This window comes from Thermococcus sp. SY098 (assembly GCF_035621495.1).
Classification (GTDB): Archaea; Methanobacteriota_B; Thermococci; order Thermococcales; family Thermococcaceae; genus Thermococcus_B.
Map to the genome: position 1 here is coordinate 282,059 of NZ_CP141821.1, position 57,083 is coordinate 339,141.

At 41.6% G+C, this 57,083-nt stretch carries 54 protein-coding genes, 3 tRNA genes and 1 CRISPR repeat array (2 of these 58 running past the window's edge); of the genes, 27 read left to right on the forward strand and 30 right to left on the reverse strand.

The genetic code is table 11. The features are described from left to right. Positions 1 to 767: the 5' portion of a metal ABC transporter ATP-binding protein gene (locus tag VFC49_RS01490; RefSeq protein ID WP_324735881.1), read on the reverse strand. The gene continues 22 nt to the left of window position 1, outside the view; the window shows 767 of its 789 coding nt (coding positions 1-767); it begins with the start codon at positions 765 to 767; the stop codon falls past the left edge of the window. 136 nt (positions 768 to 903) lie between these two features. Further along, positions 904 to 1,809: direct repeats of the CRISPR family, unit length 30 nt; unit sequence CTTTCAATTCTCTTGGAGTCTTATTGGAAC. Between the two features lie 480 nt (positions 1,810 to 2,289). Continuing rightward, a complete protein-coding gene (locus VFC49_RS01495; protein WP_324736570.1) occupies positions 2,290 to 4,062 on the reverse strand; it encodes a ribosome biogenesis/translation initiation ATPase RLI in 1,773 nt (590 codons plus the stop codon). A gap of 104 nt (positions 4,063 to 4,166) precedes the next feature. On the opposite strand from VFC49_RS01495, the gene VFC49_RS01500 reads away from it, so the two are divergent. After that, positions 4,167 to 6,854 carry a DEAD/DEAH box helicase gene (locus VFC49_RS01500; protein WP_324735882.1) on the forward strand — a complete coding sequence of 896 codons (2,688 nt, stop codon included), beginning with the start codon at positions 4,167 to 4,169 and terminating at the stop codon, positions 6,852 to 6,854. A gap of 6 nt (positions 6,855 to 6,860) precedes the next feature. On the opposite strand, the gene VFC49_RS01505 is transcribed toward VFC49_RS01500, so the two are convergent. Both VFC49_RS01505 and VFC49_RS01510 read right to left on the reverse strand, forming a co-directional pair. Further along, complete coding sequence (locus VFC49_RS01505; protein WP_324735883.1) at positions 6,861 to 7,478, reverse strand: YigZ family protein; 618 nt, start codon at positions 7,476 to 7,478, stop codon at positions 6,861 to 6,863. A 3-nt stretch (positions 7,479 to 7,481) separates the two neighbouring features. Further along, a complete protein-coding gene (locus VFC49_RS01510) occupies positions 7,482 to 7,934 on the reverse strand; it encodes an HAD family hydrolase (protein WP_324735884.1) in 453 nt (150 codons plus the stop codon). Positions 7,935 to 8,024: 90 nt separating this feature from the next. On the opposite strand from VFC49_RS01510, the gene VFC49_RS01515 reads away from it, so the two are divergent. Genes VFC49_RS01515 through VFC49_RS01525 form a run of 3 tightly spaced genes read left to right on the forward strand, consistent with a single transcriptional unit; the run spans position 8,025 to position 9,335 of the window. Continuing rightward, positions 8,025 to 8,450 carry a nucleotidyltransferase domain-containing protein gene (locus tag VFC49_RS01515; protein ID WP_324735885.1) on the forward strand — a complete coding sequence of 142 codons (426 nt, stop codon included), beginning with the start codon at positions 8,025 to 8,027 and terminating at the stop codon, positions 8,448 to 8,450. Next, positions 8,423 to 8,806, forward strand: coding sequence for a HEPN domain-containing protein (locus tag VFC49_RS01520; protein ID WP_324735886.1), 384 nt, complete (start codon positions 8,423 to 8,425; stop codon positions 8,804 to 8,806). Before VFC49_RS01515 ends, VFC49_RS01520 begins: the two co-directional genes overlap by 28 nt. A 4-nt stretch (positions 8,807 to 8,810) precedes the next feature. Further along, positions 8,811 to 9,335, forward strand: coding sequence for a flavoprotein (locus VFC49_RS01525; RefSeq protein WP_324735887.1), 525 nt, complete (start codon positions 8,811 to 8,813; stop codon positions 9,333 to 9,335). Here VFC49_RS01525 and VFC49_RS01530 read toward each other — a convergent pair. After that, positions 9,299 to 11,365, reverse strand: coding sequence for a hypothetical protein (locus VFC49_RS01530; RefSeq protein WP_324735888.1), 2,067 nt, complete (start codon positions 11,363 to 11,365; stop codon positions 9,299 to 9,301). The two genes, VFC49_RS01525 and VFC49_RS01530, sit on opposite strands and share 37 nt — an antisense overlap. A gap of 114 nt (positions 11,366 to 11,479) precedes the next feature. Here VFC49_RS01530 and nikR point away from each other — a divergent pair, with 114 nt between their 5' ends. Then, positions 11,480 to 11,899, forward strand: a complete 420-nt coding sequence (gene nikR / locus VFC49_RS01535; RefSeq protein WP_324735889.1) for a nickel-responsive transcriptional regulator NikR — start codon at positions 11,480 to 11,482, stop codon at positions 11,897 to 11,899. A 42-nt stretch (positions 11,900 to 11,941) separates the two neighbouring features. Then, positions 11,942 to 12,018, forward strand: a tRNA-Thr gene (locus VFC49_RS01540). Positions 12,019 to 12,104: 86 nt separating this feature from the next. Here the strand turns inward: VFC49_RS01540 and VFC49_RS01545 are convergent. From VFC49_RS01545 to VFC49_RS01555, 3 genes are all read right to left on the reverse strand, one after another. Next, positions 12,105 to 12,269, reverse strand: a complete 165-nt coding sequence (locus VFC49_RS01545; RefSeq protein ID WP_324735890.1) for a hypothetical protein — start codon at positions 12,267 to 12,269, stop codon at positions 12,105 to 12,107. Between the two features lie 69 nt (positions 12,270 to 12,338). Next, positions 12,339 to 13,139 (reverse strand): polyprenyl diphosphate synthase, encoded by an 801-nt coding sequence (gene uppS / locus VFC49_RS01550; RefSeq protein WP_324735891.1) that lies wholly within the window; start codon positions 13,137 to 13,139, stop codon positions 12,339 to 12,341. Between the two features lie 6 nt (positions 13,140 to 13,145). Beyond that, complete coding sequence (locus VFC49_RS01555) at positions 13,146 to 13,670, reverse strand: gamma carbonic anhydrase family protein (RefSeq protein WP_324736571.1); 525 nt, start codon at positions 13,668 to 13,670, stop codon at positions 13,146 to 13,148. An 89-nt stretch (positions 13,671 to 13,759) separates the two neighbouring features. Here VFC49_RS01555 and hjc point away from each other — a divergent pair, with 89 nt between their 5' ends. The 6 genes from hjc (at position 13,760) to VFC49_RS01585 (ending at position 18,833) form a co-directional block, all read left to right on the forward strand. Beyond that, positions 13,760 to 14,164 carry a Holliday junction resolvase Hjc gene (gene hjc, locus VFC49_RS01560; protein WP_324735892.1) on the forward strand — a complete coding sequence of 135 codons (405 nt, stop codon included), beginning with the start codon at positions 13,760 to 13,762 and terminating at the stop codon, positions 14,162 to 14,164. Then, a complete protein-coding gene (locus VFC49_RS01565) occupies positions 14,157 to 15,704 on the forward strand; it encodes a CARDB domain-containing protein (protein WP_324735893.1) in 1,548 nt (515 codons plus the stop codon). The genes hjc and VFC49_RS01565 overlap by 8 nt, the downstream gene beginning before the upstream one ends. Before the next feature lie 87 nt (positions 15,705 to 15,791). Further along, a complete protein-coding gene (locus VFC49_RS01570) occupies positions 15,792 to 16,829 on the forward strand; it encodes a lysyl aminopeptidase (RefSeq protein ID WP_324736572.1) in 1,038 nt (345 codons plus the stop codon). A gap of 105 nt (positions 16,830 to 16,934) precedes the next feature. Continuing rightward, positions 16,935 to 17,492, forward strand: a complete 558-nt coding sequence (locus VFC49_RS01575; protein WP_324735894.1) for an archaemetzincin family Zn-dependent metalloprotease — start codon at positions 16,935 to 16,937, stop codon at positions 17,490 to 17,492. Further along, positions 17,489 to 18,043 (forward strand): class IV adenylate cyclase, encoded by a 555-nt coding sequence (gene cyaB, locus VFC49_RS01580; protein ID WP_324735895.1) that lies wholly within the window; start codon positions 17,489 to 17,491, stop codon positions 18,041 to 18,043. The genes VFC49_RS01575 and cyaB overlap by 4 nt, the downstream gene beginning before the upstream one ends. Beyond that, positions 18,027 to 18,833 carry a hypothetical protein gene (locus tag VFC49_RS01585; protein WP_324735896.1) on the forward strand — a complete coding sequence of 269 codons (807 nt, stop codon included), beginning with the start codon at positions 18,027 to 18,029 and terminating at the stop codon, positions 18,831 to 18,833. Before cyaB ends, VFC49_RS01585 begins: the two co-directional genes overlap by 17 nt. Here the strand turns inward: VFC49_RS01585 and VFC49_RS01590 are convergent. Both VFC49_RS01590 and VFC49_RS01595 read right to left on the reverse strand, forming a co-directional pair. Beyond that, positions 18,820 to 19,662, reverse strand: a complete 843-nt coding sequence (locus VFC49_RS01590) for an ATP-binding cassette domain-containing protein (RefSeq protein ID WP_324735897.1) — start codon at positions 19,660 to 19,662, stop codon at positions 18,820 to 18,822. The two genes, VFC49_RS01585 and VFC49_RS01590, sit on opposite strands and share 14 nt — an antisense overlap. Before the next feature lie 2 nt (positions 19,663 to 19,664). Next, the gene (locus VFC49_RS01595; RefSeq protein WP_324735898.1) at positions 19,665 to 21,149 is read right to left on the reverse strand and encodes a TrkH family potassium uptake protein; all 1,485 of its coding nucleotides are present in this window, start codon (positions 21,147 to 21,149) and stop codon (positions 19,665 to 19,667) included. Between the two features lie 58 nt (positions 21,150 to 21,207). Here VFC49_RS01595 and VFC49_RS01600 point away from each other — a divergent pair, with 58 nt between their 5' ends. Together VFC49_RS01600 and map are read left to right on the forward strand one after the other, a co-directional pair. Continuing rightward, positions 21,208 to 22,491: an amidohydrolase gene (locus VFC49_RS01600; RefSeq protein ID WP_324735899.1), complete on the forward strand. Its 1,284-nt coding sequence runs from the start codon at positions 21,208 to 21,210 to the stop codon at positions 22,489 to 22,491. Continuing rightward, positions 22,488 to 23,378, forward strand: a complete 891-nt coding sequence (gene map / locus VFC49_RS01605) for a type II methionyl aminopeptidase (RefSeq protein WP_324735901.1) — start codon at positions 22,488 to 22,490, stop codon at positions 23,376 to 23,378. Before VFC49_RS01600 ends, map begins: the two co-directional genes overlap by 4 nt. 49 nt (positions 23,379 to 23,427) lie before the next feature. On the opposite strand, the gene VFC49_RS01610 is transcribed toward map, so the two are convergent. Then, a tRNA-Ser gene (locus VFC49_RS01610) sits at positions 23,428 to 23,514 on the reverse strand. A 148-nt stretch (positions 23,515 to 23,662) separates the two neighbouring features. On the opposite strand from VFC49_RS01610, the gene VFC49_RS01615 reads away from it, so the two are divergent. Continuing rightward, positions 23,663 to 24,841: a CBS domain-containing protein gene (locus VFC49_RS01615; RefSeq protein ID WP_013466972.1), complete on the forward strand. Its 1,179-nt coding sequence runs from the start codon at positions 23,663 to 23,665 to the stop codon at positions 24,839 to 24,841. Position 24,842: 1 nt separating this feature from the next. Here VFC49_RS01615 and VFC49_RS01620 read toward each other — a convergent pair whose 3' ends face one another. The 3 genes from VFC49_RS01620 to VFC49_RS01630 are packed head-to-tail and all read right to left on the reverse strand — an operon-like array spanning position 24,843 to position 28,018. Next, positions 24,843 to 25,949, reverse strand: a complete 1,107-nt coding sequence (locus VFC49_RS01620) for a DUF835 domain-containing protein (protein WP_324735902.1) — start codon at positions 25,947 to 25,949, stop codon at positions 24,843 to 24,845. A 6-nt stretch (positions 25,950 to 25,955) separates the two neighbouring features. Next, the gene (gene glmU / locus VFC49_RS01625) at positions 25,956 to 27,209 is read right to left on the reverse strand and encodes a bifunctional sugar-1-phosphate nucleotidylyltransferase/acetyltransferase (RefSeq protein WP_324735903.1); all 1,254 of its coding nucleotides are present in this window, start codon (positions 27,207 to 27,209) and stop codon (positions 25,956 to 25,958) included. Then, a complete protein-coding gene (locus VFC49_RS01630) occupies positions 27,206 to 28,018 on the reverse strand; it encodes an undecaprenyl-diphosphate phosphatase (protein WP_324735904.1) in 813 nt (270 codons plus the stop codon). The genes glmU and VFC49_RS01630 overlap by 4 nt, the downstream gene beginning before the upstream one ends. Before the next feature lie 96 nt (positions 28,019 to 28,114). On the opposite strand from VFC49_RS01630, the gene VFC49_RS01635 reads away from it, so the two are divergent. From VFC49_RS01635 to VFC49_RS01645, 3 genes are all read left to right on the forward strand, one after another. Beyond that, entirely contained in the window at positions 28,115 to 28,936 is an 822-nt protein-coding gene (locus tag VFC49_RS01635; RefSeq protein WP_324736573.1) for an MBL fold metallo-hydrolase, read from the forward strand. A gap of 46 nt (positions 28,937 to 28,982) precedes the next feature. Beyond that, positions 28,983 to 30,047, forward strand: coding sequence for a DUF512 domain-containing protein (locus VFC49_RS01640; protein WP_324735905.1), 1,065 nt, complete (start codon positions 28,983 to 28,985; stop codon positions 30,045 to 30,047). Positions 30,048 to 30,114: 67 nt separating this feature from the next. Further along, a complete protein-coding gene (locus tag VFC49_RS01645; protein ID WP_324735906.1) occupies positions 30,115 to 31,167 on the forward strand; it encodes an NOG1 family protein in 1,053 nt (350 codons plus the stop codon). Between the two features lie 272 nt (positions 31,168 to 31,439). Here the strand turns inward: VFC49_RS01645 and VFC49_RS01650 are convergent, their stop codons facing one another. Next, positions 31,440 to 31,835 carry a 30S ribosomal protein S8e gene (locus tag VFC49_RS01650; protein WP_324735907.1) on the reverse strand — a complete coding sequence of 132 codons (396 nt, stop codon included), beginning with the start codon at positions 31,833 to 31,835 and terminating at the stop codon, positions 31,440 to 31,442. A gap of 105 nt (positions 31,836 to 31,940) precedes the next feature. Between VFC49_RS01650 and VFC49_RS01655 the strand changes: the two genes are divergently transcribed. Both VFC49_RS01655 and VFC49_RS01660 read left to right on the forward strand, forming a co-directional pair. After that, positions 31,941 to 32,885 carry a hypothetical protein gene (locus VFC49_RS01655; protein ID WP_324735908.1) on the forward strand — a complete coding sequence of 315 codons (945 nt, stop codon included), beginning with the start codon at positions 31,941 to 31,943 and terminating at the stop codon, positions 32,883 to 32,885. A 75-nt stretch (positions 32,886 to 32,960) separates the two neighbouring features. Continuing rightward, positions 32,961 to 33,776: a hypothetical protein gene (locus VFC49_RS01660; RefSeq protein WP_324735909.1), complete on the forward strand. Its 816-nt coding sequence runs from the start codon at positions 32,961 to 32,963 to the stop codon at positions 33,774 to 33,776. Positions 33,777 to 33,778: 2 nt separating this feature from the next. Here the strand turns inward: VFC49_RS01660 and pyrG are convergent, their stop codons facing one another. After that, the gene (gene pyrG / locus VFC49_RS01665; RefSeq protein WP_324735910.1) at positions 33,779 to 35,380 is read right to left on the reverse strand and encodes a glutamine hydrolyzing CTP synthase; all 1,602 of its coding nucleotides are present in this window, start codon (positions 35,378 to 35,380) and stop codon (positions 33,779 to 33,781) included. A 174-nt stretch (positions 35,381 to 35,554) separates the two neighbouring features. Between pyrG and VFC49_RS01670 the strand changes: the two genes are divergently transcribed. Further along, positions 35,555 to 36,847, forward strand: a complete 1,293-nt coding sequence (locus VFC49_RS01670) for a cytochrome c biogenesis protein (RefSeq protein ID WP_324735911.1) — start codon at positions 35,555 to 35,557, stop codon at positions 36,845 to 36,847. A 7-nt stretch (positions 36,848 to 36,854) separates the two neighbouring features. Here the strand turns inward: VFC49_RS01670 and VFC49_RS01675 are convergent, their stop codons facing one another. Together VFC49_RS01675 and VFC49_RS01680 are read right to left on the reverse strand one after the other, a co-directional pair. Further along, complete coding sequence (locus tag VFC49_RS01675; protein WP_324735912.1) at positions 36,855 to 37,244, reverse strand: DUF555 domain-containing protein; 390 nt, start codon at positions 37,242 to 37,244, stop codon at positions 36,855 to 36,857. A gap of 17 nt (positions 37,245 to 37,261) precedes the next feature. Continuing rightward, positions 37,262 to 37,549, reverse strand: coding sequence for a DUF357 domain-containing protein (locus tag VFC49_RS01680; protein WP_324735913.1), 288 nt, complete (start codon positions 37,547 to 37,549; stop codon positions 37,262 to 37,264). A gap of 78 nt (positions 37,550 to 37,627) precedes the next feature. On the opposite strand from VFC49_RS01680, the gene VFC49_RS01685 reads away from it, so the two are divergent. Both VFC49_RS01685 and VFC49_RS01690 read left to right on the forward strand, forming a co-directional pair. After that, a complete protein-coding gene (locus VFC49_RS01685) occupies positions 37,628 to 38,593 on the forward strand; it encodes a DNA cytosine methyltransferase (RefSeq protein WP_324736574.1) in 966 nt (321 codons plus the stop codon). Positions 38,594 to 38,642: 49 nt separating this feature from the next. Continuing rightward, positions 38,643 to 38,719: transfer RNA gene (locus VFC49_RS01690), tRNA-Val, on the forward strand. 49 nt (positions 38,720 to 38,768) lie between these two features. Here the strand turns inward: VFC49_RS01690 and VFC49_RS01695 are convergent. Together VFC49_RS01695 and VFC49_RS01700 are read right to left on the reverse strand one after the other, a co-directional pair. After that, the gene (locus VFC49_RS01695) at positions 38,769 to 40,499 is read right to left on the reverse strand and encodes a hypothetical protein (protein ID WP_324735914.1); all 1,731 of its coding nucleotides are present in this window, start codon (positions 40,497 to 40,499) and stop codon (positions 38,769 to 38,771) included. A 78-nt stretch (positions 40,500 to 40,577) separates the two neighbouring features. Then, positions 40,578 to 41,729 (reverse strand): DUF763 domain-containing protein, encoded by a 1,152-nt coding sequence (locus VFC49_RS01700; protein ID WP_324735915.1) that lies wholly within the window; start codon positions 41,727 to 41,729, stop codon positions 40,578 to 40,580. 81 nt (positions 41,730 to 41,810) lie between these two features. Here VFC49_RS01700 and trm10 point away from each other — a divergent pair, with 81 nt between their 5' ends. Beyond that, positions 41,811 to 42,926 carry a tRNA (guanine(9)-/adenine(9)-N1)-methyltransferase gene (gene trm10, locus VFC49_RS01705; protein ID WP_324736575.1) on the forward strand — a complete coding sequence of 372 codons (1,116 nt, stop codon included), beginning with the start codon at positions 41,811 to 41,813 and terminating at the stop codon, positions 42,924 to 42,926. 13 nt (positions 42,927 to 42,939) lie between these two features. Here the strand turns inward: trm10 and VFC49_RS01710 are convergent, their stop codons facing one another. The 6 genes from VFC49_RS01710 to VFC49_RS01735 form a co-directional block, all read right to left on the reverse strand. Then, entirely contained in the window at positions 42,940 to 45,603 is a 2,664-nt protein-coding gene (locus VFC49_RS01710; RefSeq protein ID WP_324735916.1) for a valine--tRNA ligase, read from the reverse strand. 222 nt (positions 45,604 to 45,825) lie between these two features. Further along, positions 45,826 to 46,581, reverse strand: coding sequence for a class I SAM-dependent methyltransferase (locus VFC49_RS01715; protein WP_324735917.1), 756 nt, complete (start codon positions 46,579 to 46,581; stop codon positions 45,826 to 45,828). Positions 46,582 to 46,950: 369 nt separating this feature from the next. Next, on the reverse strand, positions 46,951 to 47,802 hold the full coding sequence (locus tag VFC49_RS01720) for a hypothetical protein (protein ID WP_324735918.1): 852 nt from the start codon (positions 47,800 to 47,802) through the stop codon (positions 46,951 to 46,953). A gap of 19 nt (positions 47,803 to 47,821) precedes the next feature. Then, positions 47,822 to 48,067: a hypothetical protein gene (locus VFC49_RS01725; RefSeq protein ID WP_324735919.1), complete on the reverse strand. Its 246-nt coding sequence runs from the start codon at positions 48,065 to 48,067 to the stop codon at positions 47,822 to 47,824. A 66-nt stretch (positions 48,068 to 48,133) separates the two neighbouring features. Next, the gene (locus VFC49_RS01730; protein WP_324735920.1) at positions 48,134 to 49,501 is read right to left on the reverse strand and encodes an ATP-binding protein; all 1,368 of its coding nucleotides are present in this window, start codon (positions 49,499 to 49,501) and stop codon (positions 48,134 to 48,136) included. Next, positions 49,498 to 50,886: an ATP-binding protein gene (locus VFC49_RS01735; protein WP_324735921.1), complete on the reverse strand. Its 1,389-nt coding sequence runs from the start codon at positions 50,884 to 50,886 to the stop codon at positions 49,498 to 49,500. Before VFC49_RS01735 ends, VFC49_RS01730 begins: the two co-directional genes overlap by 4 nt. A 178-nt stretch (positions 50,887 to 51,064) precedes the next feature. Here VFC49_RS01735 and VFC49_RS01740 point away from each other — a divergent pair, with 178 nt between their 5' ends. Together VFC49_RS01740 and glp are read left to right on the forward strand one after the other, a co-directional pair. After that, the gene (locus VFC49_RS01740) at positions 51,065 to 51,574 is read left to right on the forward strand and encodes a MogA/MoaB family molybdenum cofactor biosynthesis protein (RefSeq protein WP_324735922.1); all 510 of its coding nucleotides are present in this window, start codon (positions 51,065 to 51,067) and stop codon (positions 51,572 to 51,574) included. A gap of 42 nt (positions 51,575 to 51,616) precedes the next feature. Then, a complete protein-coding gene (gene glp, locus VFC49_RS01745) occupies positions 51,617 to 52,807 on the forward strand; it encodes a gephyrin-like molybdotransferase Glp (protein ID WP_324735923.1) in 1,191 nt (396 codons plus the stop codon). On the opposite strand, the gene VFC49_RS01750 is transcribed toward glp, so the two are convergent. Together VFC49_RS01750 and VFC49_RS01755 are read right to left on the reverse strand one after the other, a co-directional pair. Continuing rightward, entirely contained in the window at positions 52,804 to 53,013 is a 210-nt protein-coding gene (locus VFC49_RS01750; protein ID WP_324735924.1) for a hypothetical protein, read from the reverse strand. The genes glp and VFC49_RS01750 overlap by 4 nt on opposite strands. A gap of 164 nt (positions 53,014 to 53,177) precedes the next feature. Then, positions 53,178 to 53,522: a hypothetical protein gene (locus tag VFC49_RS01755; RefSeq protein ID WP_324735925.1), complete on the reverse strand. Its 345-nt coding sequence runs from the start codon at positions 53,520 to 53,522 to the stop codon at positions 53,178 to 53,180. Between the two features lie 91 nt (positions 53,523 to 53,613). Between VFC49_RS01755 and VFC49_RS01760 the strand changes: the two genes are divergently transcribed. Further along, positions 53,614 to 54,258: a YfcE family phosphodiesterase gene (locus VFC49_RS01760; protein WP_324735926.1), complete on the forward strand. Its 645-nt coding sequence runs from the start codon at positions 53,614 to 53,616 to the stop codon at positions 54,256 to 54,258. Here the strand turns inward: VFC49_RS01760 and VFC49_RS01765 are convergent. Together VFC49_RS01765 and VFC49_RS01770 are read right to left on the reverse strand one after the other, a co-directional pair. After that, entirely contained in the window at positions 54,250 to 55,419 is a 1,170-nt protein-coding gene (locus VFC49_RS01765; protein ID WP_324735927.1) for a pyridoxal phosphate-dependent aminotransferase, read from the reverse strand. The two genes, VFC49_RS01760 and VFC49_RS01765, sit on opposite strands and share 9 nt — an antisense overlap. Positions 55,420 to 55,504: 85 nt before the next feature. Continuing rightward, positions 55,505 to 57,083, reverse strand: partial view of a carbamoyltransferase gene (locus VFC49_RS01770; protein WP_324735928.1) — the 3' portion only. The gene runs 20 nt beyond the window's last position; only the last 1,579 of its 1,599 coding nucleotides appear in the window; its start codon lies beyond the right edge, outside the window; its stop codon occupies positions 55,505 to 55,507.

Below are 57,083 nucleotides of genomic sequence, written 5' to 3' on the forward strand. Positions count from 1 at the left end.
ATGTGAACATCTCCAATGATGCAGTATAATCTGTCTCCAACTCTCACTGCTTTTGATAGTGAACCATAGACTCTGCTTATTATTTCGTCCCTGAGAACCTCAGGCGGTGTTCCAAATGCAATGAGTTCTCTGTTAAGAAGCATGACTTTGTCGCCGATCTCTGTAAGTGGATTGATATCATGAGTTGTGATTATCATTGTAATGCCTCTTTCTTTCTTTATCTTGTTTAAGATGCCTGCAACTTCAGCTCTTGCGCTTGGATCCAAGGCAGAGAGGGGCTCATCCAGGAGGAGGAGCTTTGGATTTGATATGAGAGCTCTTGCTAACAAAACCCTCTGCTTTTGTCCCCCGCTGAGCTCTTTGAAAAGCTTATCCTTTATAGTTTCCAGTCCAACAAAGCTCAATGCCTCCTCTGCGGATTTTAGAATTTCCTTTGGGATTTTAAAGTGTACAAAACTTTTTTTATAGATTTGCCCCATTGCAACGACTTCAAGCACTGTAAGGGGAACCCTTTCATTTAGGTAATGGCTTTGAGGTACATAAGAGATTAGGTCTTTAGATTCATGCGGCGGTTTACCAAAAATTAGCAGCTTTCCACTGTATTCTTTATGGAATCCAGCCAATGTTCTGAGTAGAGTTGTTTTCCCCGCACCATTGGGCCCCATTAGGAGCAAAGTCTCTCCTTCATTAAGCTTGAAAGTCAATCCTTTGACTGCCTTGTAGGTTCCATAATAAATGTCGACATTTTCCGCTGTCACTGCTTCCATGCACTCACCCCAGAATTTAGGTCTGCCTAAATATTTGTAAGGCAATTGTGTTTTAAAAAGACTTTGTTTATTATGCTATGTTGTGTTGTCTATTTGAAACAACGGCACTGATACGGCAAAGCCAGTAGCATAGTAGATTTCAATTCTCTTGGAGTCTTATTGGAACCTAACATAGCAGAACAGTTAAATAACGGGATAATCCTTTCAATTCTCTTGGAGTCTTATTGGAACCATCGATGGGTCAGAAGGTCCCAATAACACATGCAAGCTTTCAATTCTCTTGGAGTCTTATTGGAACACGCCCTTTTCGTTTGGGTCGAGCTGAAGGAGAAGGACCTTTCAATTCTCTTGGAGTCTTATTGGAACAACCTCGGCACAATGGAAAGCATGGTTGCTGGACTAGCTTTCAATTCTCTTGGAGTCTTATTGGAACTTGTGTACGCATGTAGGAAGCGTAAGCTTTTGCCTCTTTCAATTCTCTTGGAGTCTTATTGGAACTCCCTATTAGGTCCTAGAGCGAAAATCCTTAGCCCCTCTTTCAATTCTCTTGGAGTCTTATTGGAACATCATTGCGCCGAGCTTGTGGGCAAATTCATCGCTTCTTTCAATTCTCTTGGAGTCTTATTGGAACTTTATGCTAATGTAAGTAGTTCTACAACAGTCCCTGCCTTTCAATTCTCTTGGAGTCTTATTGGAACAGAACATCCATTGGAGGAATATAATTGATTCTGTCATCTTTCAATTCTCTTGGAGTCTTATTGGAACCCCTTTCCACCGTCGTTTAAAATATATAAGTGCTTAAACGGAACCTTTCAATTCTCTTGGAGTCTTATTGGAACCAGTCCATCCATAGATGACTTCAAGCTCGATCTTGCCTCTTTCAATTCTCTTGGAGTCTTATTGGAACCGTACAGACATATAAACGCTTACCTGGTGCTGTTGCGTCTTTCAATTCTCTTGGAGTCTTATTGGAACTTGATACTTAGCCAGATAGCCAGCACGGCGATAACGTCTTTCAATTCTCTTGGAGTCTTATTGGAACAGGGTGCAATTTTCCTTCATTTCCCCAATAAGACTATAAAAACGCTTGAATTATAAAAGCTTTTCTCCAAAGGGACAATAACAAAGCCAAAATAAGCCTCGGATTTAGAGACAGTAGTGTTTTCTTTATGAGGTATATAACCATTAAACGAGTCCAATTTTTTTACTGCACAAATATTCAAAAGGACTCCAACATTTGAAAAATCCTTTAATCCCAAAAATCTAACTTCATTAGCTTTTAATTTCAAAATGATCAGGTTTCCATGAGGAGAGCATATCAAAGAAGTCCTTAAAGACCCCAAATCCAAATGTATACATTCAAAACGTTATAATTTTAAGAAAAATCTGTAACACAAAGTAATTTATTAACAAATAATTATTAAAAACACCCAAACGATCCACAAACCCCTATTCCAAAATTAATTAGATTTAATAGTCAAAAACTACAAAAACAGAGAAGATAATGAGAAGCGAAAGTTTTTCAGTCGGCATAATAGTACTCCCCTCTTTCCTTTTGCTCTCTGTCCTTAACGCTACCTTCCTTATTTGCTCTCGGCCTTCCGGTGTCGGGGTCTCTTCTGAATGTGATTCCAACAGAAGCAAGGAAGCGATTCATGCCCTCTCTCATACCCATTGGCTTTGTTGCTTTACCGAATTTACCTGGTTCACCTTCAAAGACGATCAAGCGGTCGCTTATGTAGTCGATCATCAAAACATCGTGCTCAACAACTAATGCCGTCTTCTCGTTCTTCTCCATCAGATGCCTTATTGCCCTTGAAACTGCCAATCTCTGCTCAACGTCAAGATAAGCTGAGGGCTCGTCTAACAGGTAGAGGTCAGCATCTCTAAGCAGACATGCAGTTACTGCAACTCTCTGCAATTCACCGCCGCTAAGCTCATTCACCGGTCTGTCATACAGCTCTGGAATGCCAAGGGGATTCAGCAGTTCGGTCTTGTAAAAGCTACTCATGAGTTTTGATGCATCAATCTTGCTTAAAAGCTCAAACACCGTCCCTTCATAGTCTGCTTTTATGTACTGAGGCTTATAGCTTACTTTGAGCTCCCACTCAACTTTTCCTTCTGTTGGCTTTTCAACTCCAGCGAGCATCTTCACGAAGGTGGTCTTACCAATTCCGTTTGGCCCAACTATGCCGACTACCTCTCCCTTATACAGCTCTCCGCCTTCAACTTCCAGCCTAAAGCTTCTATAGTCTTTAACTAAAGATGGATACTCAACCAGAACTTCTCCCGTTTGGCTCTTCCTTTCACTCAGCTTTGTGAATCTGATCTCATACGGCCTAAAGCGAACGTTCTCATCTGGAAGGTAACCGTCGAGGAATATGTTTATCCCAACTCTCGTTCCCTTTGGCATTGAGAATATACCATAAGCTCCTGGCTTACCATAAACTACGTGAATAATATCGCTTAGGTAGTCAAGAACTGCCAAATCGTGCTCTACAGCTAAAACTGACTTGCCCTCTTCAGCAAGTTTTCTTATCAGCCTTGCTGCCTTTAGCCTCTGCCTTATGTCAAGATACGAGGATGGCTCGTCGAAGAAGTAGAAATGAGCATCTCTCAACACTGCCGCAGCTATTGCAACCCTCTGTAGCTCACCACCGCTCAACTGCTGGATCTCTCTATCTAAGATACTCTCCAGCTCAAGCTCTTTAACCACTTTATCAAAGAGCCCTCTTTCATCCGCTCTCTTAAGCAAATCCTTCACTTTTCCTTTGACTACCTTGGGAATTAAGTCCACATATTGGGGCTTTACAACGAGTTTTATCTCCTTATTTTTCAGCTTTTCAAAGTAGTTCTGGAGTTCATTCCCTCTAAATGCCTTAATCACGTTGTCCCAGCTGTCGTTGTCGCCGCAGAGGTTTGGGAGCAGCTGTCCGGCTAAGATTTTAACAGCTGTTGTCTTACCAATCCCATTTGGTCCCAAAATTCCAACTACCATGCCCTCTTTAATCACAGGCAAACGATAAAGGACGAAGCCATTTACCCCATATCTGTGAACGCAATCTTCTTCCAGCTGTTCTGGGAGATTCACGATGGTTATCGCATTGAAAGGACACTTATGCACACAGATTCCACAGCCCGTGCATGAGGCCTCTTGAATTATCGGCTTGTAATTTTCCTCGTCTATTATTATTGCCTCTCCGCCCATCCTGTTGACGGGACAAACCCTTTCACAGAGGAAGTGACCACACTTGTCAGGATTGCACTTATCATAATCGATAACCGCAACTCTCATTTTTCTCACCGGTCTATGGTTTTCAGAAAGGGTTTAAAATGTTGCGATATCTTACATCTGAATTTCCCAAAAATTTATTTCCCCTGCTGGACATAATTAGACACATGATAAAAGAACTTTTCAGCAATCTTGAAAGCGAAATAGTTTCAGTTAGGGAGTTCCCACCAAAAAAGGGGATATATGAAGAGTTTGCATTTAAAAATCCCGAAATCAATCAGCTTGTGGAGAGCTTGGGATTTAGGCTGTATAAGCATCAGGTTGAAGCGCTTAAAAAACTCTATTCTGGAAGAAACATTGTTGTAACAACTCCTACAGCCTCCGGTAAGAGTGAGATCTTCAGATTGGCTATTTTTGACAACTACCTTTCAAACCCTCAGCACACTTATCTCCTGATCTATCCAACTCGCGCTTTAATAAACAACCAGTATGAGAAATTTTCCCTTGAGAACTTCCACTTCTTTCAGATAACAAAGAAAATGGTGAATGCGAAGATTTTAACGGGAGATGTTGAGTGGAGCGAGAGAAGGGTAATTTTAAAGGAAAAACCCAGAGTCATCTTCACGACTCCAGATATGCTCCACTACAACATCCTAAGGAATCCGAAAGACTACGAATGGCTTTTAAGGAATTTGCGGTATTTGGTTGTTGATGAGCTTCACGTTTACAGAGGGGTCTTTGGGACAAATGCTGCTTACGTCTTCAGGCGGTTGCTGAAGGCATTAAAGCGTTTAGGTGCAAAACCTCAAATTATAGCCCTCTCTGCAACTCTCAGAAATCCCAAAGAGTTTGCTGAAGACTTTTTCGGTTTGGAGTTTGAAGCTGTTACAGAGGCAACAAATCCATTTCCAAAGCGCTATCTAATTCTCTTCGAACCTCGAAGGTTAAATGAAATGCAGCTTTTGAGAGCTGTAGTTGAGAAATTGGTGGAGGAGGGGGTTAAAACTCTTGTCTTCTTTGATTCAAGAAAAGGAACTGAGAAGCTCATGAGGTTTTTGCTTTCATCATCTGCTGTTTACAAAACTTCCACATACAAAGGAACCCTTCCTAAGAACATCCGCTGGGAAATTGAGAGAGACTTTAAAGAAGGAAGGCTTTTGGTTTTGCTAACAACAAATGCTTTAGAGCTTGGTATAGACATCGGAGACTTGGATGCCGTCATCAACTATGGAATTCCACCGGATGGGCTGTTTTCTTTAATCCAGCGCTTCGGAAGGGCTGGACGTTTAAAAGAGAGGGAGGCAATAAACGGCATTGTTCTTAGAAAGAACGGTCTGGACTATTACTATAAAGAGCACTTAGATGAGCTTGTTGAACGGTTGGAGAAAGGGATAATCGAATACATGCCCGTTAATCTGAAGAACCACCTGGTTGTCAAAAAGCACCTTCACTACCTCCTGACCGAGCTTAAAGTCCTTGACTGGGATGAGCTGAACGATTTTGAAAAAGCCGTGGCTGAAGAGCTGATAAAGGAGAAAAAGGCTAAACTCTATGAAAACCCACTAACTGGGAAGAAGGAGCTTAGAATTTTAAGACCAGCCCTTAGCTATTCATCAATAAGAACGGCAAGTGATGAGAGTTACTTCTTGGTTTTAGATGAGCCGTGGATAAGGTATAAGCTGCTGGAAAAAGAAAGCTTAAGCGATCTTCTGCGCTTCATAAACTGGCTCAAGCTTAAAGGTTACCTCATTGAAGAGGTTGACAAGCCAGAGTACTATCGCTCATTATTGCCGGGAATGGCATACTTCTCAAGAGGAGAGCTTTACATGGCTAAAGATAAGCTGAAAATTGGAAAATTCCACTTCATCTTTGCCAAGCAACTTAATAGATTTTGGGAAGTTGAAACTTTTGCCTCAAAGCGTGAAGAAGTTGAAATTCTTGAGATTTACAAGAAAAAGCAGTTCAAAGATGTTGAAATCTATATTGGCCGGCTCAAAGTCAAACACAGGTATTGGGGCTTCGCTGTTAAAGGAAAAGATACACATCTTTACCTCCAAGAACTGCTTAAGCTTAGAGGAGAGGGTATTCTGGAAGGTGAAATTTATGCACCTCTTGTTGGAGGGTTTGAGTTTACGGAACTGAGCGATGAAGAATGGAAGATCCTCGACTGGGAAAAGTTCGCCAAGGTTGAATTTGATGAACCATTAGAGAGGGAATTTGAAACTGATGGCATCTGGCTTGTGTTCCCCGATAAGATTAGAGAGATTGCCAGAGAGGAATTCCACAAGTTCTTTAGTGTTGCAATTGAGAAAGACCAAGGAGATTTGGCGTTTTCCATCTATGAGCGTTTGGATAGGAGGAAGCTCTTTCCGGAGCTTTTAGGAGCTACAACCTACTACATAAGGAAAACAATTGGAGATGTCCTTGAGAAAGCAAAGAGTAAAGATGATGAGCTTGCGTTAGCTATAAAGAAAATGATTGACAGCAAAGACGGCATAGGGAACGGATTGCATGCGATAGAGCACAACATGATAAAGATCGCCCCAATCTTTACCTACGTTGACAGCAGGGAGCTTGGTGGCTACAGTTATGAGAGCTTTCCAAATCCACCACACATAGGGAAGCCGATAGTCTTCATCTACGATGGAAATGAGGGAGGCTTTGGATTAGCAGAGATACTCTATGAAAATGCAGAAAAGCTGATGGAAAAAAGCTTTGAGCACTTGAAGAGCTGTAAATGTGCAGATGGATGCCCGCTTTGTGTCTATTCGCCTAAATGCGGAACATTTAACGAGTTCTTAGACAAGTGGCAGGCGATGAAAATTTGGGAGAGGGTTTTGAAGTATCAGTTGTGATATCCTTTAAACACTCCTCATGAAAAGAGGTTTTAATTTAAGCCTTCCCCGTGTTTTCTCGATTAAAAGATTCATGAGGGACTCAGCTTCACCTTTCTTTGTTTCCACTGTGAATTTTACAAGCTCTCTGTATTCCTCGTCAACAACTTTCCCACCGTTTTTCTCAATGGTCTCCTTGACTGTATGGTAAAACCTATAAGGAAACACTGTCTCAAAGCGCCTTGTTTCGAAAATCTCGGCCATCCCAGCGTTTTCAATCGCTAAACTTGCTGCATCACTGTAAGCCTTGACTAACCCACCGTATCCAAGTTTTATGCCTCCAAAGTACCTCGTAACTACAACAACGACATTGTTAAGCCCCTTGTTCTGAATGACCTTAAGGATGGGCTTTCCAGCAGAACCTTTGGGCTCACCGTCGTCGTCATAACGGAGGGCAAAGCTTTTGTCATCATTTATCAGATAAGCAGAAACATTGTGAGCTGCATCTCTGTGATGTGCCTTTATCTTGGCTATGAAAGCCTTTGCTTCTTCCTCCGAGTTTGCTGGAGATGCATAGCCTATAAAGACAGACTTCTTAATAACAAGTTCAGAAGTCCCTATGCCTCTGAGTGTCTTATAACTCATATATCATCCTCTCAGCGTCGCTATCAGCTTCTTCTCATTCAGCAGCATTGATATTGCATCCTTAACGTCTTTAACCACTATATCGCTTGCTAAAAGTGCATCAACTGTTGCTCCTTCTTCACCAACCACACAGAAAGCTAATTCAGCGTTTTCGAGCATTCTAACATCATTATTGCCGTTGCCTATTCCAATATACGGTTCATACTTAATCGCCTTCTCAAGCTTCTCATTACCGTCCTTAACACGCTCGATTTTGACGTTTAAGCCTTTGAACTCCTCTTCTAATGTCCCAAAGGTGTCTGCACTCAAAACAACTACGGTGTATTTCTCGCTGAGCCTTTCAAGAAGCTTTTTAACTTCTTCACTTACTCTCCCTTCAACTCCCAGAGTTCCGTTTAAGTCAAAAACAACTGCTCTGGCTTCAATTTTCCCGTAGTTTGGGACTTCGATTGTCATATCATCACCACTGAGAGAAGGGTTTTAAAGGGTCTTAAGCCTTTTGGGAAAAAGTTAAATCCCAAAAATATGCTATTTCACTTGAGAGAAATGAACGAGAAAATCATAAATGAACTAAAGAATTTTGCAAAGGATTTAAAGGAACTGTTAGGAGAAAAGTTAGTGGCAGTTATAGTTTTTGGATCTGTTTTAGCATCTGAAAGGTTTGAAGACATTGATATTCTCATAGTAGTTGATAACACTTCCAAAGATGAACTCAAAGAAATTAGAAGATTAAAGCTCAAATACAGGTACAAACTTGGTAAATACATTGATCTGAACATTTGTGAATTTAGTGACCTCAACAAAGGTGTTGTATATACTGCAGTGGCTCTTGGAAAAGAGCTTTACTCAACAGAGAAGTGGATAAATAAGAAGAAGGAAATAAAGAAGAGAGCAAAAGAACGAAAACTTCAGTTCATAGAAAAGTATGGAAAAAAGGTGGTTAGATGGGAGTTAGCAGAACTTATAAATTGAGGCTTATTCAAGCAGATATTGACTTAGCAAAGAGTGCATATGAAAAAGGATACTATGAGATGGCAATATTTCACTGTCAACAAGCAATAGAAAAAAGCCTAAAATTGCTTCTTGAAGAAAAAGCTGGCAAATATGTAAGAACTCACGATTTAATATTTCTGAGAGATCTGGTTGGAGAATTTGAAGAAATTAGAGAGCTTTTGTTAGACGATGAGTTTTTAGATAGGCTTGAAGAAGGTTATTTCTATGGAAGATACTGGGATAAACCAATAGAGCCATTTGAGGATTTTGAAGTCCAAAAGGCAATTTACTTAGCGGAAGAGATTTTTAAGAAGATTAAAGAACTGTTAAGGTGATCTCATGAGAATAGCTTGGGGGATTAGCGGAGCAGGGCATCTCCTCAAGGAAAGTATTGAAATTCTCGAGAAGTTAGGAGATAGGCATGAAATTAAAATCTTCTTATCAAGAGCGGGTGAAGAAGTTGCCAAAATGTACAAACTTTTTGATAGGCTTGAGAAGTTTCCTCTTGTTAAGGAATCTAAACAGGGTTTTTCCTTTCCCTCATGCGGTGCCTTTAACTTGGGGAGATTTGATGCATTCATTATCTCTCCCGCAACTTCAAACACCGTTGCCAAGATTAGACTCGGAATTGCTGATTCCCTCTTATCTTGCTGTGCTTCCCAAGCTTTGAAGAGCAGGGTTCCACTGATATTGGTTCCAACTGACTCAAAGCCCGTTGTCGAAACTAAAGCCCCAAATGGTCAGATTTTCAAGATATATGTTAGAAAAGTCGATTTGGACCACCTAAGAGCACTGAAGAGGGAAGGGGTCATAATTTTGGAGCATCCTTATGAGGTTGAAAAGGCTTTGGAGCGGTTTCTATGAACATAATAGAAGTTCCCATCGCTGTCAATGTAAACGTAATCTGGAGAGTAGCCTGGTCCTGAATATAAATTATGCCCATCAAGGCGATACCAAAGGGATCTGGCGGCTTCAAGCTTGTTGAGCTCGTTAAGAATTGATAGATCTCCGTGAGTAATCATTGTAAGTAGTTTTTTCATGTATGCATCGCTTATCTGAAAGCTTATGTAAGAGGCAAAAAATTCATAGCCAGTTATGAACTCTTTGGATATGTCCTTAAGTGGATATGCAGGGGTGACCCTGATTCCAAATCTTTCGTAAAATTCTCTTAATGCAAACTTATCCGGTCTGTATGGGATCAGCCCAAGAGCCATCAGTTCAATGGTTTCTCTGGAATATTTTTTAGGCCAATCTGGTTCAAAAGGATATATATGCTCCGGAATCTTGGGGTAGGGGTCAAGACCAAGAACATAGAATGCTCTATAACTGCTCCCGACCAATAAAGGAACTCTCCATATAACGATAACCTCGGAGTGGTCAAGCTTCCCTCCGCTTAAACTTGCAGGGATTTGAATAGCCCATGCGTCCATGTTGAAGTCCATGAAAAGGTTGTTCAGGAAAACTACTTCGGTCTCTCCGTCATATCCGCATATTCCCGATTCCAGTGTTCCCACTATCGGCACGTCATAAGAATGGACGTAAATGTTCACGAAATATGCAATATGGAGAGGGGTAATTGAGTAAAAAGGGACTGGTTTTTTGTAGTAGTTGAGGAGCTTACGCTTTGCATCGTCGTAAAAAAATTTCATGGCACCGTCAAGTTTTATTTTATGGTAACGAGTGAAGCCCAAGTCCGGGTAAACAGCTTCATAGACCTGCAGGGGTTTAAACTCAGCGGCCTTCCTCCACATGTATTCAATTTGTGCCTCTGTATATAGCTGGGCATTTTGAAACCAATACCGTCCTTTTCCGTTAAAGTATATAGGGAATACCAGAGGGTAATGAGCCAGTACAAGACTAACGGAGTTCTTGTTTCCTCTTGCATCATAGGCTTCTATTGTTATGGTATAGTTTCCCCATTTTAATGGAAATTGAATAACGTGCATATAGCTCAGAGACTCCGTATTTATTTTGGTGCTGCTCTTTTCTTTCCCGTTTACAAAGATTCTAACCTGACGTGGAGGATTCGCGTTATCTTCAATATTTAAGGATACTTCAACAGCACCTGAGGGCAGACTCTCTACTCTACCTTTCATTCTTGGGGGAGTCCTATCGTTTATATGCTCTTTCTGGAATTCAGTCCATGTGTCATATACCTTAGAGATTTCGAATTTATGAGCATTCCTTATAAACCACTCTCTGTAAGTTGTGTTTGACAGCATCTCATGCCTAACTGCATTTATCCCTGAAATAAACTCAGAAATCTCATATGGTTCAAATCCTCCAAAAAGCCCCTGCATGTTGTCTATAGCATTAACGATTTTTGGTGGCAACCCAGATAAAGACATGCTGAGCTCTTTAATCAGTTGGATGTATTCGGTTAAGCTTCTTACTTGATATATATAATGTGAGTTCTCTATCCCAGTGCGGATATGCGGTGGGAGGGTAGAATAAACATTCACGAACTCCCTGACCTGAGCATTGAAGATCTCCACCTTTTTAGAAAACTCTTCCAAGGTGTATGGGGAATCTGAAAAGAGGAATCTCAGCATATCATCTCTGAGAGCAAGGGACACTGAATTTAGGGTTTGAGTAACTTGCCAGCACAGTTCTGCAAATTTTTCCGTGTCGGTAATTTCGACATCTTCAAAGAGTGATGTATGGTATTTATAAACAGGATATATCTTTTCTATAATCTCAAGCTCCCCTTCACTTATTTTCCCGTCACTCAGAAACCCCAGCTGTTCTGCAATGTATTCATAGTCCGACTCAAGTGAGTATGTATTTACCGGCACAACAGGCTTTTTAACTTGAGGAGGTCGAAACGCAAGCATGAGGGCAAGAACATATATCACGATCAGGATTAATCCAGCTTTACGTAAGTCAATCTGCATAACATTTCCCTATTTGTAAAATAGGTCTGTTACCTTATCAACTTTTCTGGACATATCTGCTGAGCTGAAATATCTTTAAATATTCCCTTAGGTTTAGCTATTTTTGGTGGTGTTATGAAGAAGATCGTGAGGTTTGGAGTTTCTATTCCACAAGATTTGCTTGCGAAATTCGACAAGATTATTGATGAAAAAGGATACACAAACAGAAGCGAAGCTATTAGGGACTTGATTAGGGACTTTATTGTGAGGCATGAATGGGAGGTTGGTGATGAGGAGGTTGCTGGAACAATTACAATAGTTTACAACCATGACGAAGCTGAGGTGGTTAAGGAGCTCCTGGATTTGCAGCACGACTATATTAATGAAATTGTATCAAGTTTGCATGTCCACATGGATGAGCACAACTGTCTTGAAGTTGTGGTTGTTAAAGGAAAAGCCACAAGGATAAAGAAAATTGCCGAGAGGCTCATAAGTCTTAAGGGAGTCAAACATGGAAAGCTTGTTATGACAACAACAGGTAGGGAGCTTGTCTGAAGAAAAGCTTATAAGCCAACCTCCTCTCATCTTTTCTTGGGTGCCGGGGTAGCCTAGCTCGGCAGGGCGGGGGACTCGTAATCCCCAGGTCCCGGGTTCAAATCCCGGTCCCGGCTCCATACAAACTTTTTCTAACGAAGAGTTTGATCAAAGTTCGCTGTGCTTCCAAGCTTACAGTCAGAACACTTTACTCCCAATCACTCATTCAATTTTGTTGCTCCTCTTTACAGAGACGATAAAAGCTTATGATGCCACCAGCTATTGGAGCAAGATTAGCGGATATTACTATCAAGTTGTCAAGAATATCAGGGAGGTATCTTCCCAATCTAAATATCCACCAGACTGAAAATATGCCTACACCGTAAGCCAACCCAAATAAAAAGGGAAAGAGGATATAGCGCTTATTCTTCATTGTCCCTTCACTCTCATCAACAGCCGCTCATTTTCCAAACCGTCTCTCCCTCTTCTGATACTCTCTAATTATCCTGAGAAAGTCTATTTTCCTGAACTCTGGGAAGTATACATCAACGAAGAAGAGCTCGCTGTAGGCAATTTGGTAGAGCAAAAAGTTGCTTATCCTAATCTCACCGCCCGTCCTTATTACTATGTCAGGATCAGGCATGTTTGGAATGTACAGATATCTTTTCAAAAGCTCCTCATCAATGTCCTTTCTGGTTATATTTCCATCTTCAATATCGGCGACAATTCTCTTTATCGCATCAACTATCTCACTTCTCCCACCATACGCCAGAGCTATATTTAGAATATAATTGCTGTATTTCCTTGTAGCTCTTTCCGCTTCTTCAGCAGCTTTTCTTACATTTTCTGGTAAAAGCTCTCTTCTCCCAATCACGTTAACCCTAATGCCATACTTATGGACTCTTTCATCATGAACCAATTCCTTAAACTTCTGCTCGAAAAGATTCATAAGGGCATTAACTTCTTCAGGACTCCTCCTAAAGTTTTCAGTAGAGAATGCATAAACAGTTAAAGTTTTAATGTTAAGCTCTCTACACCACTCCAAAATCTCCTCAAGCTTCTTGGAGCCAAAGAGATGTCCATACCAAGGAGGTTTCTCAAGCTTCCTGGCCCATCTCCTGTTGCCATCCATAATAATTGCAACATGCTTGGGAATCCTACCATTAGCTTTTACCTTTTCCAAAAGATAGCGCTCATACAAATCATAAACTGGCTTAAATAAAATATGGGGAATGTGAGAGATCACCTTATAAATTAACATTCGGCATCACTCTATTTTTCTTCTGCCCCTAAGGTGCTTTTCAGCAAGTTCTATATAAATTTCAGCATTTTTCTTGGTCATCTCAATTTCTTTCTCGCTAAGCTGTCTGACCACCTTTCCTGGAACTCCAATGACCAGGCTATAATCTGGGATTTCTTTTCCTGGCGGAATTAATGCTCCAGCTCCAACTATAACGTGATTGCCGATCTTTGCTCCGTCAAGAATAATAGCGCCCATTCCTATGATTACATAGTTTCCAATCTTTGCTCCGTGAACAACCGCATTATGTCCAATGGTCACATACTCGCCAATTATTGTCGGCTGTCCATGTGATGTGTGTATGCTGACGTTGTCTTGAATGTTTGAGCCTTTTCCGACATAAATCTGCTCAATATCCCCTCTGAGAACAGCCGATGGCCAAACACTGGTCTTTTCTTCAAGAACAACATCTCCTATTATAACTGCATCTTCATCAACAAAAGCACTTTCATGGATTTTAGGCTTCTTTCCCTCAAACTCATAAATTGCCATTTTCACCACCACACTGAACTTTCCGGCAGAACTTATAAATCTTGACCAGCATAATTTAACTGATAACTGTGGAAAATTGAGGGGATAGTATGAGGTATAGAAAGGGGGCAAGTGCTGAAAGGGAACTTATTAAGATGCTTGAAAAAGGGGGTTTTGCTGTTATTCGCTCTGCCGGGAGTAAGAAGGTTGACATAGTTGCTGGAAATGGGAAGCTTTACCTCTGCATTGAAGTTAAAAGCACTAAAAGGGAAAAGCTCTATGTTAATGGTGAGGATGTAGATAAGCTAACTAACTTTGCAGAAAAATTTGGAGGTAAAGCGATTATTGCAGTGAAGTTCATAAACAACGGCTGGTACTTTTTTTATCCGAATCAGCTCATAAAAAGCGGCAAAAACTATAAAATAAGCTTGAGAGATGCAAGGTATAAAGGGTTAAGGTTTGATGAAATAGTTGGAAAACAAATGTCCTTGGATGAGGTGATTAAGCGTGAATAAATGGTCCGCTATTGCTCTAATCTTTGTATTGATGTTTCCCATTGTTCCGCTGGTAAAAGCTCAGCCGTTAATCATAATAAGCGTTTCGCAGGAATACTTCGAAGGTAGACCTGGGGATGTCATAAAAATACCCGTTACCGTTAGAAATGTCGGAAATGAAACTGCCCACAATATAACTGTATATATTTCTGGGCCAGTTAAGGGCTTCCAGTACACAATGGCAGCAGTATCTAAGCTTGAGCCCAATCAAAACACCACTGTTGAACTTACCATTTACATCAAAGATGATGCGAGAGCTGGAACATATGATCTGAAAATTGTCGGTCGTGTTGGTGCCCTGCTTTTTGAAAAACCAATAAAGGTGAGAGTCCTTACGGTTATCGATTATAAGCTTGACATCCAAGTTAAGGACAGATACCTCTATGGCACTGATGTTGAGGCTACACTTATTGTAAAGTCTCTTTCAAACGGAGTTATAGTTGGAACAATAAGCTATGAACTGTATTCCGAGGAGGGCTTGCTGAAAAGAAATTCTTGGGTAACATACATAAATCCCCAAGATAAGTGGTCATATACTCTATTCCTTCCAAAACCCGATGTTGGGAAGTATACGATAATTCTAAGAGCGGAATTTTCTGGAATCACAAAGACACTCACAAAGAGCTTCGTAGTGTACAGAAGAAACCTCACCTATGAAGCATACTTTGAGAATGGCATAATCTATGTGAGGGTTATTGATAAAGAAGGGAACGGTGTTAAAGACGTACCAGTCGAAATTGAGGGAGTGCTTTTTAAAACTGATCCATATGGGATTGTCAAGTACGAAGCCAAAGAACCTGGGGTTTACAAGATAAAGCTAAACCTTGACGGTAAGATTATTGAAACCTTTGTTGAGGTTAAAAAGTTGTTTGTTAACTGGGAGCAGAAAAATGAGACGTTGATTTTATATACTCGAGATGCTTCTGGAAAGGGGATCTCAAATGTCAGCATTGAAGCTATCGGACCAAACGGCAGGGTTTATGCGGTGACAGATGAGAATGGACGAGCAGAAATAAGTTTAAATGAGACAGGATATGGATTGATCACAGTGAAGGCTGAGAGCTCAAGGTATATAGGGGCTGAGATAAGCATAACTGCTGAAAAACCAAAGCCCAGGGAAACCCCCACCATAACAATAACCACGACAAGAACTCCGACACCAATCCAACTTAATATGACGTCAACCCAGACTGAGCAGCCGAAAAGGGGCTATGGTTACCTGCCTATAATTTTCGTCATTTCTGCAGTGCTCTTTGGGACTACATCGTATGTAGCGTTTTTCATGCCGATAATACTTGAAGAGCAGCTTGATAAGTACTACTTTGTTAAAGTCAAAGCTCCCAAGCTGAGAGGTATTAAAAACTTCAGATATGAGAAGGTGATAAATGCAGTTGATGCAAGGGCTACAAAGGGCAAAGTCAGCATTGATGGCAATAAAGTTGTATGGGAAATTGGAGAACTTGAGCCTGAAGAAGAGGCATTTTTGCAGGTTTTGCTTTGATTCTGTTTTTAATTTCTCGTCGAGCACATAAAACCTTTTAAGCATAGTTAAACACACTAAGATAGAAATCTAAACGAGGTGGTGAAAGTGGTAGACTTTGAGCTTTTGAGGAAAGTTGTTGAAGCTCCCGGTGTTTCAGGATACGAGTTCTTAGGGGTCAGAGATGTTGTTATTGAGGCTTTGAAGGATTACGTTGATGAAATTAAAATTGACAAGCTTGGTAATGTTATTGCTCGCAAAAAGGGAAGCGGACCAAAAATTATGATTGCAGCACATATGGATAAAATCGGCCTGATGGTGAATCACATTGACAAAAACGGCTACCTCCACGTGGTTCCTATTGGGGGAGTTGATCCAAGAACCTTAGTTGCCCAAAGAGTGAGAATATTTACAGAGAACGGAGAACTCTATGGGGTTGTTGGTCACATCCCACCCCACTTAACAAAGCCAGAGGAGAGGAAGAAAGCTGCAGACTGGGATACGATTGTTGTTGATGTCGGTGCGGACTCAAAAGATGATGTTGAAAAAATGGGAATTAAAGTTGGAACAGTGATGGAATTTGCCCCTGCATTCACAAAGCTCACGGAGAATAGGTTTGCATCTCCATATTTGGACGATAGAATTTGCCTTTATGCAATGATAGAAACTGCAAGAGCTGTTGAAAATCATGAAGCTGACATATATTTTGTTGCAAGTGTTCAGGAGGAAGTTGGACTGAGAGGTGCAAGGGTTGCGAGCTATGCAATTGATCCTGAGATTGGAATTGCAATGGATGTAACATTTGCCAAGCAGCCCGGAGATAGGGGCAAAATTGTCGTTGAGCTTAGCAAAGGTCCAGTTATGGACGTTGGTCCAAACATAAATCCAAAGGTCAGAGCATTCGCCGAAGAAGTCGCTAAGAAGTATGAGATTCCGCTTCAAGTTGAGCCGAGCCCAAGACCAACAGGGACAGATGCAAACATCATGCAGATCAATAGAGAAGGTGTTGCAACTGCCGTTTTGAGCATTCCAATTAAGTACATGCACTCACAAGTCGAATTGGCTGATGCGAGAGATGTTGACAACACAATTAAGCTGGCCAAGCATTTCCTTGAAGAACTCAAGCCTATGAATTTAATCCCCTGATTTTCTTAATACTTATTTTCCAAAAGCCTTATCTTTTCTTGGTGCGGAGTTACTATTGATGTTGGGTTGATGTTCCTGTTTACTGAGATTCCATGGGGGACTAAAATGACAAGACTCCTAATAGTTCCAATAGTTTTGGAAAAAATTGGAAAAGACGTTGTTGTTGCTGTTGCTGATTATGTTGAGCAGTTTTACTCAAGGTTTGAGCTGCATGCTGTTATTCTTCCAGAAATCGGTATAGATGACTTTTCTGTAGAATACAACTGGAGTAGGGGGCAGTTTCTTGGAAGGACATTCCTCCCTACTTTGGCACAAATTAAAGACACATTGAGAGCCGGCGCTGCCCTTGGCATAACAGACGCTGATTTATACGAAAAAGGCTTAAACTTCATATTCGGACTGGCAAGCCCATACTTGAAGGTCGCGATAATTTCGCTACACAGACTCAGACCTGAATTTTACGGGAAAATTAGTAATGAGGAATTATTGAAAGATAGAGCGATAAAAGAAGCCATGCATGAGCTGGGCCATGTGTTTGGCCTCGAACATTGCCCAAATCCCAAATGTGTTATGCACTTCTCCAACTCAATCCTGGATACAGATTTAAAGAGTAGGGAATACTGTGATGACTGTTTGAAAAAACTTAAGGAGGTATTTAAATGATTGAAATTGAGCTTAAAGGGTACGCCAATGATAGGATTTTTGAAAAAGTTAGAGGGAGATTTGAATTCATGAGAAAAGAGATGCATGAGGATATCTATTACCAGCATCCGTGCAGGGATTTCTCTAAAACTGATGAAGCTCTAAGGATTAGGATAAAACGGTTTAACGGACATTTTGAGGCATTTTTAACCTATAAAGGTCCTAAACTGGATAACATGTCAAAAACCCGAAAAGAGATAGAAGTTCCCATAAGCGACGTAGATGCATATTCTGATTTACTGACTTCCTTGGGGTTTGAAAAAGTCCTGACTATTGTGAAAGTCAGAGAAAAATACTACGTTGAAAAAGGTGTGACAATTACGCTTGATGAGGTTGAAGGATTGGGAAAGTTCATCGAAATTGAAAAGCTCGTTAAAGAAGAAAAGGACATTAAAAACGAAGTCAAAAAGCTTCGAGGGATTCTTGAAGATCTTGGGGTTGAAAGATTTGAGCGGAGATCTTATCTGGAGCTTCTGCTTGAGAAGTTGAAGAAAAATGGTTCCCAAACTTAATAAATTCAGGAAACATCTCAGCAAACTCACAAAAGGAGAGAAAGACGATGTTATATTTGGATTAGTTGAAGCAGCTTTAAAGCGAGAAGACATTAATGCAGCAATAAGTGAAGTCAGGCGAATTAAAAATGATTATTATCTTTTCCTTGGAGTTCGAAGTATCGTAAAGAAGATAATTCAACTAACCAGGAAAAGCATTAATAAGTTTGGAGGCGTATTGAAACATGAAAAAGAAGCTTTTAGGGAGTATTTAAAAGAGCTTGTTATTCTGGCAAATTCCATAACAGAAGAAAGGCTGAGAGCTATTATTTTTGCAGATATTGCAATTGCATTTTACCTGATTGATGAAAGCCTCGAGGGGGATTTAGCACTAAGAACAAGCCTTGATCTCGCTGAAAAGCTGAAAGATGATGATGTAACTTTTGAAATAGTTTACTCGTTAGTAGAAAATGATCTCCTTGAAAAAGCTGCATATACAATGAGTCTCGTTAGAAACAGGAAGAAGCTGGATGTAATTCTTTCATATCTGGCACTCCATCTTTATAAGGAAGGCAGGGAAGATGATGCAGCCAAAGTCATAACGCACATCCAGAGCGATTTCCATAAGGTCATGGCACTCTGCAAGATAGCCGCGTTCGAGTCTAAGAGGGACAAAAAGAAGGCGGAAGAAATACTAAAAAAAGCTATGGAACTTTTAAAGGACATAGAGAATCCAGTGTTGAGATTCGAAGCATTTATAAAGATCGCCGAATTACAGGAAGAACTCGCTGGTAGATTTAGATTTTCATAATGCTTTTTAACTTGTTTATTAACTCTCTCTCACTGAGTGCCGATCTCTCTAAAAGTCCCTTCTTCTTTAGTTTGTGGGATACTCTAACGCTGGCAGGCAATCTAATTCCAAGATTTTGAAGAAGCTCCACTTCCTCAAAGACATTTTTTGGTTTGCCCTCCAGCACTATTTCGCCTTTATCGAGAACTACAACCCTATCTGCAAAACTCAGGATGTACTCTGTATTGTGCTCTACCAGAACTATTGTAATACCTTGTTCCTTATTTAACAAGGTTATCAAGCTCAATACTTGCTCTCTACCACGGGGATCAAGTTGTGAGGTGGGCTCATCCAGAACCAAAACTTCAGGCTTCATTGCCAAGACGCTTGCAATTGCCAGCCTTTGTTTTTGACCACCGCTTAAGTTTGGAGGGAATTCATTTTCAAGACCCTCCAAACCAGCAATCCTTAACGCCCATTTGATTCTCCTTTTTATCTCTTCAGGATCCAAACCAAGATTTTCGAGACCAAATGCAACCTCTTCTTCGACAGTCATATTGAAAAGCTGAGAATCGGGATTTTGAAGAACGAGGCCCACAATTGTAGACAGCTTTGCGACGCTTGTTTCTTTGGTGTTGTATCCCTTTACGTAAACATCCCCTCTAAGCTCTCCCCTTATAGAGTGAGGTATTATCCCGTTAAAGGTGAGGCATAGCGTTGACTTTCCACTCCCGCTCGGTCCAAGTATCCCGACAAATTCTCCCTTCCTTATCTTCAAATTGATATCCTTAATGGAGTACTCCTTTGCCCTTGAGTATCTGAAACTCAGATCTTCAACTCTTATGAGCATTATTACTCCCTCTCCACGACTCTCGGTATCAACATCAGGGCACTGACTATAAAGACAAGTGTGGAGAATATCTCAAGCCTTCCAATCCACATATGGAGGATCAGGAGTATCTTTATGTCCAAAGGAAGGGCGGGAGATGTTATACCAACACTCAGCCCTACGTTTCCTTGAGCGGAGGCAACCTCAAAGAACGCATTGGCAATAGAGACCCCAAGTCTTGCCATTACCCACACGGTTCCTATAAGCAAGAAGGCGAAATAGGTCATGGTAAAGCTGAACACCTCCTGAATTTCGTCTTCTGAGAAGATGTAATTACCGACCTTCCTTTTTATGACTGCCCCTTTTGGGAGAATTGCCTGTTGAATTGTCCATTTTAGACTTTCATAGGTCAGCGTTATTCGAATGAGCTTTATACCACCTGCCGTACTTCCTGCCCCTCCACCCACAACCATCAAAAACCCTATTAAAAGCTTTGCAAGCTCGGGATATTTCGAAAGATCATCGATTGAAAACCCTGTACATGTTATTGCAGATACCGCATGAAAAACACTTTCTCTAAACGCTTTGGCGATCTGCATGTGGTTCCAAGTTATTAGGGAGTAGCCTATCAGCACTATTGTTGGAATAAGGAAAATGAACATGTATCTTACCTGGATATCCTCAAAAAAATGCCTTATACTCCGGTTTTTAAACATCTTATAATGAACCGTGAAGTTTACTGCACCCATTATCATGAGAAAAATAGTAACTGCTTCTATACTCAAGCTATTAAAGTATCCTATGCTCAGGTCGTGAGAGCTCATACCACCGGTTCCTAAACCAGTCATTGAATGAATAACTGCATCAAACATTGGCATTCCGTTGATGTAATAGAGATAGACTCCCAACAGAGTCAGAATTGCATATATCTGGAAGATTATTTTGGAAGTGTTGGCCAAGTTTGGAAGTATTCTTTCAGTTCTTGCTTCAGCCTTGTAAAGCCTTGCTGCTGCAACTCCTGGGCGAATTAAAATAGTAAGGGCAACCAAAACAATCCCAATTCCCCCGAGCCACTGCATCCATGATCTCCAAAAGAGGAGTATGTGAGGATAGCTTTCAAGATTGCTCATCATCGTTAGCCCTGTTCCAGTCCAAGCAGACATGCTTTCGAAATACGAATCAATGAAGCTCATATGGGCTATTTTCATGAAGGGGACAACACTTATAAATGAAGCAAAGAGCCAGACAAATGCTGCGGATATCATTGCCTGCCTGAGATTTACATCTTCAATCATCTTGACGTGTCTCCCAAGCCAAGCCCCAAGGAGAATGCTTATTACCCCGGGGATTACAAAGTAGTAAACATAAATAATTTCATTCGGATAGAACCACACAATCAGAGGGGGAATCAGATAAGCCAGACCGATACCTTGAAGCAGTGCACCTATTAGATTTTTAACAACAAAGAGGTCTTCAGTTAGATTGATGTATCTTCTGACTCCAAGCATTCGCTCACCACAAAACTAAAAATCACAAACAAATAAAAGATTTTCGTGAGGGTGGGGCATGAGAGTTTTAATTAAGAACGGAATTATGCCAAATGGGAAGAGAGGCACTATATACATCGAGGATAACAGAATTGAGGACATAAATGGCGAGATTCGGAAAGATGACTTTGTAATTAACGCCCAAGATAAGCTTATTCTTCCAGCGTTTTACAACACTCATACCCATCTTCCAATGACCTTTCTCAGGGGGATTGCCGAAGATATGTGGCTTAAGGACTGGCTTGAAAGAGTTGTTTGGCCTGCGGAGAAATACATTAATAGGGAGCATGTTTACTGGGGGGCAATGCTTGGAGGGCTTGAGCTGATTCGGTCTGGAATTGCGGCAGTTGCTGACATGTATTTTTTCATGGACAGTGTTGCCGAAGCCTTAGAACTATTGGGGTTAAGGGGAGTTTTGGGCACCACCATTTTTGAATTTCCTTCGCCCGATGCTAAAACACCTGAAGAGGCTTTTAAAATTGTTGAGAAGCTTGTAAAGAAATACAAAAACCACAAATTAATAAAACCAAGCATTGCTCCTCACTCAATTTACTCCTGCAACCTTGAAATACTTCAACAGGCAAAAGAAATTGCAGATGCTTACGGACTTTTGATCCAGATTCACTTATCAGAAACAAGATGGGAAGTTTATGAAGTTCAAAAACGCTATGGAAAAAGACCCGTTGAGCTCCTGGAAAGCATCGGATTTTTGGATAAAAATGTTCTATCTGCTCATGCGGTTTGGCTCACAAAGGCTGAAATAAAGACTCTTGCCAAGTATGGCGTCAAAATTTCTCACAATCCCATCTCCAATTTAAAGCTTGCTTCCGGGGGAGTCATGCCATATCCAGAAATGAAAGAATACGGTGTTCTTGTAACATTAGGAACAGATGGAGTTGCAAGTAACAACAGCTTTGATATGTTTGAAGAGATGAAAGTTTTTGCCATATCTCAGAAAAATCACCGCTGGGATCCAACTATAGCAAAAGCGGAAGAAGTATTTAAGGTTGCAACTGAAAACGGTGCAAAAGCTCTTGGATTTAAGGCTGGAAGAATTGAAAAAGGATATCTGGCGGACTTAATGATTATTGACATTAACAAACCGCATCTCAAGCCGTTTTATGATCCAATTACCCTTGCGGTTTATTCCATGAGGGCTGGAGATGTTGATGGTTTGATAGTTAACGGAAAGCCTTTAATGTTGAATAAAGAGATCCTTGTCGTAAATGAGGAAAAAACTATAGAAAAAGCCGAGAAAAAGGCACTTGAACTTTATGAAAAGATTGTGGGGGTAGTTAAATGAATGAAAAAATAGAAAAGCTCATTAAAGCTGGTGAAATTGCAAAACAAGTTAGAGAGGAAGTTATAAAGCTGATAAAACCTGGTGTTTCGCTGTATGAAATAGCAGAGTTTGTTGAAAAACGAATTGTAGAGCTTGAGGGAAAGCCTGCATTTCCGTGCAATTTATCACTAAACGAGCTTGCCGCCCACTATACCCCGTATAGGGGGGATGACACTGTTCTTAAGGAAGGCGATTATTTAAAAGTCGACCTTGGGGTTCACATTGATGGATACATAGCAGACACTGCAGTTACAGTTAGAGTCGGAATGAAAGAGGATGACTTAATGAGAGCCGCAAGAGAAGCGCTTGAAAATGCTATAAGTGTTGTGAGAGCAGGAGTTAAAATAAATGAGATTGGAAAAGTAATTGAAGAAACCATAAGAGGTTATGGGTTCAACCCAATAGTGAACCTCAGTGGGCATGTAATCCAGAGATACAAGCTGCATTCTGGAATTTCGATTCCTAACATTTACAGGCCTCATGACACATATACCCTGAAAGAAGGGGAAGTATTGGCGATAGAGCCTTTCGCAACTACCGGAGCTGGGCAGGTTATTGAAGTTCCTCCAGCATTGATATTCATGTTTGTAAGAAACAGACCTGTGAGGATGCCTCAAGCAAGAATCCTACTTAATTATATAAAAAAGAACTTCTCTACTCTGCCTTTTGCATACAGATGGGTGCAGGACTTAATGCCAGAACCACAGCTAAGGTTAGCATTAATGCAGCTTGAAAAGGCTGGAGCAATTTACAGTTACCCAATATTGAAAGAAATTCGGGGAGGATTAGTGTCTCAGTTTGAGCACACAGTAATTGTTGAGAAGGATGGTGCAACCGTAATTACATAATTGTTTAATTATTTTGTTGTGTTTTTTAATCGTATAAAAAGCTCGGCGTTGGCGCCGGGGCGGGGATTTGAACCCCGGCGGGCGAACGCCCAGTGGATCTCGAGTCCACCGCCTTCCCTGGCTAGGCTACCCCGGCACCATAAGAGTGTTACACCAGATTTTTATAAACCTTATTGGCAAAAACTTTATTAACATTTTATTACTAAAATATTTTCGAGCTCCAATCAAAGAGAAGGTTTAAATGCAATTGAGAACATAGATAAAATTGTAAGGAGGTGACAGAAGTGGTTGGAATTCTTGTAGAAGAAGTTATGACAGACAAATTTGCAAAAATTGATGTGAATGCACCACTTTCTGAAGCAATTGGAATCTTTGAAAAAGAAGATCCAGATTTAATTCTTGTGTTTGATAGGAGCACATATAAGGGTGTTGTCACTCAGGATTTAATAATTAAATCCCACCTTAAGTGGGACCCAACTAAGGCAAAAGTAAAGGATGTTTACAAACCTGCTCCTGTTATCAAGCCCCGTGATGATCTCAGCCATGCTGCAAAGCTCATGATTGAGACTGATTTGAGATCACTGCCTGTTGGGGAAGATAAAACAAACATTTTTGGTGTAATTAGTGATCTGGCTATTTTAGATAGGGTAATCAAGGAGGAATTTGGAAAGAGAAAAGTTAAGGAATTCATGACAACAGACGTTATTACCCTTAAACCGGATGATACAGTGGCAAAGGCACTTGCAACAATGAGAGACCATGCAATTTCAAGAATTCCAATTGTAAACGAAGAAGGCAAGCTTGAAGGTCTTGTAACTTTGCATGACTTAATAATCCGTTTCATAAAACCAAGATTCAAGGCACAATATGGGGAGCTTGTGGGTGAAAAGATACCCCCCTTCTCAACCCAGCTGAGAGAAGTCATGATCAGAGGAGTTATAACAATACTTCCAGATGCGACAATAAGGGAAGCAGTTGCCACCATGATTGACAACCGCATTGACGGTTTAGTTGTTGTTAATGAAGAAAACAAGGTCGTTGGTATCTTAACAGTTAAAGACCTCCTGCTCCCGATCTCCAGAATGGTAGAGAAAGAAGCCAAGTTCTACCTTCAGCTCGGAGGAGATGCGCACATACTGAGCGACTTCACCAGAGAGAGGATCATAAGCGACATAAAGAAATTCGTCGATGGATACGCTGATGTTCTTGGTGATGAAGGAATAATTTACCTGTACATCAGAAGGTTCAATGAGAAGTTCAGGGGAGTACATCTGTATCAAGCCAGGATGAGGGTTGTAACAGATAGAGGGGTTTTTGTGGCAACAGGTGAAACGTGGGGAGCTATTCAAGCAGTTCATGATGCACTCAGAGCCATTGAACGACAGATTCTTCAAAAAGTAGAGCTTCAGAGGGACTTGAGATATGCAAAGAGATTCCTCGATAAGCTTGAACTCTGGCGCTGATTCAGAACTTTGAAAACTCTCTTTCAATAAGTTTTCTCTCTTTTTCTTCCAGCGCATCCAGTTTCACGACAAGAATTAATGTCCCATTTTTAGAGATAACATGATCTTTAAGGCTCAGTAAAAACTTGAAAGCCGCCTTAAATCCGTTTTCAAGCATGAGATATTCAAAAGCGTCAACGTAGACTACGTTATACCCTTGCTTTAATCCTTTTGCAACAAGGTCCACAAGGATATCTATTTTTGTCGGGGAAATGGCAAAAATTCTTGGGTCGTCCTCGATGTTTCCTTCTCTAACTCGTGTTATCCAATATATAATTGAGTCGTTTCCTAACTGAAATGTCCGTGGATCCTTTCTTGTAATTATAATAACGTTATTCTCAAGAAATAGTGTGGGAAACATATACTCGACCTCTTTGCTGTCGGTGAACAAGTAAATTTCTTTCGGAAGTATTTTCTCTCTTTTTCTCTGAGGTGGCATTATTGGATAAAAAGCAAATTTAACCGCACCAATCGCGGAAATTACTCTAAAAACACCTGCTAAAAGAAATGCCACATTGACGAATCCTGCCATTTCTCTTATGAGAGGATACATTAAATTAAGTGCACCAAGTAGTATTAACCCCCATGGAAAAAGTTCTTCGATTGTCTTCTTCCTAACAATATACCTTCTGAGCATAATACCAAGATACATCAAAGATACTCCAAATGCAAGGGATGAAGGAAGGACCCTTATAGCAAAAGGCAACCCATCAAAAAAAGGAGTTGCTGCAAAGAACAACCATAGATAGACGAGGGATACATATACTCCCATGCCGATTACGTGTCTAATCTCTGCCCGTTTGTTTTTGAGGTGTATTACACCCCACATTATGAGCAGTGATATCAGAAAATTTGGAATCATGCCAGCTATCTCATACACTTCTTCTTTTATCTGTATCCCAAGTGGATCTAATATATAGCTTTCAATATCCAAAGCATTTATAAAAAATGCAAACATGAGTAGTGCCCAACCTTTTTCTCTTGTCTTGATGAACCTATATGTGACAACCAAGAAGAGTATCCATCGGGATATAAAATTGAGAATCCCGATTATGGAAGCTGTTTCCAAAACTCCTCACCTTTCATGTATTTCCTTTTGCTGCTTAACAATAACCAAGCTGTTTGAAGGGATATTTTTATCAACTATCACCCCAGGCCCAACAAATGAATTACTACCAATCTTTCTTCCGGGGTATATTGAAACGTTTATTCCGACTTTGACGTTGTGTCCGATAATCGCCCCCAATTTTCTCCTTTCGCTGTCTTCAAGTTTGCCCTTCACTTCGACTTTTATCGTTTTATTATCGTGCCTTAGATTAGCTGTTATGGTTCCAGCCCCTAAGTTTGTGTTCTCCCCAATGATTGAGTCACCCACGTAGTTTAAATGGGGAGCATTGCTGTGGTCCATTATTATTGAGTTTTTAATCTCAACTGCATTTCCAATGTGACAATGGTTACCGATGCTTGTATATGGTCTTATGAAGCAGTTGGGACCAATTTTACAGTTCTTTCCAATTTTTACCGGACCAACGATATATGCACCGCTTTTAACAACTGTTCCTTCTCCAATCTCAACTGGTGGTATTATCGTTGCTCCCTCCTCCACGATTCCTCTGATCTCATGCTTTAAGTGATTCTTGAGGATGTACTCGTTCAAATTGAGCAAATCCCAAGGTCTTCCGATGTCGTTCCAATAACCATCGTAAACTGCATATGCAACTTTTCTGCCCGCTTTTATCATGAGATTAATCGTGTCTGTTATTTCATACTCACCGCGCTTGCTTAGTGGAGTTTTTTCAATGAATTCAAAGACATCCGGCTTGAACAAATAGATCCCCAGATTCGCATATCCCCCTATGTTTCCCGGCTTTTCTTTGATTTCTTTGACATACTCCCCTTCGACTTCGATCTTTCCAAAATGGCTCAAATCTTCAAACTCCTTAACTAAAAGGGCAGCATCAGCTTTTCTAAATGCATGAAGAAGAGCTTTCACGGCTTCTCTCTCAAAGTATATATCCCCGTTTACTGCCAAAAAGGATTCACCCTCAATGTATTCCTTTGCAGAGTATATCGCCCTTGCAGTACCTTCACCCTCAGTCTGCTCCACGTAAGTGATTGGTTTACCATTATATTCATCCCCTAAAAACTCAATCAGCTTCTCTTTCTGGTATCTGACGATGATTATGAACTCATCAACGAAAGGATACAGATTATCGAGAACGTACTCTATAATCGCTTTATTTGCAACTTTCAGCAGGACTTTAGGTCTGTCATCGGTTAAGGGCTTTAGTCTTTCTCCCTTTCCAGCTGCAAGTATCACACCTTTCAAATTAACACCCCCATTATCGAGACAACCACTGCTATGCTACCAAATACTATACAGAACTTGGAGAAATTTAACCTTTCTGCCAGTGCGAGCATTCCCTCAAGTGTCAGCAGGCTTACAATAAACGCACTAAGCACGGCAACTAAGGACACTGTAATGGGCTCACTTACAGCTTGAAGCTCCAAGAATAGGGCACCAAAGATCGCCGGAACTGCCATCAAGAAGCTAAGTCTCACAGCTTTTTTCTGATCAACCCCAAGCAAAAGCAACGCTCCAATAGTCATTCCTGAACGTGAAATTCCTGGCAAAACAGCGACACCCTGGGCAATACCTGCAACCATAGCTTCCACAATTGTGACTTCTTCTTTCCTCTTCTTTGGAGCTATCTGCCCAAATTCGTCTTTGGGTTTTTCCCTGCTCTTAGCCAGGATGACTCCAGTTAATATCAAGGCAAAGCCTACTATCCCATTCACAGCCTCAGCATTTAGTGATGTGACAATTGTCTTGAATGCCCTGTAAAGTGGAAGCCCAATAACTGCGGTGAAAAGTGTTGAATAAAAAAGAAACGTCTCCTCCTCGCCCCATCTCAATGTCACAAGATTCATCAGAATTCTTCCCAGTTCATACCTGAATTTAAACAGTACTGCAAAGAGGGTTCCAAAATGAAGGAGCAGAGCATAGGAGTAAGCTTTTTCAGGAGAAATCCCAAAAAAGTTCATCATCGCCAGCATGACCTGCCCTGAGCTGCTTATCGGCAACCATTCGGTAAATCCCTGCAATATACCCATTATAATCGCTTCGATGTAATCCATGACAGATCACTGCTTGAGTATTTGGACACTTGGAAACATAAACTTTTCGAGAAAAAGGCTTTATACTATTCGGCTAATCTAATTTTGGTGGTAGAGATGAGAATTACAATCCTCTTTGAAAACCACAGTGGATTTAAGAAAGGTCTTTTTGGAGGACATGGCTTTTCGGCTTTGGTAGAGCACAGAGGGTATAAAATATTAGTTGACACGGGAGTTGATGGTGAAATTTTGTTGAGAAACATGAACGCCTTGGGGATCAAGCCTGCAGATATCAATTATCTCTTCTTAACTCATGGGCATTATGACCACACAGAAGGCTTAAAAGCCCTTCTTGAAGCGAGAAGAGGGACGAAGCTGATAATCATCGCTCACCCAGACATCTTTGCTAAAAGAGTTGCATTAAAGCCGCATTTGAGAGATATAAGTCTGCCGTTTAAGAGAGAAGAGCTTGAAGAGTTGGGAGCAGAGTTCATATTGACCAGAAGTCCCATCCAGATTGTTGAGGGCATCTATTCAAGCGGAGAAATTGAGAGGGATACATGGGACAGGCCCGTTGGATACAGAATTGAGAGCGGAAAGCTCATGAAAGATGATGTAAAGGATGACATAGCTCTAATTCTTGACTTAGGTGATAGTGTGGCAGTAATAACTGGCTGTGGACACAGCGGAGTAATTAACATAGCCATGCATGCTCAAAAACTTATGAACAAGCCAATCAGAGCTCTCATCGGCGGATTTCACTTAATTGGTTCAAAGCCTGAGCTCTTAAAAGAGACTGTTGAGAAATTAAAGGAGCTAAAAGTTGAGAAGCTTTATGCTGGCCACTGCACGGGATTTGAAGCAATGGGATTTTTCATGATTGAATTTAGAAGAGCCTTTGAGCCTCTTTACGTAGGCAAGGTTATTAAGCTGGGATAAATTATCCATAAAATCCTTTTTAAGGCAACTTTTTCTCCTTTTAACCATGTATGAACTGACAGAGGACTACAAACTTAGAAAAATCACAAAATTTGAGCTGGATATGGTTGATGAGCGAGATGATTTGCTGATCATTCCTCCCTCCTCTAAAGCCGGCCCGTGTGGAAATGACTGTGTATTCTGTTATCTCACTCAAAATCCTCCCCAGATGATTTATCGAGTTGCCAAGCATGACACTCTAAATGATCCCCAGCTGGAGAAGAGGATTGCCTACGCAAGAGAGCATTACGATTTGTGGATTCGCGTTACAGATACATCAGCAAATGTTCGATTTGATGAAAAGCGTATAGAATCATTATACAAGGCTGGCTTGGATGAGATTCAGATCTCTCTTCACACCACTAAAAAGGATGTCAGGATAAAGCTCATGCACAACAGAAATGCTGGGAAAGTTGTTGATTTGATCCCGAAAATTGTGGAGCATTTTAGAATGATTGCTGATATAATTCTTACTCCTGGATACAACGTCAGTGATATTGGGGAAATTTTAGAGGACTTGGACAGTTTTGGAGTTCATGAAGTTAGACTTTTTCCGATTGGAGTTACGAGGTTTTCAAAAACAAGGGCATTGACAAGAGAGGAGCTTTTATTTGTGAAGAATGTTGCGTTGGAGAAGCAAAAAGACCTGGATATTGAAATAGTGATTCCTCCGATATTCCAAGCCCTTTTGGGGGAGTTCACAACCGGCTTGGAGCCCTTTGACATTGAAATGAATATTCCAACGTATATCCTAACGGGTGAGCTTGCATATCCGGAGATGAAGCGCCTATTCCCAAAGCTCAACGTTGTCATGGTTAAGAATGAAGTATTTGGTGGAAATATTGGCACGGCTGGACTTTTGACGGGATACGATGTATTGAGGGCTGTTAAACAACTGCCGGAGGTTGATTTAGGCATCCTCCTTCTCCCGGAGGTCATGTTTCATGGTGATATAACTTTAGACGGCTGGAAGAGGGAAGAGCTCTTTAACAGAATCCTGATTGAAAAAGGTTATATCGTTGAGACTGCGCTTGAGCCTCAGGAGATCCCAAAGATTTTGGGGAGATTCTAACTCCAAAGCTTTAAAAACCCAATTGTAAAACCTAAGAAGGGCGAGACAAAAGGAAGAGGTGAGAGAGATGAAAAACCCATTTGAAAAAATGCCAACCATTCTTTTAGCTGATGAGCTTATTGATAAAGCCTTTAGGAGAGCTGAAAAGGCAGCTTCATCATTCACCCCGCGAGGGAATAAAATAAGCAAAGCGAGACAGAGGGAAGAGCTTAGAATAAGAACGGTTTCAAATGTCATTAGGGATAATCTGAGGAAAATCCTTGACAGAACGCCTGGTGTCTCAACTCTGCCTCCGTTCTATCAGGAGTTAGTCGATACACTCGTTGATAGGGAGATGTTTCACAAGGCTTTAGCCTCTGTGAATTGGGCGATAAAGACAATAAGAACGCTTGAAGAGAGATATGTGGAAAAGATTAGATACTCAAGAGACCCAAATGAGATTGCTCAGCTTAGAAGGCAGTTTTACGGAAGGGTTGCAAGCGTCATTAAAGATATAGCAGATAACTTAGAGTATCTCAACAAGGCGAGAGATGTTTTGAAAGATTTGCCAGTTATTGACCTCAGCCTGCCAACCATTGTTATAGCCGGACATCCAAATGTTGGAAAGTCAACTCTTCTCAGGCAGCTCACAAATGCGAAGCCAGAAGTTGCAAGTTATCCCTTCACAACCAAGGGGATTAACGTTGGGCAGTTTGAGGAGCACTGGCTCAAGTATCAGGTTATAGACACTCCCGGTTTGCTTGACAGACCTCTGAGTGAGCGCAATGAAATAGAAAGACAGGCAATTTTAGCACTAAAGCACCTTGGAAAAGTGATAATTTACATCTTTGACCCATCAGAGTATTGTGGATTCCCAGTTGAGGAGCAGATGCATCTCTTCGAGGAGATTTACGGGGAGTTCAAAGAGTTCCCATTCATAGTCGTTTTGAACAAAGTTGATGTGGCTGATGAAGAAAAGATAAGGAAAGCAGAAGAGTTCTTGAGAGCGAAAGGGATAGAGCCCGTAAGAATTGTGGCTAAAGATGGGCTTGGAGTCGACGAAGTTAAAAAGAAAATACTGGAAATCCTAAAACCAGAGCTGGAGAGAGCAATTCACTCCTCCAAAGATGTTCCGCAGTAAGGACAAAATTCCAAGTAAACTGGCTTCATAGCATTGCATTTTTCACATCTCTCTCAGTTTCGCTCCACAGTTCGGACAAAAAATAATCATCTGTGGTATAAATACAGCACCATAAAAGGAGGAACAAGGCAAAGGCACTCGCTAAAATCTTTTCAATTTTGCTATTCTCTACAAATCTTACCGGCTAAACATAAGCTCACAATATGTTAAGCAGTTCACAATTATTATGCAAAAACTGTCAGCAAAATTAAAATTATAGAAAAGGCTCAAAATCAGGCGGTCTTTTCTTCTTTTATCAAAACAGCGTTAATGACACCGTCTTGCCCCGGTCTTGAGGTGACGATTGCCTTTCCAATCTCAGTCTGAATGATTGCGCCCTTTGTGATGATGTTTCTTCTAACGTACTGCCTGTTTGCTGGGTTCTCGACGACACCGAGTATCTTTACCTTTTTGCCCTTTCCTCCATCAAAGACGTTTGCATAGAGTGCCTGGACAAGTCTTACCTTTCTGTTTCCGCCAAATGTTCTGATGATCTTTCTCTCCTCTCTGTATTCAGCAACTCTGGTGAAAGCTGGCTCCCTTCCAAGCTCCCTCTTTCTCTTCTTTCTTGCGAGGACAATTCTTCCACCTGAAGGCTTTTTGAGTGATCTTCCTTGCCAAATTGCCATATCTCTCACCTCACGATGATCCTAATCCTAAGGGCATTTTAAGGAGTTTGTTTATAAGCTTTTTCCCAGAAAAATTTAAAACATTTCAATCAATTACTGATTAAGGTGGTAGTTGTGGGAGCTATAAATGCCTTTGCCAGAACTATAGAAACCATAACTAAAAATCCAAAACTCTTGCTCATACCTCTCGTTATCGCCCTCCTAATTGCACCAATCTCAGCTTATCTTCTAAAGGATTATACAACCTTGTTTACGGAGGAAATGCAGAAAAACTTTGAACAAAAGCAGGAGGGAAATGTCATAGTAGAAGAGCACGGCAGTGTAATCTCAAAAGAAAATATGGAGAAATTCATAAATTACATCAAAATCCTGTCCCCCTTAGCAGTTCTTTCAGCATTGTTAAATGCAATTGGTCAATATGCGGTTGTAAAAGGGACCCTTACAGCAGAAAAAGGTGAGGAATATTCCCTGTTCCAGCTTCTCATTGATGGGATTAAAAATATGATTCAAGTATTTGTTGTCAATGTGATCATAGGACTAATTGTGCTTGTAATAATAATGATACCTCTCATTCTGATTATTATCCCTCTGGCAGCTGGAGCAATGACGGGATCTGAGAGTCTTCTCTTAGCAGCTCTCTTCCTTGTGATACTAATTGAGCTTCCATTGGTTTTCTTCCTTGTTGGCTTAGGATCAATGGCTGTGCCGATTTACGTTATCAAAGGGTCAATAGGGGCAGCATTTGAATGCTTTAGTGTAGCCTTCAAAAACAAGCTTTCGACTTTAGCATTTGGGGTTTTGCTGTTGATTTCTGTGATTCTTATCATGATAGTGCCGGGCTCTTTCATGGGGCTTGTAGCATTGGGAGCATCGGGATTTGTAACACAGCTGCTCTTGAATTTAATTGAAGCGCCGTTTCAAGCCTTAACACAAGCCGTGATGTCCATTGGAGGTTTGATGCTTTATCTTGAACTTACAAAGGAAGAAAAAGACCTCGAAGAAGAAATCTTGGAAGAGGTGCAGAGGGAGTTTAATGACTTTGGAGTCTGAAGTTTTCCACACTCATTTTCATTCTTTTCTCCTCACATATAGTAACATTTTTAATCTATGGAGTTGCTTTTAATTATGGTGGTGCTTATGGGAGCTATAAAGTCTATAGAGAACGCCATCAACATGCTCACAAAAAATCCAGCCCTTGTTTTAGTGCCTATTCTGATAGCATTCATCTTAGCCCCCCTCAACACCCCTAACAACAATGCCAACTTCCAATTTCCTCAGGAAAGTGCCGAGGTTGCAAAGGAGCAGCTGAGAAACTTTGTCCATGATTTTGTGAAAGATGCTGTAATTTTTGGGATTCTGACGTCTATTATGCAGGCAATTTCGGGCTATTCAGTTAGTAGCGGAGTTTTAGATATTATCAGACAGAAGGACTATCAAATAACACAGACTGTATTTGAAGCTCTCAAAAATCTTCCCCAAGTAGCTTTTTTGAATGTTTTTGGCTGGATAGTTACCATTTTAGTGATTGCCCCACCATTTGCGTATCTCTACAGCGAAATAATGAAAGCAGAATCCTTTACTATACCCGGAAGCGTCATGGATAACTTCTTTTTCTTGGCAATTGTATCTTTGCTTATCTTACTTTATGTCGCTCCAGCATCTTTGCTTCTTATACCGGCATACGTGAAAACGAAATCCATAAGGTCAGCACTTAAGGTTTACAGGCTTGCACTTAACAGGCTTTCTTCAACGGTTGGCTTTGGGATTCTTGTCTTTATAGCCATAGCGATTATAAACTTTCCCACAATGCTCACAAGATTCATTGGTAACCAGCTCCTTGCAGGCATCATAAAGGCTCCCTTTAACGGACTGAGCAATGCCTTTTCAATGAGTGCTGCAACCTTGTTTTATCTATCCCTAACAAAAGAAATAGAAGAGTAAGTTCATTTACCAAATTTCTTCTCCTTTGCCGCTTTTACAAGCCCTCTGAACACTGGGGCTGGCTTCATAGGTCTTGACTTAAACTCTGGATGGAACTGTGTTGCGATAAAGTACCTATGCCCCGGCAATTCAAGTATCTCCATCCTCCTCTTGTCATCTCCAGATATCCCACTGAAAATTAAACCGGCTCTCTCAAACTCCTCAATGTAATCCGGATTGACTTCCCATCTGTGCCTGTGTCTCTCATACACAAGTTCTGTTCCATATACCTTGTGGGCTAACGTATTTGGCTTAATTTTCACAGGATAAGCTCCCAAACGCATTGTTCCCCCAAGCTTGTCAATACCTCTCTGCTCAGGCAACAAATCAACGACGGGATAGGGTGTATTTGGATCAATTTCTGTTGAATGTGCACCTTTAAGCCCCAAAACATTTCTTGCGAACTCCACAACAGTCAGCTGGAATCCAAAACATATCCCCAAAAACGGAATGTTATTCTCTCTTGCATATCTGATTGCCATCATCTTGCCTTCAGTCCCCCTCGCACCAAAGCCTCCCGGAACTATTATGCCATCAACACCTTCAAGCAGACCAACACCATATTTCTCAACGTCCTCTGCTTCAATCCACCTGATTTTGACTTTTACTTCATTTGCAACACTTGAATGCTTCAATGCCTCGATTATGCTCAGATAAGAGTCCTTGAGCTTCACGTATTTTCCGACTATTGCGATTTCAACGGAGTCCTTGAGGCTCTTGTATTTGGCAACCATTTTTTCCCAAGCTTTCAATTCAGGCTCTCTATTTTCAAGACCGAGCCTTTTAACAAGGTATTTTCCGAGTCCTTCTCTTTCAAGTAAAAGCGGAACCTCATAAGTGTCTTCAACGTCATATGCACTTATCACAGCCTCCTCTGGAACGTTTGTGAAGAGGCTAATCTTTTTGCGTGCGCCTTCTTCAAGAGGGTCTTCACTCCTTGCAACAATGGCGTCGGGCTGAATTCCTAAGCTTCTAAGCTCTTTAACGCTGTGCTGGGTTGGCTTTGTTTTCTGTTCGCCAACAACTTTAAGCTTTGGAACATAAGTTACATGCACGAATGCAACGTTCTCTCTTCCTTCCTCAAGCTGCATCTGCCTTGCCGCCTCAAGGAAGGGCATGCTCTCGATATCACCGACAGTTCCACCAATCTCAATAATGACAACATCATAATCTCTGGCTATTCTCCTTATTCTTTCCTTTATCTCATTCGTGATGTGTGGAATGACTTGAACTGTTGCACCCAAATAATCCCCTCGCCTCTCCTTTTCAATCACTGCAGAATAAACTTTTCCTGTCGTTATATTGTGGTCAAATGTAAGATTCGTGTCCAAAAAGCGTTCATAATTACCCAAATCCAAGTCCACTTCTCCACCATCATCAAGAACAAAGACTTCACCATGCTGGTAAGGGTTCATAGTTCCTGCATCATAATTGAGATATGGGTCAATTTTAATGTTTGTGGTCTTAAAGCCCCTCGCTTTCATGAGAAGTCCTATTGATGCGCTTGTTATCCCTTTCCCCAGACCGCTCACAACACCACCCGTGACAAATATGAACTTTGTCATGGCAAAACCTCCACACGTTATGTTGTGGATTGATTGATAAGTGCTTAAAAGCTTTATTTAGAAAAGGCTAAAAATCCTCAAGACGACATTTATAATCCTCAGTAAGAAAATAAGAAAAATTATTCAACAAAATCCTTTTAATTTCTCAAGAACTTTCCCTTTTGAGGGGAGAACATGAAAAGGATGAGCATTTTGATTTTTCTCCTGCTTATCATGCCCGCAGTGGTGAAGGCTCTTCCAACTGTGAAATACGGGGCTGTTAATTTCATTCCGGTTGCAACAGAAAATGAGCTTAACGAGATCATTAATACCAATGAGGGTCAATATATCTTTGTTTACTACTACTCTCCAACTTGTCCTGCGTGTAAATATATGCGAGATAATGTTTTTGCAGATCCCAGTATAGTCCAGCTTCTCTCAGAAAGGGCTGTTCCTGTAATTGTGGACGTTTACAAGGGAAGGAAAGTAACATCACTCCGATATAAAGTTTACAGCAAAGTTCTTGTGATTCAGCCAGATAATTCCGGATATTATACCCCCAAATCTTCTGGAGAGGAGGTTACAGTTTCAGTTCCTGGAACCCCCACAATGGTAGTTTTCAAAGTTGAGAACGGAGAGAAGATCTTAAGGGGAGTTGCTGTCGGGGCACTGAATAAACAGGGCTTTGAGTTTTTCATTGAGCAAACCACTGAAAAGAAGGCGGATGTTAAGACTTCAACCCCCAAAACATCCACCACAACCGCTACACAAACGCAAAATGAGAGCCGTTTAACTTTCGCAGTTCTCCTAACAATTTTCTCTGCTGGTATTTTAAGCGTGTTTTCTCCCTGTGTTTTGCCATTGATTGTCAGCGGATTTGCTCTGATACTCGCTAAAAGGAATCTTGAACTTATCATGCTCGGCATGATTGCCGCATTTTCCTTAATTGGTGGAGCGGCTGGAGTCTTAGGTTCATATATATCCCAGATTACGGCACTCCTTTATTTAATCGGGGGAACTGGGTTCATTGTTCTTGGCACGATAATGGTAAGCGAAAAAGCCAATCTGTACTTTACTTCAAAAATTGGCAAAATTCAACGCTTTGCTGAGAAAAACCATAAATTCAAAGGTAGATTTGCGGACTTTTTGTTTGGAGCATCATTGGGAGCCACTTGGATTGGATGCATCGCTCCATATGTTGGCTTTGCAATTTTAACAGCAGCATTAAGCAGGAACTTTACAAAAGGAGTCATTGTAATGTTCATTTATGCCCTTGGAATGGGGTTAGCTTTCTATCTGGTACTCAGCTCCAAAGACCTGGCACAGTGGATAAACAAGAGATTCCTCTCAAATAAACTCACTCTAAGGAGCAGTGACAGGAAACTGGAAAAGGCAATTGGTATTTTAATGATTTTAATTGGCATGCTGATGTTTACAGAATTAACCCCATTAAAGCTCTGGAGCTATCTCTTTGAAAAAATTGCATAAAAACAAATCAAGCACTTTCTTCATCAAAATGAAATCCTTCCCCTTCTCTTCCATTGTGGATTTCCTTAATCTCAAAAACCTTGAGTGGGACTCTTTTCAAAGCCTTTCCAACAACAGCTTTTGCAATTCTCTCTGCATGCTCTAAGCTCTGGGCATTGAAGACTTTAAGGGTCAGGTAAATTCCAACCAAACCAACACTCCCAATAACAAAAGCACTCTCAAACGGGCTTCCACACACGGGACATTGGGAGTAGCCAATTTCAACCTTCACGAAGTCAAGCTTTTCTTTATTCAAAGCCTTTGCAACCTTCGATACGGCAACATTTATCGCATCCTCTGGTGTCTCAACGTCTCTCACAATTATTGGGGCTTCTAAAACGACTATATAATCACCCATTTTTCCCACCTCGTCACTCACCCAAAGGCAAATAGTCTGTTGTCTTCGCCTTTAAACACTCCAAGCCTAACTCCAGCATCAATAAAGCCATGTGCATAGTTTAAAGCAGCGAAAGCGGTCACATAATCACCTTTCTCATAGTAGTATTTGGCGTCACTGTAGTAGCTTTTTGCCATGGTTAAAAAGTCTTTCGCAACAGAATAGAGGAGGCTTTTCTCGTGCACTGCTATTTCAAGCTTTTCAAGGGCTTTTTCTGTTATTTCAAAGTATTTTTTGAGTTTTTCTTCGCTTATCTCTCGCTCCACCGGTCTCGCCTCATCTACAGCTAACTTGAAATCCTTATAAACCTTGCTTATTCACTAATGATGAGTGAGGTGGTATATATGTACACGATCATTGATTTATTCGCTGGTGCGGGAGGATTTAGCAGGGGTTTTAAGGAAGCGGGATTTAAGATTTTAGCGGCTATAGAGAATTTTGCTCCAAAAGCTGATACATATAAGTTCAACTTCCCTGAGGTTAAGATGTATGTTGAAGATATCAAGAAGATTCACACCATAGATGTCATGAGAGATGTTGGAGTGCCGGATGTAATAATAGGTGGACCTCCATGTGAGCCTTACACAGCCGCAAATTTAAAGAGAAAGGAGAATCCTCTTGATAGGCTCTACAATGACCCAATTGGACAGCTTGTCTTGCACTTCATTCGCTTTGTGAAGGATTTTCAGCCAAAGATATTTGTCATGGAGGAAGTGCCTCAAATTATGGAAGGTGAGCTTAAAGATGCCTTGAAATACGAGTTTGAGAAAGCTGGCTATGATGAGATTTACTTCAACGTTCTTGATGCTCAAGATTACGGAACCGCTCAGAGAAGGAAGAGGGTATTTATTTCGAACATTCGCATCAAACCCAAGAAGGTCAGGGGAAAGCTGACAGTATGGGATGTAATCGGGGATTTACCTGACCCAAGGCTACCTGAGGCATTAGAAATTCCCAACCACAGATATGTTCCGTTATCACCAAGGAAGCAGAGAAAAATCATGCGCCTTAAATGGGGAATGGCAATGCATAAGTTTGGAGACTCGCAAAGGAAGTTCACGAACTGGGTCAGGCTTCATCCTTATAAGGTTGCACCCACGGTCAAAGGTGGCAGCAGGTTCATCCATCCCTTCGATGACAGGCTTTTAACTGTCAGAGAGCAGGCAAGATTGATGGGATATCCGGATTACCACATATTCCTTGGTGGAAGGGACGTGCAGTATGACAGTGTTGGTGAGGCAGTCCCCCCAACAGTTGCGAAGGCAATAGCCGAATACGTGAAGGAAAAACTTGAAGAGGGGGATTATTAAATTAGCGAAAGATTTATAATCTCCCCTTTGCTTTAACTTTGTCGGGAATGGGCCCGTGGTCTAGCTGGTCATGACGCCACCCTTACGAGGTGGAGGTCCGGGGTTCGAATCCCCGCGGGCCCACCATAACAAAATTTGTCCCGAAAATTTAAAATGATAATCAAAGTTGGATGTTTTATTCTCCGAATCTTATTGGCAGTTTAACTTTGAATTTAATTGTTTTTAGGGCATTTGGAATTTTAATTTTCAGAATATATTGGGCATCCTCTGGAATGTCTTTAAATACTACATATCCAGATACACAATTTCCCGGAGTGAGTTCTATAACGTTTGTGAGATTGCTCATAACAACATCTCCTGGAATCAATACACCTTTTGAAGTCAAGAGCCCCCACTGTTCAATGTTTAACGGGAGGGTTGTTTCTCCAGTGTTCTCCAGCGTAAGATATATTTTTACAAGCGATTTCAGTTTGGTAATCTCCAAATATGGAACCTCCTCAACTTTTCCAATCATGATTTTTAGGGGATATTCCTCTATCGTCTTGTTGATTTTTATTTCCTTCGTCCTCGGCGTTCCCTTTATCTCAAAGGGAATCTCAATTAACTCATCCTTAAGCTCTGTTAGGTCATATAGATGCACTGTTAGGGTTGTCCTTCCCTGTACATAAGGAAATAGTAGCCATGTTTCTTTTTCAGAATGGGGGCCCACAGTTAAGAACCATGTGAATGGTGCAATTTTTACCTCACCTCCAAGGGTAATTCCGTTTAGATCTATTTTCACCTCATTATCTCCTGTATTTTTGATTTTCAGAATTACTTTTACCCCTTCCTCTTTTCCTTCTGGTGTTTCATATTCAAAAACAGCATACTTCATGAGTGTTATCTCAATTGGGAACTTTTCAGCTGCTTTGGATATATTCACCAGTGTATAGTTTAGTGAGAATTTAAGTTTTGGAAGCATTATCTCTACTTCTCTCTCGGGAAACATCTCTGTTTCGTGGACTTCAAGGATAAATTCTCTGCCCTCCAGACTTACCTCCTCCATCGGGAAAAGAAATTCTTCAGTTATATCCTTACCAGGTTCAAGCTTTTTGCTTTTAATGCTTGAAATGTCTCTGGGGTATTCTATCACTGAAAATCCATCAACAGTAAGCTTTGCTGGCTCTCTTATCATTAATTCTACAGAATTGTTTCCGAGATTCTTAATCTTGGTGTCTATCCTAAGGTATTTTTTCAAAGTTAGGGGATGCACATAAATTCCATATCGGTAAACTTCGAGTATAATATTACCCTCCTTTTGTGTCACATTTAGTGGTTTTGAATTCCTAAGATAGACTTTTTCAAAGTACTGCATTCTTTCTTTTTCACTCATTTTAGGGAGATTCTGAGCTGTAAAAACCTTTTTTAACATAGTATCTTTCGTAATTAATGTTGCATCAATGATGCCACTACTTGAAATGCCCTTTTGAAAGTTGGTCAGTACATATCGGGCTTTATACACAGTGGGCTCTGTAAGATTGCCAGAGATGTTGGTTAGTTCCTCACTGTAAAATAGGAAATCTGATCTGTGAACAGTCAAAGTTCCGTTGTATATGAGAATACCAAATTCGTCCTTTATTGTTATTTTCAGTTTCCCATCAATTTTTGTACATGCAGTTTGATTTTTCACCTCTAAGTATAGGACCAGAACATTAGACTCTTTTTCCCATTTAGCTGTTATCTTGAAGTCTTTAATCTGTTCCTTTGGCATAAGTGTTGATAGAGTCGCTGTAGATGTTGATGTATTTGGAGATGTTATTGTTTTTTGCATGGGAGTTGCCAGAGTATGGGAGGTAGGAGAAGATTGAATGCATCCGCAGACTAACATTATTAACAAGAATATCGATATTGTATTGGTCTTCTTCATGAAGACCCCTCACTTAGGTAAAGTAAAAGAGGTTAAGTTTTTTACTTAGATTTACATCGGAACGATAAAAGAGATTTGTTAAGTAGGCTTTTTATCCTCCTCAGGCGGCTTCCAGTTCTTGGTTATCTTCGTAACAGCTTTAACTATCTGCCTCTCTTGCGGATTCTTTTCAACGAGCTTTTCAAGGAAAGAAATCAGCTCATCATAAGTAGGTTTATCAATTGGGAAGGGTACTCTATCCTTTCCACCTACAGCATAGGCAAACTTAAAAGGATCGGGAGGATGAGTAACTGGGTCTCTCCATGAAGGATGGACATCATACACAAGCTCCAATACAAGGGACAAAGCTCTTAGTGTGCTCGGGCCAAGCCCTTTGAGGAGCAAAAACTCCTCGTAATTCTTCACACTCAGTTCCCTTGCAAGCTCCAAAGCCCTCTGATTCAGCTCAATCTGTCCCAGACTTTTATATCTCCTAACTGTATCGGACAGGTTTAGTTTTTCATATGGTTTGTAGACAACCAGAGGTTTGTAGCCTTTTACAATTGCCGTAAGAGTTTTGAGCTCCCTCTCAAGCTTTCTTGGATCTTCTTTCACGATATCGAGCAAGGTTTTTTGATATTCTCTTGTGTTTTTATCAACAGTATTCAGCGCATACTCAAGCTTGATTCCGCTTATCCCTTTGTGAGGCTCCAGCGTAAAGCTTTCATTATCGAACCAGTGGTATCTCCTTGCAAGCTTGACCTTTGGATTCATACCCTGCTGAACAACTGCCCAGTTTCCTTCCTCATCAAGGAAGAAGACATGGTGGTAAAGCTGGTATCCCGTTTGTAAAGCAACTGTGTCAACTTTGGCAACTAACCGGGAAATTCTGACGTATTCACTGCTGTCGAGTTCATATTTCTCACATATATCTCTCAATTGAGCTGGAGTTTCTCTGCTCTTGGCACCTTTTCCTCCAGCGGCTTTTATGCCGAGCTCTTCCTTTGAGAGGACTTCCTTTAAAATCCCGGTTGTTACAGTTGTACTTCCTGACGAATCCCAGTCCATTCCAATTAGGTTGTTCAGAGCTTGAAACCAAACTGGATCCGCTAACCTCTCAAGAACTCCCTTTGTGCCATATTCATCAACCAAAAGAATAACCACTAATCTTGCCAATCTTCTCATACGTGCAGCCAGCCAAGGTGGGACATGACCCCCGTGAAGTGGAAGCTCAGCAATACCTTTTCTCATCACCAATGTATCCGATTTTGAAGTTATTAAGCTTTGAGAGAAAACCTTAAAAATTCACTGCCGATGCTCAAACCGATGCCAATGAAAAAGCTTAGCGAAATCTTTGCAGAGCTGCTCAAAGAAAAGGGAATAGACAAGATAGGTATACTTTCCAAGAGATACAGAAAATCAAAGAACAAGCTTCAAGATATAGCGTTAGATGTTCTCGAAGGTAAGGGAGCTATAGTTGAAGTCGATGAACCCACAGCAATAGCTTGGGATCTAAGCGGAAGACGAACAGAGGGAGCAAAATACGCCTATGCTCCATCGTGCATAGCAAAGAAGTTTAAGGTGATTATTTCTCCCGGAGATTTAAGAGCAAGGCTTCCAAATGATTGCCCCTATTTCATAATTGACCTCATGCACTGGGAAAAGCACACAGAAAAGGAAAAGAACAAAGTTGCTCTCCAAGCTGCTCAAAGCTATGGTGTTTTGAGGGATTACCTCTGGAGCGAGCTTTTAGCGTTAACATGGGTTAATGAGGAATTTAAGAAGAAGGCACATTTTCCTCTTGACAAAGTTACTGCCTATGAAGGTTCAACTGGGGAGTTTCTAAAGGAGAAAGGTATTGATGAAGTTGTCCTCCTCGATCCGAGAGCTGAGGAGGTTTTAAGCGAAGAAGACTTCAGTGTTGGGGCCTTTATCATTGGAGGAATTGTTGATACCGGCGGAACTAAGAGGGGAACCACTGCGAAGATTGGGGAAGCCCTTGAAAGTGAGGGAATCAAGGTTAGAAGGAGGAAAATCGTTCTTAGGGGAGACATTATTGGAGTTCCAGACAGGATAAATCACATACTCAAAATCCTCCTTGAGATGCTCGTGGAAGGCAAAAGCATGGAGGAAGCCATTCTTACAGTGCAGTCGCCGTTGCATGCAAGATGGCGCTTAAGGAAGGAACTGCCAAAGCATAAGAGGAGATATCTGATAGACGGCAAGAAATATTTGGTCGTTGAAAAGGAGCTCTTTGAGGAGTATTCAAAATGGCTCAACATACGGTGGGAGGACTTCGTACAGGTTTTAAGAGAACTCAACTTCGTTGCCCTTGAGAGGAAGAGAATACATCATCTCAACAAGATAGCGGTGGCGAGAATTATCAACGGAAAGCTCTACAGGGTTATTCTGCTGAAGAGAGCGGCTCTGCTGTGTTATAATTGTTGAAGAAAAGGAAAAATCAAGCAAAGAACAAAATTACAGCATCTCTCACAACTGCCGTTTCCACTTCTTCTCCCTCGCTGAACACAGCTTTTCTAAGCACTATGTCGTCCTTGCTGAGCTCAATCTTCTGTCCCTCGATTTCAAACTCCACTTTTCCGCTTTCTTTGATATCTTTTGCAACTGCATCAGCATTCTGCTTGAGGTATGCAACAATCTTTGGAACGAGCTTTCCATATCTCGGCCCCACTGTCCTAAAGTTGGGTTTGATTTCAATGATTCTTTCCTCAAGCTCAGGCTCGCCCTTTATGATTTCAAGCTTCTCAATATTCATCGTTCCAGCAATGTCTTTCTCTATGAGCTTGAGCATTTCATAGCTGTCTACTGCATAAATTGCCACATGCTTAAGCTTTGCATTCAAAGCCAAGCCGTGGGAGTTCTTGTATCTCCTCATCGCACCAACAATTTCCCTCGCAAGCTCTCCGAGCTTTTCAGCTTCCTCATCAATCCTTGCCTCATTGTAAGCGGGCCACTCCAAGAGGTGGATGCTCTTTGCCCCCACTTTATCCTTAAAGACCTCCTGATAGAGCTCTTCTGTTATATGTGGTACAAATGGTGCGAGCAGTAGGAGGATATTGTAGAGCAACTCATACAATGCCACTCTTGCCTTAAGCTTGCTCTCTTCGTCATCTCCATAAAGCCTGTGCTTAATCATTTCAAGGTAGTCATCTGCGACCTCGTGCCATATGAACGTCATAAGCTCCCTTGTGAGCAGGTTGAAGCGGTAGATTTCCATCTCGTTTGTTGCGAACTTGATTAGGCGGTGAAGCCTTGAGAGTATCCACTTGTCAAGAGGCTCGAGCTTGATGTCCTTGCTTGCATTGTAGTCCAGATCCTTGATGTGTCTCTCTGCAAAGCGGAAGATGTTCCAGAGCTTTTGGAGAAAGCGGAAGTTGTAATCCACAGTTTCCCACTTGAACGGATGATCTTCTCCCGGTGGGGCTAATGCTGTCCAAAGTCTTAGAGCATCGGCACCATATTTTGGAATCACTTCCTCTGGTGAAACAACGTTCCCATAGCTCTTGCTCATCTTTCTGCCATCTGGTCCAGCCACCATTCCGTTGATTAAGATGTCATGCCACGGTTTTTGTCCAGTGAGAATGTAAGTTCTGAAGATTGTGTAGAATGCCCATGTTCTGATGATGTCTGTTCCCTGAGGTCTTAGAGCTGTTGGGAAGTTATGTTTGAACCACTTCTCATCTTTAGTCCACTTTGTTATGACGAGTGGGGTTATAGATGAATCAATCCAGCAGTCCAAGACGTCCCTGACTCCTTCTAAGTTGGTCGAGCCGCACTTTGGACACTTCTCTACAGGCGGCTTGTCAAATCTTGGGTCAACTGGTAAGTCTTCCTCTCTTGCCGGGATTATTTCGCCACAGTCCTTACACACCCAGAATGGAATTGGAGTTCCAAACACCCTCTGTCTGCTGATAACCCAGTCCCAGTCCATGCTTTCCGCCCAGTCCTTGAGCCTTAGGAACATATCCTCTGGGAACCACCTTATCTGCCCCGCAACTTCCACAAGTTCCTCCGTGAACTCCTTCACCTTAATGAACCACTGCTTCTTGGGTAATAACTCAATTGGAGCCATACATGAGCTTCTCTCTGTGTGCCTCAAAACGCGGTGCCTTATCTTCTCCTTCTTGTAGAGCAAGCCCATCTCTTCCAAGTCCTTTGCAATTGCTTCCCTTGCTTCCTCTGTCTTCATGCCCTTGTATTTACCGGCTACTTCTGTCATCCTTCCATATTCGTCAATCGCAATAATCACCGGCAAGTTGTAGCGCTTCTGCCACACTATGTCCTGCTCATCACCGTAAGTACAATTATAAACGGCTCCGGTTCCAAAGCTTGGATCAACATCCTCATCAGCCAAGATTGGAACCTCTCTCTCAAAGATTGGGAGTTTTACCTTCTTACCGACTAAATCTTTATACCTTTCATCTTCTGGGTGTACAAATACAGCTACACAAGCTGGCATAAGCTCTGGTCTTGTTGTTGCTATTGGAATGTAGCCGTTCCCATCAGCCAGTGGAAGCTTTATGTAGTAAAGGAAGCCGTCCTCTTCCACGTAACCTACTTCCGCTTTTGCCAGGGAAGTCCTACAGTTTGGACACCAGAACACAGGGTGCTCTGCTTGATAAAGCAGACCTTTCTTGTAGAACTCAAGCAGAGATTTCTGCACTAAAGCCTTGTATTCGTCATCCATAGTATGATACTCCAAGTCCCAATCGGCAGAGTAACCAATCCTGATAAACTGATTTCTCATTGCCTCAATAGCCTGCCAAGTCCACTCGATGCACTTCTGCAGAAACTTCTCTGGCTCGTCCTTGCTTATGCCGAACTCCTTCTCCACCTTGAGCTCCGTTGGGAGTCCATGGTTATCAAAACCCTGTGGGAAAAGAACGTTGTAGCCCCTCATTCTCTTATATCTCGCCACAATATCAATCCATGTATGGCTTAATACGTGACCTAAGTGAAGTGTTCCGCTTGTGAATGGCGGTGGTGTATCAATTGCATATGGAGGCTTTTTCTCATCAAGCTCATACTTGTAAATCTTTTCATCCAACCAGAACTTCTGCCACTTGGTTTCAACTTCTTCGGGATTATAATTCTTCGGCAGCATGTTATCAACCTCCCGAGCCTATATGGTGTGTTTGTTTAAAAACCTTAATCTCCCCTCTTAAGCTGAGGAGTTCCTCTGAAGAAAAGCGCTCTGAGATTCTAAAACCCGTTGGATGGTGCCAACTAATGCTGTTCTTTTCAAAGATACTAAAAGTTTCAAAGAGTCTTCCGATGGACGATAGGCACCACCAAAGAATAAAGATGAACTCGAAGTTTAAAAAGTTTAAGGTGCAACTCCAACGAGCCAGAATCTGTATGCATTCTTCCCCAAGTTTCTCTTCATGTCCCCATAAATTTTCACTTCACTAAAGTACTTTTCCGCCAAAAGACGAATCTCTCTTGGGGTATAGGCATTAAGAACCTCGTGAACGTGGAAAGCTCTAATAGTGCCGTTAGGCTTTAAAATTTGAACTAAATATTTCAAATGGAGCCTTTGGGTTGCACTTTCAATTTCCTTCCAGCTTGTTGTTATTACTGTTTCATCTCCGTTCTTCTCTTTCCATATAGTCGGAGCTCTATCAAACTGTAAAAAACACAGATTAGACCAGTCCGCAACAAATACTCCTCCCGGCTTTAATGCTTTAATTGCGGAATTAAATAATTGTTTAATTGCATTTTCATCGAAGTACATGATGCTTGAAAAGAACATCGTCACTGCATCGAATTCATTTTCAAAGTTTAGTTTGGTGGCATCTCCTTGAATGAAATCAATCTTTAATCCAGCCTGCCGAGCTTTTCTCCTCGCAACTCTTAGCATCTCTTCATGCAAATCTAAGCCAACAACCTTGTAACCTCTTCTTGCCAGCTCAACCGTTGGAATTCCAGTCCCGCAGGCTAAGTCAAGAATCTTGTTGATTTCTCTTTTTGCATCGTTCTTGAAAATTTCCTCAACGAAGTCTATCTCCTCCCCAACCCGCTCTGCCCTGCGTCGGTAAATCGCATCGTAGTATTCAGCTAAAACGGTGTAGAGCTCATGCATAGGATCACCATAATTAAGTTCAGATTTATATTAAATTTGAAATTTTTGGTTATATTGATCTTTTGCTTTTCTCAAGACCGTAGAGGTAGAGCGAGACTGGAACTGTGTTTGCATCGAGTTCGTCTTTTGAAAGGTAGAGCACGGGGAAGGGGTAGTGCCTCCTTTCCATACCTGACTTCTATCCCGAAGAATCCCTTCCTTCCCTTTATCACGTTTTTCCCAAGGTAAACTGTCAGTGCTGTTGTTATTAGTGGACTGTTTTATATTAAGTTTTGTGAAAGTCTGCTTTCATTAAATGGCAGAGTTGTGAAAACGCACTTTTATAAACGGTAAACTAAAAGGATTGTAACTCTGAGAACCAAGGAACACTCAGAGGTTCCTAAAAACCTCTTCGGCTTTCTCGAACTTCTCCTCCCTTATGTAGTTAAGGGCCAAGTAATAGAGGCCGAGCATGTACACGTCCTCTGGCCCCGGATCATCAAGCTCTGCTATGCTCTTAATCTTCTTCTCCAAATCTTTTACAGTATTGCTTACGGCATCCTCGCTGTAGTTGAGAAGCTTCAGTGCTTGGAACATCGCCAATATGTCCACAGTTAGAGAATCTCCACCCTCACTCCCCTTTTGGACATCTTTTCCCTTCTGAAGAGCCTTCGGACGTTTTACTTTCTTTTTTGCGCCGGCAAACTCCTTGAGGAACTGGATGAGTTCCTTGTATGCGGGGTGCTTCCGGATCCCCTCGCTTGGATCTCTTATTCTTCCGCTTGCTAGATCGTCGTATACGTCCAGAAATTTCTTTGTGATTTCATACGATTTTTTTAACGCGTAAACGATGTCCTCCTTTGGCAGGATAATATCATATTTCTTATAAAATTCGTGCTTAATACCCTCAGCGAGTTTGTCGATCTTTTCTTCATCCTCAAATATCTCCTCCGGTGGCGGTATGATATACGCATCGCCTTCCGGATATTTCTTTATGAACCATGTAAGCTTCTTTTCGTCTAGTTCACCTTCAAACGCATGTATTTTCTTCTTTGCAACCCGTATTAACGCCCTTCCCGTAACATGTTCAGCGTAAACGTCATCTGCAAATGATTTGAACGCGTCCTTATCTCTGTGCCTGTATGTAATTGCGAGCGTTGCAAGCCCGATTGTAGCCCTGAGGAGTGAGAGCTTTTTATGGTATTCACGGAACTTCCAGGGTGTGGGGTCCCCTTCCAGCACCAGTTTAACGCCTCTGCTTTCACCGTCTTTTGTTTTTTCCTCTATTTCGGACACCCAGTAGTGTGTGTGTTATGTGCCGATCGACATCGTCAGGCAAGTCCAGATCCTGCCGTATCGCCCAGGAAATACCATCCGTAATTTTCCCCGCTTCCCGTTCGGGCTCCTCTACAAAGACGTACTCTGCTTCCCACTCCTTTACCGGTCCGAATAATCCTTTCTTCTCCCTTATCTTTATCTTCTTCGGCTCTTTCTTCATCAGCAGCATCTTCTTACCACCTGTTCTCTTCACTTATTCAACTCAAAAATATAAAAATCTTACCTTAACGTTCAGTCAGCTTTCTTCAAAGTCCTCTAAATCCCAAACCTGCCAGCCCTCAGCCTTAAGCCCTTCCTTCCCCTCAACGCCTTTGACAACGAGACCGTAGCCCTTCTCCCAATCATCGAGACCAGTAAGCTGAGCTTTCCTCTCCAAATCCCTTAAAATTCTCCTCGCCTCCCTCTCGCTCAGGTTTTTCCACTTGACCTCAATGAAGAGAGCCTTCTTCTCCCGCTCGTTCAACGCTAAGAGGTCAATCTCCTCACCTTTATGCCACCACTTTCCAATCCTTGTGAACCTGAAGGGTAGCCTTCCAGTTTTGTTAAGCTCAATCAGAAACTGCTTAGCTATCTCCTCGAAAACGAATCCAATGTATTCGTTAAACCTGAGCTTGATATCCTCCACAACATCAAAACCCATCTCAATTTCGCTTTTCCTCGGATAGATGAAGCGGAACCAGAAGTTGAAGAGCTTATCGTTTATTTTGTAGATGCTCCTCCCCCTCCCCACGATGGGCTTTTCCTCTCCAACGTATCCCATCTCCTCAAGAACGTTGAGGTACTTGCCGAGCGAGTTAAGGTCAACTCTGGCCTTGTCCGCTATCTGGCCGAAGCGGTTGTAGCCAAGTGCTATCGCCCTCAGTATTGAGAAGTATCGCGAAACGTCCCTCAGCTCCTGCTTAAGCAAATATTTGGGTTCGTCGTAGTATTTTGCGCCCTTCGACAGCAGAAGAGCTCTTAGATTGTCCCAGAAGTCAAGCTCTGGATTGTAATCCGCCCAGTACTGCGGGACGCCGCCGAAGACGGAGTAAACGTGAATCGCCTCCTCGGTGCTTAGGGGATGGAACTTCCTTATGTTGAAAAAGTTCATTTCCTCAACTTTCCACGCTCCGGTTCTTCTTCCATAAATGGGAGACTTTGCAGAAAGAATGCCCTCCATGAATGAAATCAGCGAACCGCAGAGTATCAGCATTATCCTCGTCTTCGAGAGGTGCATATCCCAGTACTTTTGAAGGACGCTGAGAAAGTCCTTTTGAGCTTTCGCTATGTACTGAACTTCATCTATCACTACAACGAGCCGTTCGGAGCTTTTTCCCGCAAGATAAGTGAAAAACGCCCTCCAGTTCTGGAGCGGGTTCTCCCTGAGGAAAGAATCGTTGAAATACTCAGCGAGCCTCTCGGAAAAGTCCTCAAGGATGGTTTCGCTCTCCTCGGCAAGCAGATAGACCCCATCAACCTCGGAAAGAAATTTCTGAAGGAGGTACGTCTTGCCTATTCTCCTCCGCCCGTAAAGGATTATCAGTTCGGGCCTTCCAGAGTGATATCTTTCACGCAGGAAGTCCAGCTCCGGCTTGCGGTCAATAAACTTACTCACGAGTATCATACTTTAGAGTAAGTTTCTCTGTTTATAAAGATTTCGAAGTCTTTCAAGTCCCACACAAGCCGCTCTTTCCTCAACATCTCTTTTTCTTCCACCCTCTTAGCAATCAATCCGTAAACCTTTTCCCAGCCTTCCAAATTCACAAACTTGCTTTTCCTCTCCAACTCCTTCAAAATATTCTTAGCCTCCCTCTTTTTCAAGTTCTTCCACTTCACCTCCACAAATAAGGCTTTTTTCTCCCTCTCATTCAAAGCCACCAAATCAATCTCCTCGCTCTTATACCACCACTTCCCGATTTTGGTAAAGCGGAAAGGCAACTCTTTCCATTTATTTAGCTCAACTAAGAATTCCTTCGCTGTTCCTTCGAAAACCCAGCCAAGATAGCGGTTGAAGTTTTGTTCAAATTTTTCTACGGCAACTTCTGGAATGCCAAGCTCAATCTCCTCCTTGAATGGGTAGACAAAGGTGTAGTAGAATGCAAAGTAGTTGTCTTTAATGAAGTATCGGGAGTTCTTCCTTCTTTTCTTGGGCTTAACCGTTACCGGGAACTCCTTATCAACGATGTCAAGATTCATCAATATGCTTAGATATCGCGCCAGCTTGGAACCGTCTATCCCAGTTATGGTTTTGAGCTCGTTGAAAGACCTGTACCCATAACTGATGGCTTCAAGTATAGTATTGTAGGTGCTTAAATCCCTCAGCTCGTATCGGAGGAGATACTCGGCTTCATCGTAAAAGAATCCCCTATTAAAGAAACTTTCCTTTATGTTTTCCTCTGGTGACAGTGAGGCATCAAAGCGAAGGAGGTAGTCAGGAATTCCACCGACAGCACCGTAAACTTTGACAACATCCTCCATGTTATAGCTTGGAAAGAACTCCCTTACATGGAGAAACTTCATGGGCGGAACCTTGAGCGATAATGTCCTCCTTCCGTAGATGGGACTTCCATAGGAAGCCAGCTCCTTCATCATGGAAACACTTGAGCCACATAAGATAAGGCTCCCTTTTCTCTTGAAGTCCCAGTATTCTTGGAGGATGCCGAGTATTCGCGGGTAATTCTTAGCAAGTATCTGGAATTCGTCAAATATTACCACAGTGTCCTCTGGCAGTCTGTCAAAGAACTCCTCAAAGGACGTTATTGGATGTCTGAGTAGGGTTTCATCCTTTGTAAGCGAAAAGAGCTTTGAATTTAAAGACTTTAAGGTTTCAGAAACTTCCTCCTCTTTGCAGAGATGATAAAGGGTTCTAAACTCTCTGGATGCCTCTATAAGGAGCCTCGTTTTCCCAACTCTTCTCCGCCCATAGACTATTACGAGGGCTCCCTTTCTAAAGGCGTTCCTGAGTATCCTGACTTCCTCCTGTCTGTCCACGAACTTTTGTGTAATCATGATTATATAATCGAGATTATATATTTTAAAGGTTTTGATGATAAATACTACCATGTTTTGGAGCATCATGAAATCAAAAAGCGTGCAAACGGTTCTCGGCATGATTAAAAAACCGCTCTCAAGTAGCTAACCTAAAAGTTATTAACCCTCCTGCATAATGTTAAACGGTGGTGTAAAAATGTCCCACGAAGAGCACAGGGCAAAAGCTCCCAAGAAGTTTAAATTTGCGGTTATAACGGTTAGCGACACTGCAAGTGCCGATAAAAGGGAAGATCTAAGCGGTTATTACATAATTGAAGAACTGAAGAAAGCGGGGAATGAAAACGTTTACTACAAGATTGTTCCTGATGAGAAACTTGCAATCCTCAAAGCGATGCTTGAGGCTCTTGAAAAAGCCGACGTGGTAATAACGACAGGGGGAACAGGAGTAACGAGGAGAGATGTCACAATTGAAGCGATAAGACCCCTCTTTGATAAAGAGCTCCCGGGTTTTGGTGAAATCTTCAGATTGAAAAGCTTTGAGGAAATTGGAACTGCTGCAGTGCTGACAAGGGCAACAGCCGGAATCATAAGGGACAAAGAAAGCAAAGTGGTCTTTTGCCTGCCGGGCAGCTTGAATGCCGTGAAAACTGGGGTTGAGATAATTAAGAGGGAGGCTTATCACATTCTAAAGCACGCAAGAGAATGATACAATTACACATTTACATAATTAAATAATTCGGTGATTCAAATGCGCGAATTCAAAAAGCTCATGCCGTATAAAGAGGCATTCCAGCTTATGATTAATGACATTGATGAAATCCCAGATGTTGAAGAAGTAAGCCTGGATGAAGCCCTTGGAAGGATTCTCGCTGAGAACGTGAAGAGTCCAATAGATTCTCCTCCATTTGACCGTTCAGCAGTTGACGGCTATGCTGTAAGAGCTGAAGACACTTTCCAAACGAGAGAATATGCTCCTGTTGAATTAGAGGTCGTAGATGAGATAACTGCTGGGATGGAGAGCAAGACAGAGGTCACACGCGGAAAGGCTGTAAAACTCATGACAGGGAATAAACTGCCGAAAGGTGCCAATGCTGTCATTATGCAGGAACAAGTAAAAAGGGAAGGGAACAAAATCTACGTATTAAGACCCGTTGCTCCGGGACAGAACGTTGCCTTCAAAGGTGAGGACATAAAGAGAGGGCAAATTATACTCAAGAAAGGGCAAATCCTCAGACCTCAGGATCTATCACTTTTAAAAAGCGTTGGAATAAAGAGGGTGAAGGTTAAGAGAAAGCCAAGAGTTGGAATAATTGTCACGGGAGATGAGCTCATTGAAGAACTTGATGAAAGAGCCCTTGAAAGCGGTAAAATCTTGGAAAGCAACTCAATAATGCTGAAGGGCTTGGTTAAGCAGTACTTCGGAGAGCCAGTGTTTTACGGGATTTTACCTGACGATGAAAGCATTATCAGAGAAATGCTCGAGAAAGCTAAGAGCGAGTGTGATTTGGTTTTGATTACAGGGGGCAGTGCGTTTGGAGACAAAGATTACGCTCACCGCTTTGTTAATCTGCTCTTCCATGGAACCACAATAAAGCCAGGGAGACCTGTTGGATATGGAGAGAGGGTTTTTGTAATGAGCGGCTATCCAGTTGCAGTATTTGCTCAGTTTCACCTCTTCGTTAAATACGCCCTTGCAAAGCTTGTTGGGGCAAACTTCAAGCCAGCTAAAGTTAAAGCAAAGCTGACAGCAAAGGTTCCATCAACCCTCGGCAGGTATGAGTTCGTTAAGGTCTGGTATGAGGATGGAAAGGCAAAGCCAATAAGGAAAAGTGGAAGTGGGTTGATAAGCTCTTTAGTGGAGAGCAATGGATACATAACGATTCCAGAGGACAGCGAAGGTTACTTAGAAGGAGAAGAGGTTGAAGTCGTGTTTTATTAGTTTTTGTTCCTCTTTTCTATGTTGCCAAATATCTCTCTGGCATCTTCCGGAAGAAAAGATATATCTCGGAAATTCCCAATCATCTCTAAGATTTCCTCCCTTTCTCTCTCCCTTTCCTTAAATGCCTGCACAATTGCATCATCCCTTGCCCAGGGTATTAATTCTTTAATAGGGTCAGGTTCCTTACAGGGAGGAGCAGTGCCCATTTCTTCAACACCAAGAAAAATGACTGTGTTTAGCTAAATAAGGTTTTCTCTCCATTTTTTTCAGGATTTGGTGGCAAATTCACAAAATCTGGAGAGAATTCAAATGTTGGCTTTGTGCTCGATATATGGTTTAAAAGTTCAAACATTGAGTTTAAATCGAAAATTTAAAATTCTGTTTTATTTTCCAGGGTTTTTAGGGCTTCTGCAAATCTTTTAATTACATCGTCAGGCGCAAATTTCTTTGGGGTTCTTTTGAGCCTTGGCCCTTTTCCGTTTATATACTCCTCAAGAACTTTTATTGCTTGCTTCCACGCCTCGGTGAAATTATTCACAGGGTCAAAAGGTTCATCAACATAATACCAGCTTTCAGTTCTTCTATCATAGACCGTTATTGCAGGATATACTTCATCATCTTTACAGGGACATTCTGAGTCCACACTAACCTCTATAATGAAATCCCCCACCTCGATGTAGCCTTCTTCTTTCAGTCTCTCCTTCCACTCTTTCATGCTCTCACTCACCAACTTATGAAAAAGTTTTCATGGATTTAAGGCTAACGCTTAAATGATTGATTGCTAAATTGGTACGGGGGGTGAAGAGATGAGGATTATAGCAATAACAGACATCCATGGTAATGAAAACAAAGCGAAATGGCTTGTAGAGAAGATAAAGGATGAAAAATTTGATGTTCTTCTTATAGCCGGAGACATAACGCATTTTAAAGGCAGGGGCAGTGCTGAAAAAAGTTTGAAGTACTTTTTGGAATTTAAAAAGCCAGTATTTGCTGTAATGGGAAACTGTGATGGCAGAGATGTTTTGGATTTGCTCGAAGAACTTGGAATAAATCTCCACGATAAGAGAATTGAAATTAATGGAATCGGAATTGTGGGATTTGGTGGTTCAAACATAACCCCCTTCTCAACAATCTGGGAGTTCCACGACGCTGAAATCTGGGAGAGCCTAAACAAAAACTACCGTGATGGCGACATTTTGCTTATGCATGTCCCTCCCTATGGAACAAAAGTTGATAGGACATTTACTGGGCTTCACGTGGGAAGCAAAGCTTTGAGAAAATTCATAGAAGAAAAGCAACCGCCTTTAGTTATCTGCGGTCACATTCACGAAGCAAGGGGCATTGATGAAATTGGAAAGACGCTTATAGTGAACCCGGGTCCTCTTTTCAGAGGGCATTATGCCGTGATTGACATAAATGAAGGAAAGAAGGTGAGCATAACACTATACTAACCCCTTCCCCTCCAGCACTTTCTCCATTCTGTTCATAGCCTCCTCAAGCTTCTCGTAAGCTGTTGCATAGCTGATCCTTATATAGCCCTCTCCAGCCTTCCCAAAAGCACTCCCTGGAACCACTACAACTTTTGCCTCCCTGATCATCAGCTCGCTGAACTCTTTGCTCGTTAGCCCAGTGTCTTTTATGCGTGGGAAGATATAAAAAGCACCTTTAGGCTTGACTGTCGGCAGTCCCATTTCATTTAAGCGCTTCCAGACCATCTGCCTCCTTCTGTCGTATTCCTTGCGCATCTCCTCAACAGCCCTCCAGCTCCTTTCGTCCCTCAGAGCCTTAGCAGCTGCATACTGAACAAACGTCACGGGACAAGTAGCATTGTACATCTGGAACCTAACCATCTTTTCAATGACCCACTCTGGAGCAGCGACGAAGCCAAGTCTCCAACCAGTCATTGCAAAAGTCTTTGAGAAGCCGTTTATTGTGATAGTCCTCTCAAACATTCCATCAAGGGAGGCAATGCTGTGGTTCCTAACTCCATCATAGACAAAATACTCATAAACCTCATCGCTCAAAATAATCAAATCATGCTCGACTGCAAAATCTGCAATCTCTTCAAGGTCTTTTTTAGTTAGAACTGACCCAGTTGGGTTGTTTGGGCTGTTGAGTATCAGAGCTCTCGTCTTTGAAGTTACATACTTCTCAAGCTCATCCACATTCAGGCGAAATTCATTTTCTTCGTAAGTCGGAACTTCCACAGGCTTTCCTCCGGCTAAAATCACAGCGGGAGCATAGCTGACAAACATCGGTGAAGGTACTAAAACTTCATCTCCATCCTTAAGAAATGTTGCAAAGCCCATCAGTAAGGCTTGATTAGCGCCGACAGTTATCATAATTTGCGTTTTAGGATCCGCATCAATGCCATTATCCCTCTTCAGCTTTTCAGCAACCGCTTCTCTAAGCTCTGAGATTCCAGCATTAGGGCTATAATGCGTTAGCCCCTTGTCCAAAGCTTCTTTTGCATACTCTTTGATATGCTCTGGCGTATCAAAATCAGGCTCCCCGATTCCTAATGAGATTATTCCCTCAATACCTTGAGCCAAATCAAAAAGCTTTCTAATTTCAGAAGGATTTACACGCTCTAATACATCACTTAGCGCCATGAGAATCACCAAAATGAACTCAGCTTTGAGACTTATAATTTTGCCGCTGTAAAATATTCGATTTAAGGAAAATAAAGTCGAAAAATTACAAATAAACAGCAAACTTCTCCAAAACCAGCACGTCAAGCTTTGCCTTTCTGAACGTCCTCAGCGCATCCTCAGGTGAGCAAACTATCGGCTCACCATGCATATTAAATGAGGTGTTTAGCACGGCACCAACTCCACTCCGCTTCTCAAAGAGCTTAATTATGTTGTAATACGTGTGATTATCCTCTTCCTCAAGGGTCTGGGGTCTTGTTGTGCCGTCAACATGGACAACGGCTGGTGCCTCTTTTATGAACTCCTCTGTGGCCCAATAGCTCATTGTCATGAACTTGTTTGGATATGGGTCAACTAAATAATCTCCAATCCTTTCCTCTAAAATTGTTGGTGCAAATGGCTGGAAGACATCTCTCCTCAAAGCCAAATTGAGCTTTTCTTTAATACTTTCATCCCTCGGGTCTGCTAAAATAGAGCGGTTGCCCAAAGCTCTCGGTCCGAACTCCATTTTCCCCTGGAAGAATGCAACAATTTTTCCATCAATTAAGGAATCAGCAACAAAACCTGAAACAACCCTGATTTCCTCATACTTGACTCCTTCCTCTCTCAAAAATTCCTCAATTTCATCCTCAGAGTAAGAAGGACCGAGATAAACGTGTTCCAGCTTAAATGGCTTCCATCTACCATCCAGTCTTTCAAGCTGTGATTTAACATAAACTGCAGCTCCAAAGGCTAAACCGCCGTCATGCATAGCTGGAAACACCCACAAATCTGGGAAGTGCCTTCTTAAAACCATGTTCGCCTTAACATTCTGCGCAACTCCTCCGGCATAAGCCAAGGGCAATCCATACTTTGTAAGCTTAAGCCCAAGTTCATCTACAATCTTTTCCAGATGCTTCTGAGCTGATGCCGCTATCTCAATGGCTTTCTGCTCCAATTTTCCGCTGAGTTGCCCCTTCTTTAAGTTGGCAGAAACTTCTTTAGCTTTCTCAAAGGGGAAATTAAAGAATTCAGCCAGTTTTTTAGTTGCCTCAATTCCAACGAGTTTGAGATGGTTTTCAAAGGTTAAACCATTAAGCTCAATTATCGCGGATAAATCATAGCTCGGCTTTCCATAAGCTGCCAAGCTCATTACCTTGCCCTCGTGTCTCATAGGCTTAAATCCCAAAAGCTCCGTAACTGATGCATAGAAATCCCCAAGGGAATCGAGATAAGTGGACTGGGCAATTCTAATCATCTCACCATCTCTGCAGATGTAGATTGATGAGCTTAAGCCATCTCCAGCGGCGTCTATGCTTAAAGCTAACGCCTCTCTCCAGCCGGAAGTGAGATAAGCTGAGGCTGCGTGAGCAAGGTGATGCTCAACATAGAGAACTTTTCTTTTGAAATCTTTCCCAAAAATCTTCGCTAAGTTCTTTTCAAGCTCCAAAAGACGGGAGCGCTTTCTAAAGATGCCGGCAATCGCAATGATTTCAACTTCATCTGGAGTTACATTCCCCATTTCGAGCACTTTGAGTACACTTAATTTTGGAAAGCCGCGGTAATGCTTAATTCGATTAAGCCTCTCCTCATTAACTGCATAAATTTCCCCATCTTTAATTAAAACAGCTCCAGCATCATGGCCG

Bases quoted from the DNA above. Each gene is read 5' to 3' on its own strand.
- cyaB (WP_324735895.1), top strand. From the start codon at position 17,489: ATGATTGAAATTGAGCTTAAAGGGTACGCCAATGATAGGATTTTTGAA.
- VFC49_RS01735 (WP_324735921.1), bottom strand. From the start codon at position 50,886: ATGATTACACAAAAGTTCGTGGACAGACAGGAGGAAGTCAGGATACTC.
- hjc (WP_324735892.1), top strand. From the start codon at position 13,760: ATGAGGTATAGAAAGGGGGCAAGTGCTGAAAGGGAACTTATTAAGATG.
- VFC49_RS01755 (WP_324735925.1), bottom strand. From the start codon at position 53,522: ATGAAAGAGTGGAAGGAGAGACTGAAAGAAGAAGGCTACATCGAGGTG.
- VFC49_RS01595 (WP_324735898.1), bottom strand. From the start codon at position 21,149: ATGCTTGGAGTCAGAAGATACATCAATCTAACTGAAGACCTCTTTGTT.
- VFC49_RS01505 (WP_324735883.1), bottom strand. From the start codon at position 7,478: ATGAGTTATAAGACACTCAGAGGCATAGGGACTTCTGAACTTGTTATT.
- VFC49_RS01660 (WP_324735909.1), top strand. From the start codon at position 32,961: ATGGTGGTGCTTATGGGAGCTATAAAGTCTATAGAGAACGCCATCAAC.
- pyrG (WP_324735910.1), bottom strand. From the start codon at position 35,380: ATGACAAAGTTCATATTTGTCACGGGTGGTGTTGTGAGCGGTCTGGGG.
- VFC49_RS01585 (WP_324735896.1), top strand. From the start codon at position 18,027: ATGGTTCCCAAACTTAATAAATTCAGGAAACATCTCAGCAAACTCACA.
- VFC49_RS01765 (WP_324735927.1), bottom strand. From the start codon at position 55,419: ATGGCGCTAAGTGATGTATTAGAGCGTGTAAATCCTTCTGAAATTAGA.
- VFC49_RS01650 (WP_324735907.1), bottom strand. From the start codon at position 31,835: ATGGCAATTTGGCAAGGAAGATCACTCAAAAAGCCTTCAGGTGGAAGA.
- VFC49_RS01520 (WP_324735886.1), top strand. From the start codon at position 8,423: ATGGGAGTTAGCAGAACTTATAAATTGAGGCTTATTCAAGCAGATATT.
- VFC49_RS01575 (WP_324735894.1), top strand. From the start codon at position 16,935: ATGACAAGACTCCTAATAGTTCCAATAGTTTTGGAAAAAATTGGAAAA.
- VFC49_RS01670 (WP_324735911.1), top strand. From the start codon at position 35,555: ATGAAAAGGATGAGCATTTTGATTTTTCTCCTGCTTATCATGCCCGCA.
- VFC49_RS01515 (WP_324735885.1), top strand. From the start codon at position 8,025: ATGAACGAGAAAATCATAAATGAACTAAAGAATTTTGCAAAGGATTTA.
- VFC49_RS01715 (WP_324735917.1), bottom strand. From the start codon at position 46,581: ATGCATGAGCTCTACACCGTTTTAGCTGAATACTACGATGCGATTTAC.
- VFC49_RS01555 (WP_324736571.1), bottom strand. From the start codon at position 13,670: ATGGCAATTTATGAGTTTGAGGGAAAGAAGCCTAAAATCCATGAAAGT.
- VFC49_RS01700 (WP_324735915.1), bottom strand. From the start codon at position 41,729: ATGAGAAAAGGTATTGCTGAGCTTCCACTTCACGGGGGTCATGTCCCA.
- VFC49_RS01600 (WP_324735899.1), top strand. From the start codon at position 21,208: ATGAGAGTTTTAATTAAGAACGGAATTATGCCAAATGGGAAGAGAGGC.
- nikR (WP_324735889.1), top strand. From the start codon at position 11,480: ATGAAGAAGATCGTGAGGTTTGGAGTTTCTATTCCACAAGATTTGCTT.
- VFC49_RS01695 (WP_324735914.1), bottom strand. From the start codon at position 40,499: ATGAAGAAGACCAATACAATATCGATATTCTTGTTAATAATGTTAGTC.
- map (WP_324735901.1), top strand. From the start codon at position 22,488: ATGAATGAAAAAATAGAAAAGCTCATTAAAGCTGGTGAAATTGCAAAA.
- VFC49_RS01725 (WP_324735919.1), bottom strand. From the start codon at position 48,067: ATGCTGCTGATGAAGAAAGAGCCGAAGAAGATAAAGATAAGGGAGAAG.
- VFC49_RS01630 (WP_324735904.1), bottom strand. From the start codon at position 28,018: ATGGATTACATCGAAGCGATTATAATGGGTATATTGCAGGGATTTACC.
- VFC49_RS01530 (WP_324735888.1), bottom strand. From the start codon at position 11,365: ATGCAGATTGACTTACGTAAAGCTGGATTAATCCTGATCGTGATATAT.
- VFC49_RS01640 (WP_324735905.1), top strand. From the start codon at position 28,983: ATGTATGAACTGACAGAGGACTACAAACTTAGAAAAATCACAAAATTT.
- VFC49_RS01710 (WP_324735916.1), bottom strand. From the start codon at position 45,603: ATGCTGCCGAAGAATTATAATCCCGAAGAAGTTGAAACCAAGTGGCAG.
- trm10 (WP_324736575.1), top strand. From the start codon at position 41,811: ATGAAAAAGCTTAGCGAAATCTTTGCAGAGCTGCTCAAAGAAAAGGGA.
- VFC49_RS01740 (WP_324735922.1), top strand. From the start codon at position 51,065: ATGTCCCACGAAGAGCACAGGGCAAAAGCTCCCAAGAAGTTTAAATTT.
- VFC49_RS01590 (WP_324735897.1), bottom strand. From the start codon at position 19,662: ATGCTCATAAGAGTTGAAGATCTGAGTTTCAGATACTCAAGGGCAAAG.
- glp (WP_324735923.1), top strand. From the start codon at position 51,617: ATGCGCGAATTCAAAAAGCTCATGCCGTATAAAGAGGCATTCCAGCTT.
- VFC49_RS01510 (WP_324735884.1), bottom strand. From the start codon at position 7,934: ATGACAATCGAAGTCCCAAACTACGGGAAAATTGAAGCCAGAGCAGTT.
- VFC49_RS01495 (WP_324736570.1), bottom strand. From the start codon at position 4,062: ATGAGAGTTGCGGTTATCGATTATGATAAGTGCAATCCTGACAAGTGT.
- VFC49_RS01645 (WP_324735906.1), top strand. From the start codon at position 30,115: ATGAAAAACCCATTTGAAAAAATGCCAACCATTCTTTTAGCTGATGAG.
- VFC49_RS01730 (WP_324735920.1), bottom strand. From the start codon at position 49,501: ATGATACTCGTGAGTAAGTTTATTGACCGCAAGCCGGAGCTGGACTTC.
- uppS (WP_324735891.1), bottom strand. From the start codon at position 13,139: ATGTTAATTTATAAGGTGATCTCTCACATTCCCCATATTTTATTTAAG.
- VFC49_RS01635 (WP_324736573.1), top strand. From the start codon at position 28,115: ATGAGAATTACAATCCTCTTTGAAAACCACAGTGGATTTAAGAAAGGT.
- VFC49_RS01685 (WP_324736574.1), top strand. From the start codon at position 37,628: ATGTACACGATCATTGATTTATTCGCTGGTGCGGGAGGATTTAGCAGG.
- VFC49_RS01760 (WP_324735926.1), top strand. From the start codon at position 53,614: ATGAGGATTATAGCAATAACAGACATCCATGGTAATGAAAACAAAGCG.
- VFC49_RS01525 (WP_324735887.1), top strand. From the start codon at position 8,811: ATGAGAATAGCTTGGGGGATTAGCGGAGCAGGGCATCTCCTCAAGGAA.
- VFC49_RS01500 (WP_324735882.1), top strand. From the start codon at position 4,167: ATGATAAAAGAACTTTTCAGCAATCTTGAAAGCGAAATAGTTTCAGTT.
- VFC49_RS01675 (WP_324735912.1), bottom strand. From the start codon at position 37,244: ATGGGTGATTATATAGTCGTTTTAGAAGCCCCAATAATTGTGAGAGAC.
- VFC49_RS01750 (WP_324735924.1), bottom strand. From the start codon at position 53,013: ATGGGCACTGCTCCTCCCTGTAAGGAACCTGACCCTATTAAAGAATTA.